The following is a 56,545-nucleotide window of genomic DNA, read 5'->3' on the forward strand; positions in this document are numbered from 1 at the left end:
GTGACCGCGGGCGTATCGGAAGCTGCTTTCTTTGCTTACTTTCTTTGCAGCAGCAAAGAAAGTGAGTGCCGCCCCGCACAGGGGCAACGCTAATAGACCGACGCGAAAACGGGATCCGGCGAAACCCCGACCCGACACAATCACGGGATCCAGCGAAGAAACAAAATCAACCAAGAACCACACTCACAGCGTGAATCAAAATCCCGACGGCGCCTCCCACAAGCGTCCCATTCACGCGAATGAACTGCAAATCCCGCCCAATATTAAGCTCAACATCCCTGACGAGCGTCGCATCGTCCCACTGCTTGACGGTGGCGGCAATATGCTTCGCGATCCCATCGCGCAACTCCGGCGCAAGCGCCTTCAAAGCATCGCGCATATGCTCGTTAATCGACTCGCGTAATGCCGGATCGCTGCCGAGCGCCTCGGCAAAACCGCCCGCCATCGCGACGACCTTCGCATGCAGCGCCGAATCCGGCCGCTTGATATCCGCATCGAGCCACGCGATGAACTCGTCCCACAGCCCGTTCACGTATGTCCGCAACTCGGGCCGCTCCAGCCACTCACGCTTGTGCTCGTCGATGCGCGCCTTGAACGCCGGATCCGTCTTCAACCGCTCGACAAACCGCTCCACGGCCGCATCGAAAGCCTTGCGACGCTCGTGCTCGGGATCGCTGCTTACATCGTGCAGCCATTGATTCGCGCCGCGCACGAGACCGGCCGCAAACTTGTTGCCAAGGTCTTCAGCATTCAGTCCGACGAATCCCAGCATACCGACGAGCTTCGGATACTCCTCGCCCGCCACCGCGACGATGCGCGTCGCGAGCATCTCCTGCACTTCGGGCTTGTCGAGCCACCCGGCCAGTTGCTTCAGGCCCTCATCGAGCAGCAACTGATGACGCCGGTCCGATATCAGCGTCGACAGCACGCTTCCCGTCGCGCTCGCCAGATCGAACGACTCCGCGCGACGGCGCAGCGTCTCGTAGAGCATCGACTTCACGCGCTCGTCATCGACGAAAGACAGCAGTTGCCCGACCGCGCCAACGGCCTTCCTGCCGAGCAACTCGGCATTGGCAGGCTCGGCCAGCCACATCGACAGACGGCTCGCCGGATCGAACGCATTCACGCGCGCGACGAGCGCATCGGTGCCGAGAAAACGGTCGCGAACGAACACGGCCAGGTTGTCCGCGACGCGCGCCTTGTTCGCGGGCAGGATCGCGGTGTGCGGAATCGGCACGCCAAGCGGATGCCGAAACAGCGCGACCACCGCGAACCAGTCGGCGAGCGCGCCGACCATCGCGGCTTCCGCGAACGACGACACCCACGCCCACGCGCCCGCATCGTGCTGGCTTTTCGCGAGCGCGAACAAGGCGCCGGCCGCGACGAGCAGCCCGGCGGCGAACCATTTCATTCTTCTCAGCGCGACGGCTTTGTCCTGCGTTTCCATCTATGTCGGTTTCATGGTTTTGATGAGGCCGAAAGCTTACCAGCAGCGCGTTGCAAATCCCGAAGGACTTCGACGGCGCGTTCGCCCTCTTCGACCGGAACGAAGATGTGATCGTGATACGCCGCCGCAATCACATTGCAACTGATGTTCGCCTCGCCGAGCGCACGCGCGAACGCCGCCGTCAAGCCGACCGCGTTCAGATCCGAATGAACGGTCAGCGTGATCCAGGCCGCGCGAAAGAGCGGCGCGACGCCGGCCGCCTGCGCCGCGCTTTCTTCCATCACGACCGTCAATCCCTCGCGCTCGCGGAACGTCGCGACGATGCCCGCGCCGCTCGCCACCGCATCGTGCAGCAGCGACGTAAACACGTACACGCCCGGCTGCAATTCGGGCTCCATCGACGCGATCAGCGTATCGAGATCACGCAGCATCTTCGGTCTCCCCCGTCCGCGCCAAAACCGGCCGCAGCGCAGCGCCGGTATGACTGCGCGGATGCGTCGCGAGCGTGTCCGGGTCCGCCGCCGCGACGATCGTGCCGCCATTCACGCCGCCTTCCGGGCCGAGATCGAGCACCCAGTCGGCTTCGGCGATCACATCGAGATCGTGTTCGATGACGATCACGCTATGCCCGCCATCCACCAGACGATGCAGCACGCGTATCAGCTTCGCGACGTCCGCCATGTGCAGGCCGACGGTCGGCTCATCGAGCACATAAAGCGTGTGCGGCGGCTTCTGGCCGCGCCGCGTGACGTCGTCGCGCACTTTCGACAGTTCGGTGACGAGCTTGATGCGCTGCGCCTCGCCGCCCGACAGCGTCGGCGACGGCTGGCCGAGCGTCAGATAGCCGAGGCCGACATCGCGCAGCAATTGCAGCGGATGCGCGATGCTCTGCATCGACGCGAAGAACTCGACGGCTTCGTCGATCTCCATCGTCAGCACTTCGCCGATGTTCTTGCCGCGCCATGTCACCGCGAGCGTTTCCGGATTGAAGCGCTGGCCGTGGCACACGTCGCACGGCACTTTGACATCGGGCAGGAAGCTCATCGCGATGGTCCGCACGCCCTGGCCTTCGCATGCCGGGCAACGGCCATCGCCCGTGTTGAACGAGAAACGCGACGGCGTGTAGCCGCGCGCGCGGGCTTCGAGCGTATCGGCGAAGAGCTTGCGGATCGTGTCCCACATGCCGATGTAGGTGGCCGGGCATGAACGCGGCGTCTTGCCGATCGGCGTCTGATCGACTTCGAGCACGCGATCGATAGCCTCGAAACCGGTTACGCCCGCGCAGCCCTGCCACGCATGCGCGACATCGAACGTCGGACGCGGCGCTTCGCGCGCGAGCACGCTGGCGCGCGACCCGGCAGCGGGCTTGTCCGCTTGCGCGGCCTTGCGCGCGCGCCGCACCGCAGGCGACGACAACACCGAACGGCCGACGGCATCGAGCAGGTTCGTCATCAGCACGTCGCGCGCGAGCGTCGATTTGCCCGAACCCGACACGCCCGTAATCGCGACGAGCCGATTCAGCGGCATCGTCGCCGTCACGTTGCGCAAGTTGTGCAGCGTCGCACCTTCGACCGTCAGCCATTGCTCCGGCACGGCGGCGCGCTTCGCGGTCGCCGCGCGCACTTCGCGGCGCGGCTGCAACGGATGCACGATCGGATTCGCGAGGAACTGGCCCGTGAGCGACGCCTTGTGCGCCGCGAGATCCGTCACGTTGCCCTGCGCGACGACCGTACCGCCGCGCTTGCCCGCGCCCGGCCCGATATCGATGATGTGATCCGCGCGGCGAATCGTGTCTTCGTCATGCTCGACGACGACGAGCGTATTGCCCTTGTCGTTCAGCTTCTTGAGCGCGGAGAGCAGGATCAGGTTGTCGCGCGGATGCAAACCGATGGTCGGTTCATCGAGCACGTAACACACGCCTTGCAGATTACTGCCGAGTTGCGCCGCGAGACGGATGCGCTGCGCTTCGCCGCCGGAAAGCGTCGGTGCGGCGCGATCGAGGCTCAAATAGCCGAGCCCGACTTCTTCGAGGAATTGCAAGCGCCCTTCGATTTCACTGACCACGTCACGCGCGATATCCGCATCGCGGCCCTTGAGCTTGAGCGATGCAATCCACTCGCGCGTATCGCTGACGGTCCATCGTCCGACTTCCGTGATCGGATAATTGCCGAACGTGACGGCGCGCGCAACATCGTTCAGACGCGTGCCTTCGCATTCCGGGCAGGGCTGATCCACGATATCGTCCGGTTCCTGATCGACCGAGCCGATGCTCTGCTCGCGTCCGCGATCGTCCTGCGCGAAGAGCGTGTCGTCGAACGCGGCGCGCTGTTCGCGCGTGAGCTTCACGCCCGTCCCGACGCATGTGTTGCACCAGCCGTGTTTGCTGTTGTACGAGAACATGCGCGGATCGAGCTCCGGATAACTCGTGCCGCAAACCGGGCACGCGCGCTTCGTCGAGAACACGCGCGTTTCTTCCTTGCCGCGACGCGCGCCGTCGTGCCACGACCCATGCAATTCATCGAGCGGCGCGCAAAGATGCATGACGCCCTTGCCGATTTCGAGCGTGTCGTCGAGCAAACGCCGCAGTTCCGCTTCGTTGTCCGCCGACACGACGAGATCCGCAACCGGCAATTCGATCGTATGTTCACGGAAGCGATCGAGCTTCGGCCACGGACTCACGGGCAGAAATTCGCCATCCACACGCAGATGCGTATTGCCGCGCGCCTTCGCCCATTTCGCGAGATCGGTATAGACGCCCTTGCGATTGACGACGAGCGGCGCGAGCAGTCCGACATGCTGCCCCTTGAAATCGCGCATGATCTGCGCGGCGATCGATTCGGAACTTTGCGACTGGACCGGCGTGCCATCGTGAATGCAATGCTGAATGCCGAGCTTCACGTACAGCAAGCGCAGGAAGTGCCAGACTTCGGATGTCGTCGCGACCGTCGATTTGCGTCCGCCGCGCGACAGGCGCTGTTCGATCGCGACGGTCGGCGGAATGCCATAGACGGCATCGACTTCCGGACGGCCCGCCGGCTGCACGATGGAGCGCGCATATGCGTTCAGCGATTCGAGGTAACGGCGCTGACCTTCGTGGAAAAGGATATCGAACGCGAGCGTCGACTTGCCCGAACCGGACACGCCCGTCACGACGTTGAACTTGTTATGCGGAATATCGACATCGAGCGACTTCAGATTGTGCTCGCGCGCGTTGACGATCCGCACCACGTTCTCGCCCTGCAACGCACGTCGCGCGCTCGCGACTTCCGCCGCGAGTTGCAGCGGCACGCCCGCGCGCTTTTGAGCCGCGCCGGGCGCCATCGCTTCTTCGTATTCGACCAGCGCGCGGCCCGTATGCGATTGTTCGCATGCCGAAACATCGTCCGGCGTGCCGACGCATACGAGCTGCCCGCCGCCATCGCCGCCTTCCGGACCGAGATCGATGATCCAGTCGGCCGCGCGAATCACATCGAGATTGTGTTCGATGACGATCAGCGAATGACCGCGTTCGAGCAGGCGCCGCAGTGCCTGCATCAGCTTCGCGATGTCGTCGAAATGCAGGCCCGTCGTCGGCTCGTCGAACATGAAGAGACGGCTTTCGCTCTTGCTGGTCTGCGACGTTTCCGCGAGAAAGCCCGCGAGCTTCAGACGCTGCGCCTCGCCGCCCGAAAGCGTCGGCACGGGCTGGCCGAGCTTCACGTATTCGAGACCGACATCGACGATCGGCTGCAGCACGCGCAGCACTTCCTTGTCGCCGGCGAACAGCGCGACGGCTTCGCTCACCGTCAGTTCGAGCACATCGGCGACGCTCAACTGACGATCGCCGCGCTCGATCTTCACTTCGAGGATTTCCGCGCGATAACGGCGTCCGTCGCAATCGGGGCAACGCAAGTAGACATCGCTCAGGAACTGCATCTCGACGTGCTCGAAGCCCGAGCCGCCGCACGTCGGGCAGCGTCCATCGCCCGAGTTGAAGCTGAACATGCTCGCGCTATAGCCGCGCTGCAACGCGAGCGGCGCCTTCGCATAGAGCTTGCGAATTTCGTCGAACGCGCCGACATAGCTCGCCGGATTCGAGCGCGCCGTGCGGCCGATCGGCGACTGATCGACGAACACGACGTCGCTCAAATGCTCCGCGCCCTTCAGGTCGCGATACGCGCCGGGCGCTTCCGTCGCCTTGCCGAAGTGACGCATCAGCGCGGGCGCGAGCACGTCCTGGATCAGCGTCGATTTGCCCGAGCCCGATACGCCCGTCACGCACACGAGACGTTGCAGCGGAATGTCGACCGTGACGTCGCGCAGGTTGTGATCGCTCGCGCCTTCGAGCGTGAGGCGCGGCGTGTTCGCATCGACGACGCGGCGATTCCAGTTCGACGCATGCGCGACATGCTTGCGGCCGCCGAGATACGCGCCGGTGAGTGTGTCGGTGACTTGAATGTCGTCGGGTGCGCCGTCATAGACGATCTGCCCGCCGCGCTCGCCCGGACCCGGTCCCATGTCGATGAGACGATCGGCCGCGAGCATCACCGACGGATCGTGCTCGACGACGACGAGCGTATTGCCCGCGTCGCGCAGACGATGCATCGCTTCGACGATGCGGTTCAGATCGCGCGGATGCAAACCGATGCTCGGTTCATCGAGCACGAACAGCGTGTTCACGAGCGACGTGCCGAGCGCGGTCGTCAGATTGATGCGCTGCACTTCGCCGCCGGACAGCGTGCGCGACTGGCGATCGAGCGTCAGATAACCGAGACCGACATCGCAGAGATATTTCAGGCGCGTGCGGACCTCGGCGTGCAAGAGCTTGAGCGCTTCGTCGAGCAAGGTCGATGGCAGCGTCAGCGAATCGAAGAAGCGGCGGATGCGCTCGATCGGCATCAGCATCAGATCGTGCACTGTGAGGCCCGGCAGCGCTTCGAGTTGCGCGCGCGTCCAGTCGACGCCTTCCGGCATGAAGCGATCTTGCGGCGCAAGCACTGCGTCGGCCTGTTCCTTCGTGCCGAGACGCCACAGCAGCGATTCGGTTTTCAGACGCGCGCCGGCGCACACCGGACACGTCGTATAGCTGCGATATTTCGACAGCAGCACGCGGATGTGCATCTTGTACGCCTTCGACTCCAGATAATCGAAGAAACGCTGCACGCCGTACCACTGGTTCTGCCACTTGCCCGTCCAGTCCGGCGAGCCCTTGATGACCCAGTCGCGCTCCTGCTGCGTGAGATCCTTCCACGGCACGCCGAGGCGAATGCCCGCCTTCGCGCCGTAGCGCACGAGATCGTCCTGGTTCTCTTTCCACGCGGGCGTCTGCAATGTCTTGATCGCGCCTTCGCGCAGCGTCTTCTTTTCATCGGGGATGACGAGACCGTAATCGACGCCGATCACGCGTCCGAAGCCGCGGCACGTCTCGCAAGCGCCATACGCGGAATTGAACGAGAACAGCGCCGGCTGCGGATCGGCGTAGCGCAGATCGCTTTCCGGGCTGTGCAGGCCGGTGGAAAAACGCCAGATCTCCGGCTCGCCTTCGTCTTTCAGCACATAGACGTCGACGCGGCCCGTGCCGCGCAGCAACGCGCTTTCGATCGCCTCCAGCGCACGCGAACGCTCGATGTTCTGCAAGCGAAAACGATCCGCGACGACATCGAGCATCTGCCGTTTGCCGCTTGCGGTTTCGACGTGGCGTTTCGCCTGCACGCGCGTATAGCCGCTCGCGGAGAGCCACTGCTCGACCTCCTCGTCGCTCGCGGTGTCGGGCAATTCGACCGGAAACGTGATCGCGAGACGCGGATCATCGGCCCGCGTGCGTTCGAGCAGTTCGGCGTAGATCGTCTCGGGCGTGTCGTGACGCACGCGATGCGACGTCTTCTTGTCGAAAAGTTCGGCGGCGCGCGCGTAGAAGAGCTTCAGATGATCGTTCAGTTCGGTCATCGTGCCGACGGTCGAACGCGAACTGCGCACCGGATTCGTCTGGTCGATGGCGATCGCGGGCGGCACGCCGTCCACGCGATCGACCTGCGGACGGTCCATCCGGTCGAGAAACTGGCGCGCGTACGCGCTGAAGGTTTCGACGTAGCGCCGCTGGCCTTCCGCGTAGAGCGTGTCGAACACGAGGCTCGACTTGCCGGAACCGGACGGGCCGGTCACGACCGTCATCTGGCCGGTGTGCAGGTCGAGATCGAGATTCTTGAGGTTGTGCTGACGTGCGCCGCGAATGCGGATTGCGTTATTCGATGCCAATTTTTCAACCGGTTCAATGAGTTAGGCGGCATCCTCGAAGTGTTCGACGAGGTCGCACGAGTGTTCGGAAGTGCGTGGCCGCCATAGCGATCAGTACTGTACACGCATACAGTGTTTGCCGCCAAACGTGTCGGAAGTGTCCGGTGACACTGCGCAAGGCGCTCGCCTGCTCGGCGATCACTTCAGATGTTCGATGACCGCATCCGCGACGGCATCCGGCGCCTCGCGCAGCGGAAAATGCCCGGCGCCATCGATAACGACGCGCCGATAGCCCGCCGTGAAGTAGCGCGCTTGGCCTTCCGAGCTCGCCGGTTCGTCGCAGGCGTCCGCGCCGCCTTGAATCATCAAGGCCGGTACGCCGATGCGATCGATCGTCGCAAGCCGCGCGTACAGATCGGCGAGCGCCGGATCGGACGGCTGATCGCTCCGCCAGCGCCGGCGATACGCGTTCAGCGTGATCGGCACCCAGTCGGGATTGTCGAATGCGCGCGCCGTCGCCGCGAATTCGGCTTCGTCGAACCAGCCGGGCGGCGACCATGTGTCCCACTGGATGCGCGCGAAGCCTTTGGGATCGGCGGCGACGGCGTCCGGGCCGCCGTCGAGCGACATGAACCATTGGTACCAGAAGCGCCGCGCCTGCGAGAAGTCGGGCAATTCGAAGACGCCGCGCGGCTGATACGCCAGCGCGAGCGCGGCCATGCGGCGCACGCGCTCGGGAAACAGCGTGGCGATCGTGTAGGCGGCGCGCGCGCCCCAGTCGTGGCCGACGACATCGAACGTGGCGATGCCGAGCGCATCGGCGAGATCGACGGCGTCTCGCGCGAGCGCGACGCCCGAGCCGTCGCGCACGGCGTCGTCGCGCAGGAAACGCGTGCCGCCCGCCCCGCGCAACTCCGGCACGACGGTTCGATAGCCGGCGTCGTTGAGCCGCGCGGCCACGGCATTCCACGCGCGCGCCGCATCCGGCCATCCGTGGATCAGCAGCACGACGGGCGCGTCGGCGGGACCGGAATCGGCGTAAGAAATATCGAGCGTCAGCGTGCGCGCGTGGCGTGCGAAATCCAGCATGGCGAGACTCCTCGAAAGCGAGGAGTCATTCTAGCGAGCAGTGAAAACACGCGCTCGGCGCGCTCACGCCCCGATCAACACCCCGCTCCTGATCGCCTTCTCACCCGTTACGCGCCCCATCGGCGCGCCCGCGTACACGAAGCGGACCGCGCGTCGCATGTAGAACACGCCGTCGTTGGCCGTCGTGACGGTCGTCACCGAGTCGGTGACCGGATCGACGATATCGAACACCGGATCGCCCGCTTGCAGCCGCGCGCCCACTTTCGCGCGATACACGACGATTCCGCTCGCCGGCGCCGTCAGTTGCTGGCTGCCCGCGAGCGGCGTCGCGGCCTGCGCGAGCGGCGGCGCGTCCTTCGCCTCGCCTTCGATCACGCCGCGCGCGATCAGATAATCGACGATGGCCTCCGCATCATGCGACGCCGTGTCGTAATCGACATCGCGCTGGCCGCGATGCTCGATCGTCGCCGCAATGTTCGGCGCGCCGAGCGGCGTTGCATCGCCGAGGCGCTCGCGCAGCTCGTTCCACAAAAGCGCATGAACCTCGTCGAAAGATTGACCGCCCGAATCCGTCGCCAGCAGCACGCCGTTCGCGCCGAGATAGCGCGCGAGCGGCTCGATCGCGGGCCAGCTCGCGGGACTCGTGTAGATGTGCATCGTCGCTTCGAGCGAGCAATGCAGATCGAGCACGACATCCGCTTTCGACGCCAGCCCGAGCAGCGCAAGCCGCAGCGATTCGAACTCGTTCTTCGCGGTCATTTCGCCGAGCATCTCGACGAGCGCGCCGCGCAGCAGACGCGCGTTGTGCGCGGCATCGCCGGACGATAAGCGCGCGCCCACGCGTTCGATCAGCGCGGCAGCGGACGGCATCGGAAAATTGCGGTTGAAGTTGTGGCCGCTGTTCGCCTCGAAGCGCCCGAGGAATTGCCCGAGCACATGCTGCGACAAGCCGATGGGATTCGCCACCGGCACCAGCACGATTTCGCCGCCGATGCGCCCTTCGGCTTCGAGCGCGGCGAGACGCTGCTTCAAGGTCCACGCGGTGAGCATGGCGGGGGTTTCGTCGGCGTGCAGCGACGCTTGCAGATAAACGCTTTCGCCGTTCGCGGCATCGCCGAAATGAAAGCTGACGAGTTCGCGCGACGTGCCGAGCGTCGTCGACACGAGCGGATGACGTTGAGTGTGCATGTTCAGTCGCCGTAGACGTCGAAATCGAAATACTTGCGCGCGATTCTTTGATACGTGCCGTCCGCGCGCATGTCGCCCACGGCCTTGTCGACCTGGGCCTTCAGCGCCGCATCCTCGTGCCGCAGACCCATGCCGACGCCGTGATCGCCCATCGACAGCGGCTCGCCGACGAACGCGAAGCCCGCGCCGCGCGGCGTCTTCAGAAAGCCGTGCTCCGCTTCGACGGAACCGAGCAGCGCGGCATCGATGCGTCCCGCGGTCAGATCGTTGAGCACGCCGTCCATGCTCTGATACGCGACCACTTCGACGCCGCCCGGCTGCCAGTTCTTCATCGCGTAGGTTTCGAACTGGCTGCCGCTCTGCACGCCGATGCGCTTGCCGCGCAAGCCCTGCGCGCTCGCCGTGAGCGGCGCGCCCTGCTTCGCGATCAGCCGCGAGCGGAACTGGAAGAGCTTGGTGGAGAAAGCGATCTGCTTCATGCGCTTGTCGGTGATCGCCATCGACGACATGATCCCGTCGATCTTGCGGGCCTGCAGCGCGGGAATCATCCCCGAGAACTCGAGTTCGACCCACTGGCAGCGCATCGCGATGCGGCGGCAGATTTCATCGCCGAGATCCACGTCGAAGCCCGCGACGTGGCCATCGGGCGTCTTCACGTCCATCGGCGGATAACCGGGATCGATGCCGAGGCGCAAGGTGTCGGCGTCTTTAGCGTGAACCGGCGCGGCGGCGGCGAGCGCGGCGGCGAGAAAAAGCGTGCTGAGTCTGAGCATGAACGCGGTGCCTCCTGATTGTGGCCACCGATGGTACGGGCCCAAAACGCTCGCAAAAAGAGGCGTTTTGCTTATCATGTTCAGTTTTTGAGATCACCGACGGAGACGCCGAACGTGGATCTGACTCTCACGCAGTTGCGCATGTTCGTCGCCGTCGCCGATGCGGGCAGCGTGCGCGCCGCCGCGCGCCGGCTCGACGTTGCGCAAAGCGGCATCACGCAGCAGTTGCAGAAGCTCGAAGCGATCGCGGGCGGGCCGCTCTTCGAACGCGACGTGCGCGGCGCGCGGCTCACGCCGATCGGCGAGCGCTTGCGTGTACGCGCCGACTTGATTCTGGGGGAATGCCGCAAGACGGAAGACGAGATGCGCCAGTTGCGCGGCGAACTGACGGGTCGCGTCGCGCTCGGACTCGCGGCCGAAGCGACGATGCGGCTTTTTCCCGCGCTGCTGGCGAGCTATCGGGAGCGCTGTCCGCGCATCGATGTGCATCTGACGAGCGCGACGTCGCGGATGCTGACTTCGTGGGTCCGCGACGGCAGCCTCGATTTCGCGCTCGCGCTCATCGCACCGGGCGCGGACATCCACGACATGGAAACGACGCCGCTCTTCGATTCCGACGTCGCGGTGATCGCGCGGCGCGGTCATCCGCTCGCACGTTCGCGCGCACTGGCCGACTTGCAGAACGCCGAATGGGTCAGCACACGCCAGCGCGGCGGCGGCGCGCCGGCCAACAAGCTATCGGCGCTCTTCGAGCACGCGAAGCTCGCGCCGCCGCGCATCGCCGCGACGACCGAAGCGGTCTTCGACACGCTGCATTGCCTTGCGTCGAGCGATTATCTCGGGCTCGAACCCGCGAGCCTCGCCGGACATCCGTTCTTTCGCGAGCACGTCGAGATCGTGCCGATCGCCGAACGTGCCGGTAGAACGCCCGTCTGCCTGCTGCGCCGCGCGGGCGTGCCGCTCACGCCCGCCGCGCAGGAACTCGCGACGATGGCCGTGTCGTACGCCCGGATGCTGCCGACTCAACGCGATGCGTGACGCGCATGCGAGCCTTTGGACTTCGCGGCCGCGTTCCTGCGGCGCGTCGCCCAGCCCTTCTTCGCGGCTGCCGAGCGATCCGCCGCCGAGCGCCGGCTCGCGACTGCATGCGTCTGCCGCGACAGCGACTTGTGCGAAGCGGCCTTGGTGCTTTCGCGCTTGAGCACGCGCGTGGACGTTGCCGAGCGCTTCGCCTTCGACTCCGTGCTCGGGCTCTTCTTCGTCCGATGCGCGGCCTTGGTGTCCTGCGCGGCCTTCTTGCGTGTCGCCTCGGACGCCGTGCCCTTCTTCGGCGGCTTCATCTTCACGCCTGAGCGACGCGCCTCGGACAAACCGATGGCGATGGCCTGCTTCGCCGATTTCGCGCCGTGCTTGCCCTCGCGAACGTGATCGATCTGCTCCTTCACGAATGCGCCGGCTTGCGTGCTCGGGGACTTGCCTTCGCGTTTGGCTTTCGCCGCGCGCTCGAGAGTTTTCTTTTCGGGCATGTCGGACCTCCTTGGTGAAGTGGACTTGCCCTGACGAAGCGAGCAACGTGCGTGCCCGCCTCGCCCGAAAACCTTATTGCGTAAGACGCAGCACGCCGAGATTGCCCGCGATCTGCTGGAAGATCTGATTGAGCGTCGTGTTGCTCGGCGCGTGATAGTAGTTGCCGGGGCTCGCGCAGTTCTGCATCGTCGTCTGCGCGCTCACGCTGGCCGTATCCGTTCCGTAAGTGCCGAACGTAATCGAATAGATGATGATGCCGTCCTGCTTCATCGCCGAGCACACCGCGAGCTGGTACGTATTGATGTCGTCGACGGAGCCCATCGAGCCGGGGCCTTTGGGGAACACCGTGCTCGACGTCAGATCCGCGCGGCCCACGCCCGACAATCCGTTGAATGCCTGCGGCGGCATGAAGCCCGTCGATCCGCCCGGATCGTTCTCGCCGTCCGTCAGCACGATGACCACGCGCTGCAAGCCCTGCGTCGTCTCCGGGCGCGGCAAGGACGTGTCGGTCGAAATGAAGCCGTTGCCCGCGCCCGCCACATTGTCCGACCACGACGACTTCAGCATGCGCCAGCCCCACAGGAGACCGGTCGGGATCAGCGTCGAGCCGGCCGCCTTCATGTTGGTGATGGCGGTCGTCAGATCGCTCTGGCTCTTCGTGAGGAAGAGCGCAGCCGCGATGTTGCACGGACCGTTGGTGCCGTAGTTGGTATTGCCGTTCTGATCGTAGGTCGTGGTCGAAGTCGAATTGCTGCTCGAATTGACGTACCACTGGTCGTAAATCGCGGGCGGCGTTGCGCCCGAGTATGTCGTACCGCACGAAGTCGTCACGCTGCCGCTCGTGAGATACGTGAGCGGCGCGCCGACCGTGACGGTCGGGTTGCTGTTGATCGTGCAGGTGGTGATCTTGTTCTTCGTCGATTTGGTGTACGTGTAGACCGAGAAGCTGTTCTTCGGCACGTTCCAGAAGAAGGGCCTGAAGTTCGGCGACGACGCCGGCTCGTAGGCCTCCGCGCGCAGGTTGCCGCCCGCGTCGCGCGGCTCGACCGCGCAGCCGCCCCAGCCCGAACCCTTCCAGTTCTTGCTGGCGGTCATCGACATATGCTGGGCGTTGTAGTTGTCGAACAGCGGCGTGATCCACTTGCCGGTGGGCTGCAACGCATTCTTGACGTTGACCATCGTCGTGAACGGCACGAGGCCGACATACGAATCGGTCGTGGACGACTGGAAGATGCTGGTGACGAGATTCTGCGCGGCCGCGCGCAAGCCCGTGATCTTCGTGCCCGCCGTGTAGTCCTTGGTGTTCGCGTAGTCGGACATCGAGCCGGTATTGTCGAGCACCATCACCAGTTCGAGCGTGCTCTTGGGCAGGCGCAGCGCCGCGTTGCTCGCGCTGACGGTCGCCGTGTCGGGATTGGTCTGGTTGTTGCCGCTGTCGGAACCCGTGTCCGTTTTGGCCTTGCCGAAGAAGACCGGCGCGAGCAGCGGCATCGAGCCGGATGCCGAGAGCTTGATGGTCTGCCCCGTCGCGGGCGCGCCCGTCACCGACGCCGAGAAATTCGCGTTGGGCATGTTCAGCGCCAGATAGCCGGACGGCATGTTGACGTCGTAGAACGCGCGAGCGTCGGTCTTCCAGTTGGCGAGATCGGCGGGCTTGGTGGTGTCGTAGTGCGCGAGATCCGCGCCCGCGGAGAGCGTCGCGACGTCGAGCGCCATCTGCATGCGCGCCTGCGTCATTTCGTAGTGGATCGAGTCGATGGCCATGCACATCGAGCCGATCATCATGCTCGCGCAGATCGCGAACATCATCGTGACGGCGCCCTCGTCGCCGCACACCAGATTGCGCGCGCTGCGCGCGCTCAGAGGGCCGTGCTGCTTTCGCATTGCGATGTCGACAAGGTCGAGGATGGGTTCGAGAGCGCCAGCACCTGCCCGTTGCGCGGACGAACGAAGACGCGCTCGTAGATCGTCGTCTCGCCCGGTGCGCTGCGCCAGAACGGCGCGGTCATCGAGAACGGCGTGTAACGGTAGAAGACTTCGATCGCCACCGCCGAATCGCCGTAGCGGAACGGCCAGTTGCTCGGCACAACCTTCGTCGCCGTGACGCTCGACGTCATGCCTGTCGGCTGCCATTTCGGCTTCGCGCTCCACATGATCGCCGGCGTGCCCTTGGTCTGCGCGAGCGTTCCGCCCATCTGCGTGCAATTGCAGTTCACATTCTGGTCGCAGATCGCCGTGATGATGACGCCGCCCTTGCTGTCGAGCGTGTTCGGCTGCGCGAGCGTGACCGCCGCCGCCCAGATCGACGTGAGGCTGTTCGCGTTGGTCGCGTTGTTCTTGTCCGACGTGTCGTCGATGACGTTGCTCATCTGGCCGATCGAATCCGCGAGCGTGAACGCCGTATGCTCGACGAGACTCACGGCGCGCATGTACAGATACAGCTCGGTGAAGCCGAGCAGGATCAGCAGCATCACGGGCACGACGATCACGAATTCGATCGTCACGGCGCCGCGCTCCGAGCGCATGAGCCGTTTCGACACCGAGCGCGCGCGTCGCGTGACGGCCGCCGCGAACAGGGATCGCATCGTTGCGCTGACGGGCTTCATTTTTCGTTTTGCACGAGATAGTTGCGTTGGAAGGTCATCGAGTTGATGCCGAAGAGCTTCGGAATGCCCGAGAAGGTCGGCATCGTCACCGTGATCTGGTAGAGCACGACATCGCCGAAGCCGCCCATCGTGTCCTCGTAGTTGCCTGCGGAAATATCGTTGTACGAGTCGTACGCGTAGGTCTTGATATCGACGGTGCCGTTGATGTTCTTCCAGCCGCCGAGAATGTTGTTGACGATGCGCGCCGCCTCCTGGCTGCGCGTGCCGCTCGACGGATCGGTCGTCGTGAGCCCCGCGCGCGAGGCCTGCTGCGCCGCGTATTGCACGGAGGCGTCGACGATCATGTCGAGCGCGACTTCGACCGTGCCGAGAATCAGGATGAACAGCACCGGCGCGACGATCGCGAACTCGATCGCCGATACGCCGCGCTCGTCGCGCGCGATGCGCTTCCAGAAGCGGCGGTTTCCGAGCGACCGCGCGCGCAAGATCATTTCACGCTCGCCGTCTGGACCTTGGGCGTCGCGATCGCGGAGACGGCGACGCTCTTCGACGGCTGCGCGCTCGTCTGTCCGTCGCGCTCGCGCTGCAGTTCGTAGTAACGCAGGTTGTCGCGCACCGACGCCTTCGGCAAATCGCGCGACAGGATCGCGGCGGCGGCTTCATCGTTGCCGAGCAGGCCGTACGCGAGCGCGAGATTCTGGCGCGCTTGCGGCGGCGCGGCGGGAAAGCGCGTCACGTCGAGCAGCACGTTCGCGCCCTGACGCGGATCGCCCGACAGCGTGAGCGAAAGACCGAGATTCAGCGACAGCATCGGATCGCCCGGATTCGCGATCAGCGCTTCGCGCAGCAGCGCTTGCGCGCGCGCGTGATCGCCGGAGAGATCGAGCGCCGCGCCGAGGCCCGCGCAGGCGAGCGGATCGTTCGGCGTGATCGCGAGCACGCGATGATACGTCGCGATGGCGTCGGCGAAACGTCGTTGATGAATCGCCACGCGCGCGATGCCGATGAGCGGCGGCGTCGCCTTCGGATCGATCTGGCTCGCGCGCTGATAGTAGACGCCCGCGCGCGTGAAATCGCCGACGCCGTACAGCGTGTTGCCGAGACCCGTCAGGCCGGGCACGGACTTCGGATCGGCCTGCACGATCTTCTCGTACAGCGAAGTCGCGAGCTCGAAGTTGTTCGATTGGAGCGCCGTGTCGGCGATGCGCAGTTCGCTCATCGTGCTCGGCGCGGAGTTGCGCAGCACGGGGCGCGTTTCGGTCACCTGGCGCACGGTGGTCGTGCAGCCGGTGGCGGCCAGCATGAGTGCGAGCATGGAGGCGAGTGCCGCGATACGCGCGGTGCGTTGGATGGATGGCTTCATTTATTTCCCGCGATGAACGCAAGCAACTGAATGACGGCAGGGCCCGCCGCGATCGAGATGATGGCGGGCAGAATGAACAGCATCATCGGCACGACCATCTTCGGCGCGAGCTTCGCGGCCTTCTCTTCGAGCGAGACGATATGCGCGAGACGCTCGGTGCGCGACAGCGTGCGCAGCGCCTGCGTGATGGGCGTGCCGTAGCGCATCGACTGCGTGAGCGTCGAGATGAGCGCGCGAATCGACGGCAGATCGATGCGCTCGGCGAGATTGTTGAGCGCGCGCGTGCTGTCGCCGGATAGCTTGAGCTCGTCGGCGGCGAGCGCGAATTCGTCGGAGAGCGGCGGGCAGATCGTCTTCAGCTCGTTGGCCACGCGCCGGATCGACACGCCCAGGCTGTTGCCCGCGTTCGTGCAAATGACGAGCAGATCGAGCGCATCGGGCAGGCAGCCGGCCATCTTCTTGCGGCGGCGCGACGCCCGGAACGCGACCACGTACTCCGGCAGGATCATGCCGACGATGAACACCATCAGCATCGCGATGCCGCGTGCGGCCGGATACGCGCCGACCATCGGAATGCGCGAGCCGAGCATCACGGTGGCCGCCGCGCAGGCGAGCCCGCAGAAGAATTTCACCGCGAGCAGGATCGACACCGCGAGGTTGCTGCGATAGCCGCTGCGCACCATTTCCTTCTGCAGCTTGAGCCGATATTTCGCATCGAAGAACGGGATCTTGTCGCCGATGCGCGCGAGCCGGCGCATCACGCGCTCGCCGCGCGTCATCGTATCGCCGCCGTCGTCCGTCGCGACGTTGTCGGAGCGGTGCGTGGCCGCGGCCATGCGCGCGCGCTCCGCGATGCGCCCGCGCGTGCCGCCGTGCTTGGTCATCCACCAGATGGCGAGCGCGGCGAACAGGCCGAACAGCATCAGCAGATTGATGAGCGTTTCGAACTGGTTCTGATTCATCGCGAGGTATCGAGTTTCGACATCTTGCCGATCACGATCAGGCCCACGACGATGGAAATCACGCCGAACGTGAGCACGTTGTTACCTGAATCGGTGTTGAACAGCACCATCAGATAGTCGCGGTTGAGCGCGTACATCGATCCCATGATGACAACCGGAATCGCCGCGAGAATCTTCGTCGTGATGCGCGCCTCGCCCGTCAGCGCCTTGGTTTTCTGGCGAATCTCGCGGCGCGTGCGAACGATGCCCGACAGGTTTTCCAATGTCTCGCCGAGCTGGCCGCCGGTTTCGCGCTGCAGCAGCAGACATACGCAGAAGAACGAAAAATCCGCGATCTCGATGCGCCGCATCGCCACCGCGAGCACTTCTTCCAGATCGAGTCCGACCTGCAGCGAATCGGCCATCAATTGGAACTCGCTCTTGAGCGGCTCGCGGCATTCGCTCGCCGCGCTGCCGATCACCTGCGTCACGGGCACGCCCGCACGCACCGCGCGCACGATCATGTCGATGACGTCGGGGAAGCCGTCGAGAAAGCGCTTGCGAAAACGCTCGACGAGAAAGCGGTACGACTGGGTCAGCGCGAGCGCCGGCAGGCCGATCGACACGAGCGGCGGCAGAAAATCCGGCATCGGAGCGAAACGGTTGACGATGACGGCGACGAGCTCGCCCGCGAGCGTCGCGACGATCACGATACGAAGGCCGTTCGCGCCCGCGACCGTGCGCAGGCGCGCGAGGCGCGGCCCGGTCCAGCGCGTGAAAGCGTTCTCGTGGCGATTGACGTGGAAGATGTCGAGATCGTGCTTGCTGGCCTTCGCCACGTTCGCGCCGCGCCCGGCGAACGATGTCTGCATGCGTTGGCGGATGCGCGACGGCGGCTGATTGTTGCGCATGTCCTGCACGATGACGACCATCACGCCGAACAGCATCACGCAGACGAACGAAGCGACGGTGATGAGATTGACGAGGTTCATGGCTTCATCGCTTCCAGAAGCGCATCTTCGAGGCCGTAGTACGCGGCGCGCTGCGCGAAGGCCGGACGCACGGCGGCGGTTTCGAAGACGCCCTTCACTTCTTCGCTGTAGGCGCTCGCGTCGTAGCGGAACGTGAACAGATCCTGCGTGATGATGACGTCGCCCTCCATGCCGACGAGCTCGGTGATGCGCGTCACGCGCCGCATGCCGTCGCGCATGCGCTCGATCTGCACGATGAAATGCACGGCGCTCGCAATTTGCCGGCGGATCGACAAGAGCGGCAGGTTGCCGTTCGCCATCATCACCATCGATTCGAGACGCGTGATGCCGTCGCGCGGCGTGTTCGCGTGGATCGTGGTCATCGAACCGTCGTGGCCGGTATTCATCGCCTGCAGCACGTCGAACGCTTCGGGGCCGCGCGTTTCGCCGAGGATGATGCGGTCCGGGCGCATCCGCAGCGCATTGCGCACGAGATCGCGCTGCGTCACGGCGCCGAGACCTTCGGCATTCTCCGGCCGCGTCTCCAGACTCACGACGTGCGGCTGCACGAGTTGCAGTTCGGCCGCATCCTCGATCGTCACCGTGCGCTCGCCGTGACCGATGAAATGAGACAGCGCGTTGAGCAGCGTCGTCTTGCCCGACCCGGTGCCGCCCGACACGATGATGTTGAGGCGGCATGTGCTCGCGAGCTTGAGCACGGTCGCCATTTGCGCGGACAGGTTGCCCTGCGTCGCCATGCGATGCAGCGTGATGTTGCGCTTCGAGAACTTGCGGATGGAGATCGACGCGCCGTGGATCGCGAGCGGCGGCAGCACGACGTTTACCCGGCTGCCGTCGGCGAGACGCGCATCGACCATCGGACTGCTTTCGTCGACACGACGTCCGACGCCCGCCGCGATGCGCTGCGCGACGTTGACGACGTGCGCGTTGTCGCGGAACTTGCAGTTGGTCAGTTCGAGCCGGCCGTGCCGCTCGACCCAGACCTGATCGGGACCGTTGACGAGCACGTCGGTGATGGTTTCATCGGCGAGCAAGGGTTCGATCGGGCCGAGACCGAACATGTCGTTCAGCAGCTCGCCGACGATCTGCACCTGCTCCGCGATCGTGACGTTCAGGCGCTCGCGCTCCGCGACATCGAGCACCAGCGTTTCGACCGCAGGCTTCATCTGCTCGCGCGTCTTGCCGACGGCCGCCGACGGATTCATCGCCGCGAAGACGCCCGCGCGGATCGTCTTGAAGAGGTCGGAGCGCACGAGCGCTTCGTTGCCGTCCGGCTGCTGCGAGCGCACGGGCGCAGGCGCGGACGCGGCGGCCTGCTTCTCGACGAGCGAAAGCGGCGGCGCCTCACCTTGCGGCTGTCCGTTCGCGCCGTCGCGGGAATCGGACGGCGGCTCCGCGCGCACCTGCTTTTGCCCGAACATCACGCCCTCCGGAGCTTGAACTTGCTCAGGAACGAGCGCTCGACCGTCGCGTGCTGGCCGGTGAGGTCATTGGCGATGCGCGCGATAGTCTGCGTGAAGCCGTTCTGCGCGCGCTCGACCGGCGCTTCGCCAAGGTTCTCGGCGGTCGCGAGCGCTTTCGGCTCGAACTGCACTTCGTGCAGCACGGTGCGGCCGATCGCCGTCATGAAATCCGTTTGCTGCACCTTCCCTGCGGCCGCCGCGTTCGGATTGTTGAGCACCACGGAAGTCGGCGGATTGTTGTCGCGATCCTCGATGTAGCGCAGCATGCGGATCGTCTCGCGCGTCGCATGCACCGAGCGGTCCGCGACGAGATACACGCGCGACGCGTGATCGAAGGCTTCGGCGGCGAGCGGGCCGTTCGGATCGCCGATATCGAGAATCACGTAATGGAAGCTGTCGCACAAGAGCTCGACGACGCGGCGCAGCGCGCCCGGCTCGAACTGCTTCGTCGTGCCGTAGTCGATATCCGCCGACAGGATGAACAGGCGGCTGCCGTTCGAGACCAGCGTGCGTTCGACATATTGCGGATCGAGACGATGCACGTTCTGCAGCACGTCGACGAGGCCGTTGTTGCTCTGCGTGCCGAGCATGCTGTTGGCGGCGCCGCCGCACATCTTCAGGTCCACGTACGCCACGCGGCGATGCGTGTCCTCGGCGAGATAACGCGCGAGATTGAGCGCGAGCGTCGTCACGCCGACGCCGCCGCGCGCGCCCGCGAACGCGATGGTCTTGCCGGCGCGCGCGAGCGTCACCGGGCTCACCTTGCCCTCGGAGACGTTGACGGTGCGCTTGAGCAGCTCGACCGTCAGCGGCTTGACGAGATAGTCGCGCACGCCGATCTTGAGCAGGCTGCGGAACAGGCCGACGTCGTTGCGCTCCCCGATCGCGACCACCTGCACCGAGGGCTCGCACACTTCCGCGAGACGGCCGAGGTCGGAGAGCGGCATCACCGATCCTTCCAGATCGACGAGCAGAAAGAGCGGCGATCGCTCGATCTTCGACAGATGCGCGATGGCGTCGTCCACGTTGCCGACGGCGATGTGAACGTGCGGCATCGCCTGTTCGAGCACGAAGCTCTTCAGGACCTGCTCGGTCTTGCGGTCCGCCACGAACGCGATGAAGTCGGCGATCCGGACGCCCTGCTTGCCTTTGAAGAAGCTGATCTCGGTGGTGCTCATGTTCTCGGTCCGTGAAGGCGCTAGTTCGAATCGCGCGTCGACGACTTGTCGAGCTGGAGGACGTGGCCGGTTTCGTAGCGGCGCATCGCGCTGGCGGCGGTCGCGCCGTCGGCAGGGCCGAGCGGCTGCGGCGCGACGATATCGGCCGGATGCGCGAGCTGCGCCGCGAGATTCGTGTAGGTCGCGCAGCCCCATTGCATCGACGGGCGCTGCCTGCCGGCATCGGAGAGAACGGGCGGGCGCGAGAGCGCCGCGCAATCGGGCGGCACGGCGCCGGTGCCGTCATAGCCGATCACCGATTCGTTGGGCATGTTGCGCGGCGGGTGGAAACACCCGGACAGGCCGCACGCGAGCGCGAGCAGCACGGCGAGGGTCGAGACGCGGGTCGGGCGAAGTGCGAGTTTCATGGCTGGGCGCTCAGTAGACGTAGCCCGCCGCGCCGACGAGACGCGGTTCGGATGCGGACGGCTGCGCGCCCGCCTTGCGCTGGAAGCTGTATTCGACGTCGCTCGAAGGCGAGATCAGCGAATCGAGCGGCGAACGCAGCTTCGCGGGATCGGTCGGCTCGACGAGATACGGCGTCACCATGATGACCAGCTCGGTCTTGTTGTTCTGGTAATTCGACGACGAGAACAGCTTGCCGAGCACCGGAATCGAGCCGATGCCGGGAATCTGCGAAACGATGTCGGTGGTATTGCTCTGCAACAGCCCGCCGATCGCGAAGCTCTGGCCGCTCGCCAGCTCGACAGTCGTATCGGCGCGGCGCACCGAGAGGCCCGGCACGGTCACGCCGCCGGTCGTCACGCTCGCGGTCGAATCGATCTGGCTCACTTCCGGGCGCACCTTCAGGCTGATGCGGCGTTCGTTGAGCACGGTCGGCGTGAAGTCGAGCTTGACGCCGAACTGCTTGAATTCGACCGAGATCGCGCCGTTGGTCTGCGAGACGGGAATCGGAAACTCGCCGCCCGCGAGGAAGCTCGCGGTCTGGCCGGACATCGCGACGAGATTCGGCTCGGCGAGCACGGTGAGCAGGCCTTCCTGATTCAGTGCGTCGATGAGCGCGCGAATGTCCGTATTGCCCGCCTTGAAGCCCGCGAGAACCGAGAACGCGTTGTTGGACGGCAGGTTGATCGGATACACGACGCCGCCGTTCGAACCGACGATCGGCTGGCTCAGATTCTGGATCGCGCGGCCCGCGAAGAGCCCGCCGAGCCAGTTGCCCGAATTGCCGAGCGCCTGCCAGTTGATGCCGAGCTGCTGCGTCACGTTGCGGTCCACTTCCGTGATGCGCACGCGCAACTGCACCTGCAGCGGACGGTCCACCGTCAGGCGGTTGATGAGCACTTCCTTGTCGGCGAGAAACGGCGTCAGCGCCTGCACGATCGCATCGGCATCGCTGGAAGTCGGCACCTGGCCGGAGACGAGCAGCGAGCCCTGGCCCGAGCTCGTCTGCAGGTTCAGGTTCGGAAAGCGCGCGGCGAGCATGTTGCGCACCGAGAGCATGTCGCGCGCGACGACCACGGTGCGCTGAAGCAGCGTCTTGTTGCCCGGCCCGAGCACATACAAGGTCGTCGTGCCGTTCTTCTTGCCGAGCACGAACACGGTCTTGGGCGAAGGCACATGCACGTCCGCGATCGACGGGTCGGCCACGAACACCGAAGTCGCATCCTCGGGCAGGCGCAGCATCGTGCCCTTGCCCGCGTCGAGCGTAAGCGGGCCGAGCGTGACGGCGGCGTCCGCCGGCGCGGCGAGCGCGGTCCGCGCAGGCGCCCCGGCGCGCACGCGAGTCTGCTGCGCGAGCTGCATGGCGGGCGCCGCGTCATCGCCCGGCTTCGTGGACATGACCGGCTGCGCCGCCGCTACGGACCCCGCCAGCAGCGCGCCGGCGCACGCGAGCGCGATTCGTGCGTTCCGCACGGTTCGCGCGCTCCGTCTTTCGATGCTGCTGAAGTCCAACTGCGTTCTCATGAGATTCGATCCTGGCACTGTGCTGCCGTGACTTGATGCTGCTGCTCCATATCGGCGCCGCGTTCGGCCGCGGCGGACGATGCTCATCGGGCCGGCACGCTCGGAATCGGCGGCGCGGCGTCCGACGATCCGCCGACCTGCGCGACCGTCGCACCGGCTTCGCCCTTCTCCGATCCGCGATAGATCGTGACCGGACGCGCGGGCGCCGCCACGCGAACCGGCGCGCTGACCTGCGTCTGGCGCGAGCGCGGCAGATCGCGGACGGCGCGCGAGATGTCGCCGGCCCAGATCGGCGCGTGCTGCGCGGACGATGCAGGCGCCGCCGCAGTCGCCGATGCGTTCGGATCGCGCTTGTCGGTCGCGAAGCTGCGCAGCGCGAGCGAAAGGGAACCGAGGCGCGCCGCCACGGCGACGACCTCGCCCATGCGCGGCGTCACTTCGAGCGTCACGGTGCGGGCGCGCGCGATGGGCTCGCTGCTGTCGCCGTTGTTCTTGGGCCGCTTGATCTCCGAGCCGACGGCCAGCACGCGTACGTGCTCGACCACGGTTTCGCTCGATACGGCCATGTCCGGCGAATCGGTGCGGCGCTCCATTTGCTGCGTCAGCAACAGATCGACGTAATCGCCCGGCTGAATCAGACCTGCGTTGCCGGAGACGTCATCGACCGCGACGGACACGGCGCGCATGTCGGGCTTGAGCGTCGCGGCGAGAAAGCCGGGTGCGTTCGGCAAAAAGACATCGGCCGCGGTCAGCACCGCGCCGCTCGCGGCCGGATGGCGCAGCAGCGCGCCCTTCAGGTCGGGCGCGTTCTGCGCGCCCGAAATGATCGCGTTGGGCGGAATCTGGTTGGCGGGCATCGCCTTCCACGCGAGGTCTTCGTCGCGCAGAAGCAGGCCTTGGGGCAGATCAGCGGCGCTCACCTGCACCTTCTCGGTCGTCACGGGCTGATTGGCCGGGCGCGAAGCGCTCGCGACCACGACGCGCACGATGAGCGCGATGAGCAGCGCGCCGATCAGAAGCATGGCGAACTTGATGATGTTGGACATGAGCGCGCCGTCCTATCGGATCGCAAAGAAAGGCATGAGCGCCGGCAGCACGATCACGAGACCGCCGCCGAGCGCGAGGGCCACGCCGTACGGAACGCCGCGCGCGCCGGAGAACATCGCGAGCGCTTTCATGGGCATGAACCGTTGCACGGGGTCCATGTGGCGCGTCGCGAGGCTGATGAGGGACACGACGGTCCCGATCACGGAAATCAGGGTTAAGGCGGGCAAGGACAAAGCGAGTCCGGCCCAGAGAAAAATCACGGAGGCGAGTTTCGCATCGCCTCCGCCCAGCATTTTCGCCGCGAACAGCACGGCGCAGACCAGGAATACGCCAATCGCGAGCAGCAGATGCACGATGACATCGTCGACCGGCATGCGGCGCGCCAGCGCGTCGGCAAAGAAGAGCGCCCCGACGACCAGCACGATTTTGGTCGGCAGGCGTCGGGAGCGCACGTCGATGACCGCGAGCCAGAGCAGCACGCAGAGCACGATCAGGCGGATGGCAAGAGACAAGAGCTGCACGTTGGTCTCGTTGTTGTGTGGGCCGGCGCTTGTTAGTTCGCGCTGCTTTGTGCCGTCGTGACCTTGTCGAACAGGGTCGAGAACATCGTTCCGACACTGGTGCTGAACGTGCTCGCCATCGCGCCGAGCGCCAGCACGACGATGCCGGCCAGGACTGCATACTCCATCGCGCTGACGCCGCGCTCGTCGCGCACGAATGCCTTCATCAGTTTGCGCATTTTTCTTTCCTTCAAGGGTTTAGGTAGGTGTGGACCCGGCAAAAGGAATACCGGGCAGGACCCATCCTAGCCATTTTGGGAAGGAATAACTTCGCGAATTAAAGCCTGAAATGGCCTCTTTCCGAGGTTTAGAAAAACGATGCGCGCGCCCTTTGTCGGCAACAATCCGAAATACTTTAGAGAGTGAATTTTTTCTTTTTTTATTTTTAACCAATCGACAAGACGGGCGCCCTATCGTTTTAAGCAGATCCCGCAAACTTTAGAGAAACCGTTTACTGATGTCTGGCGAAATGCGCTCGTAAGAAACGGCTCGACAAAACCTGAGCGATCCGGAGCCAGGCGCGCGGCGCAGCGCGAACCGCGCCGCCGCGAAAACGCAAGATTACCTTTTATTACCTGCTTTTGTCACGCAGTTTGCGCAACTCGCAAGATTATTATCCAGGGCCGCTCTTTCATGCCTTTCCATGCAAGCTTTATCCATCGCGCTTCTCGTCTTGTGGAAAAGAAGGCATGTCGATATCGCTGCTTGCCGAGCGGAAATTATCGCGCGCTTCTTGCGCGAGCTTTTCATAACGCTTGCGAAAAACCGTGAGTTCCTTTTCATCGAGCTCTTCGAGATCGAGCAGCGCGTTATGCGCCTTGTCGATTGCGCGAATCAGTTCGTCGAGCTTGATCTGCATCGCTGCGGTGTCGCGGTTCTGCGTGTTCTGGATCAAGAACACCATCAGGAAAGTGACGATCGTCGTCGACGTATTGATGACGAGCTGCCATGTATCGCTGAAGTGAAAGAGCGGTCCCGAGACGGCCCAGACGATCACGAGCACCACGGCGATGACGAAGGTCGATGCGCGGCCCGCTAATTGCGCGAGCGCATTCGAGAACCTGAGAAACCACGAAGTCTTCATTCGGCGTCTCTGAGCTTGAGGATCTGCTACGGGGCGCGGCTAGAATACCGCTTGTGAACACGAAGCCCAAACCCATCGATTTCTACGCGCCGTCCGAGATCGTCGCGCAACGCCTGATCGGCGCGATCGTGACCGTCGACGGTATCGGCGGCCGCATCGTCGAAACGGAAGCGTACGACCGCGAAGATCCGGCCTCGCATAGCTTCTCCGGTCCGACGCCGCGCAATGCAGCCATGTTCGGGCCGCCCGCGCATGTCTATGTCTATCGCTCTTATGGCATTCACTGGTGCATGAATTTCGTGTGCCGCGAAGCCGGTCATGGCGCGGGCGTGCTGATTCGCGCGATCGAACCGCTCGTCGGCATCGATGAAATGCGCGAGCGGCGCGGCCTTGCGCCGATCAAACTGCTGTGCTCGGGACCGGGCCGCGTCGCGCAGGCGCTCGGCATCACGCACAAGAACAATGGCATGTCGCTGCTCGAAGCGCCGTTTCATATCGAGCCGCCCGAGGAAGAATGCGCGATCGTTCAAGGACCGCGCATCGGCATCAGCAAGGCGATGGACGTGCCGTGGCGTTTCGGGCTTGCCGGTTCGAAATTCGTCAGCAAGCCCTTTCCGAAGGATTGACGCTTCAGTCAGCCGGACGCAGCTTCTTCACTTCATCGTCCGATGGCTGCACGCTCGCGCCATCGACATAACGGAAGGACGTCATCACGCCCTTGCCGTCTTTCAGCCCGGTTACGCCGACATACGCGCCCATCGTCGATTGATTGTCCTCCTTGCGATACGTGATCGGACCGAACGGCGTATCGACAGGCAAGCCCTTGAATGCGGCCGCGAGCTTGTCGGCGTCGGGCGAGCCCGCTTTCTTCAGGCCGTTCGCAATCGACATCATCGCCGTATAGCCGACGACCGAACCGAGGCGCGGATAGTCGTGATACTTCGCCTCGTAAGCGGCGACGAACTTCTTGTTCGCCGGCGTATCGATCGAATACCACGGATAACCCGTCACGATCCAGCCGACCGGCGCTTCCTTGCCGAGCGGATCGAGATAATCCGGCTCGCCCGTCAAAAGCGATACGACTGCGCGATTCTTGAACAGGCCGCGCGTATTGCCTTCACGCACGAACTTGCCGAGGTCCGCGCTGAAGAGCACGTTGAAGATGCCGTCGGGCTTTGCATCGGCGAGCGCTTGCGTGACCGCGCCGGCATCGATGTTGCCGAGCGGCGTCGCCTGCTCCGCGACGAACTCGACATCCGGCTGCGCGGCCTTCAGCAAGCGCTTGAACGTGGCCACCGCCGATTGCCCGTACTCGTAGTTCGGATAGACGAGCGCCCAGCGCTTCTTGCCGAGTTTCGCGGCTTCGGGCACGAGCATCGCGACCTGCATGTAAGTCGAAGGACGCAGCCGATATGTGTACTTGTTGCCGTCCTGCCAGACGATCTTGTCGGTGAGCGGCTCGGCTGCGAGGAAGAAGATGCGCCGTTGCTTGGCGAAGTCCGCGAGCGCGAGACCCGTATTCGACAGATAACCGCCGAACAGCAATTTCACCTGCTCGCGCGCGACGAGCTCTTGCGCGACGCGCACTGTATCGCCGGGATTGCCGTTGTCGTCGCGCGAGACGACTTCGAGCTTGTTGCCGTTGATGCCGCCCGCCGCGTTGATCTCGTCGAGCGCGAGATTCCAGCCGTTCTTGTACGGCATGAGAAACGCGGGCTGCGCCTTATAGCTATTGATCTCGCCGATCTTGATGGTGTCGGCGTGCGCGGCGAACGCCATGCCCGCTGCGATGGCCGCGATAGTGAAGCGCATTGGCGCCATTGAATCTTCTCCTCTCCGTTTGAATGATCGTTTAAACGCCGAGCAACTCGCGGCGCGCGGCATCGTCGCTCGCGAATGCGTGCATCGGGCCTTCATGGCGAATCTGCCCTTTTTCCAGCACATAAACGCGATCGCTGACGAGTTCCGCGAAATGCAGATTCTGTTCCGACAGCAGTATGGCGAGCCCTTCGCGCTTCAGTTCGAGAATCATATCGGCCATTTGTTCGACGATGACAGGCGCGACACCTTCCGATGGCTCATCGAGCAACACGAGGCGCGGATTGCCCATCAGTGTGCGCGATACGGTCAACATCTGCTGCTCGCCGCCGCTCATGCGGCTCGCGCGGCGATTGCGCATTTCGCCGAGATTCGGGAACACGCGAAAGAGCTTTTCGGGCGTCCACGATGGCGCATCTTCGCGCGGCGGCTGCCGACCCGTGTCGAGGTTCTCCATCACCGTGAGATCGCCGAACACGCGGCGATCTTCGGGCACGTAACCCAGCCCCTTGCGCGCGATGCGATGCGGCGCCATGCCCGCGATGTCTTCGCCCATGAACGACACCGCGCCCGATATGCGCGGCAGAAGACCCATGACGGCTTTCATCGTCGTGGACTTGCCCGCGCCGTTGCGGCCCATCAGCGCGACCACTTCGCCTCGTCCGACTTCGAAGCCGACATCGAACAGTATTTGCGCGCGGCCATGGAACGCATTCAACGCATCGACTTTGAGCAGCGTCATGACGATGCTCCCGCATTCAACGCCGCACGCGGCGCATACGATGCGCCCGTGCCGAGATAGACCTCGCGCACGCGGGCATCGTCGCGGATCGCTTCGGCATCGCCTTGTGCGATGAGACGTCCGCGCGCGAGCACGATCAGCTTGTCCGCATGTGAAAAGACCACGTCCATGCTGTGCTCCGTGAACAGCACGCCGATGTTGCGCTCTTTCGCTAGACGCGCGGTGAGCGTCATCAATTCATTGCGTTCCTGTGGCGCCATGCCAGCGGTCGGTTCGTCCATCAACAAGAGCTTCGGATGATTTGCAAGCGCGATAGCAAGCTCGACGCGCTTCACGTCGCCGTATGCGAGCACCGCGCAACTGCGGCGCGCATGCATCGCCATGCCGACGAGATCGAGCAACGCCATCGCTTCGTCTTCCCTCCACGATTCGACGCGCCCGAACAGCCTGTAGATGCGCCGCTCGCGCGAAAGCAATGCCATCTGCACGTTTTCGAGTACGGTCATCGAATTGAAGGTCGCGGCGATCTGAAACGTGCGCGCGACGCCACGCCGCCAGATATCGCGTGGACGCATGCCCGCGATATCGTGACCGTCGAAGCGGATCGCGCCGGAAGTCGGCTTGAGCTGACCGTTGATCATGTTGAAGCACGTCGATTTGCCCGCACCGTTCGGACCGATGAGCGCGAGCAATTGACCGGCTTCGAGATCGAATGAAACGTCGTCGACGGCGTGCACACCGTCGAACGACTTCGAGAGATGCGCGACGGATAGCAGGCTCATTGCGCCTCCCTGAAAAAGCGCTCGCGCACGAAACCCGCGATGCCTTGCGGAAACGCGATGACGAGCACGAGGATCGCCGCGCCGAGCAGCGCTTGCCAGTAGTCGGTCTGACGCGCGACGGCATCCTGCAGCCAGGTGAACACGCTCGCGCCGACGATCGGACCGGCAAGCGTCTGGATGCCGCCGAGCAGGACCATCACGAGGCCGTCGACGGAGCGGCCCACGCTGATCGCTTCCGGCGAGATGTTGCCCTTCGAGAACGCATAGAGCGAACCCGCGAGCCCGCACACGAGCGCCGCGACGATGAACGCGGCCCACTGCACGCGCGCGACGTTCACGCCGATCGCTTCGGCGCGCAACGGCGAATCGCGACCGGCGCGCATCGCGAGACCGAGCGGCGAGAAAAGCATGCGCCGCAAAAGCCATACGCCGATGACGGCGAAGAAGAGCGTGAGGTAGTAGAACGCGACGGGAGACGATAGCCACGGCGACGGCCAGATGCCCAATATGCCGTTGCTGCCGCCCGTCACGGCATCCCATTGAAAGACGACGGACCAGACGATCTGCGCGAACGCGAGCGTGAGCATCGCGAGATACACGCCCGATAAGCGCACGCAAAACCAGCCGAACACGATCGCGCCGATGCCCGCAATCAGCGGCCCGAGCACGAGCGCGGCTTCCATTGGTAACGCGAATACCTTGAGAAACAGCGCCGCGCCGTATGCGCCGAGGCCGAAGTACGCCGCATGACCGAACGAGTGCATGCCGCCCGGTCCCATGATGAAGTGCAGGCTCGCGGCGAACAGCACCGCGATCATGATCTCGACGAACAGCACGGGCATGTACGGAAACGCAACGGCGGCGAGCGGCGCGAGCGCAAGCGCGATCACGGCGATGAACGCCGCGATCCTCATGTTTCGCGTGGCGGGTAGCAAAGGCCGGTCGGCGGGCGCGGCGGAACGTGCGATCGTCTGCGGACGGCCGAAGAGTCCCCACGGACGCAGCACGAGCACGACCGCCATTACGACGAACTCGGCGACGAGCGTGAACTTCGACAGCGAGAAGCCGACGCCCATGATCGTTATGTTCCCGATGCCGATGCACATCGCCTTGATTTCGGCGATCAATAGCGCGGCGACGAACGCGCCCGGAATCGAGCCCATGCCGCCGACCACGACGACGACGAACGCATTGCCGATGGTCTCGATATCGAGCGAAAGATTCGCCGACATGCGCGGCACCTGCAGCGCGCCGCCGAGTCCCGCAAGCATCGCGCCGACGAAGAACACGCCGGTAAAGAGCCACGCCTGATTGACGCCGAGCGCGCCGAGCATCTCGCGATCCGCGCTCGCCGCGCGCACGAGCGTGCCCCAGCGCGTGCGCGTGAGCGCATACCAGAGCATGAACAGCACAAGCGGGCCGATGACGATCAGCGCGAGGTCATAGGTGGGCAACGCATGACCGAGCAGTTGCACCGCGCCTTCGAGATGCGGTGCGCGCGGGCCGAACAGATCTTCCGGTCCCCAAAGCCACAGCGCCGCATCGCGAATGATGAGCACGAGCGCGAACGTGGCAAGCAGATGAAACAACTCCGGCGCGCGATAGATGCGCCTCAGCACGCTCACTTCTATTACTGCGCCGATCGCGCCGACCAATAGCGCGGCGCCCGCGATCGACGTCCAGAACCCCGCGACGCTTTCGCCGAAGCGGCTCGCCAGGCTGTACGCGACATACACGCCGAGCATATAGAGCGAGCCGTGCGCGAAGTTGACGATGCGCGTGACGCCGAAGATCAGCGACAGTCCCGAAGCGACGAGAAAGAGCGCAGAAGCATCGGCGAGGCCGTTGACGAGTTGAACGAGCAGGTTGGAGAGCATCGGCTCTGTGAGCATTTCGGCGGAAAGAGCCGACATTATCGATGAATTGCGCAACCTTCTCGTGGCGCGACAGAAACATCCCGCGTGAAAACCACTGGAAAAAACGTATTGACGGCGTTTATGTCTCGTATATGCTCGCTGAAGGGCAATTGTCGGCATGGGCAATCGCTCTGCAAATCCACTCGACCAACGAGTCTTATCGTGAAAGTCCAAAGCCCTCTGGCACGCAGGAGCCATCACTCCCGCGCCGATCGCTGCGGCAAGCTTCCCGATCGCCGCTTCCTGTCGGTTCTGACCGTCCTCTCCCGCCGCTGCGTGCGGCGTCGCAACGCGATTTCCGCGCGCGCGTTCATCGCCGTGCATTGCGTCGGCGCGGCTTCGCTGCTGCCGTAGCGCCTCCTCTCGTTTTCTTCTCCATCAGTTGTTGGTCCGCGCGCGTGCGCCCGCACGCGTGAACGCGCGCGTCCTGCTTCTTCGCGCATTCGCGATGCATCGCGAAGGCCGTGGACGCGTGCGCCCTATCGAAACGTGAGAACGAACATGGAACGCATCGACGAATTCCTGCGAAAACATCGCATCACCGAAGTTGAAGCGATCATTCCCGACATGGCCGGCACCGCGCGCGGCAAGATCATTCCGCGCAGCAAGTTCGAATCGGGCGAAGCGATGCGCCTGCCGCAAGCCGTGATGATCCAGACCGTGACGGGCGACTATCCCGTCGATGGCAGCTTCACCGGCGTCACCGATCCCGACATGGTCTGCGTGCCCGATCCCGCGACGATCCGCCTGATTCCGTGGGCCACCGATCCGACCGCGCAAGTCATCCACGATTGCGTGCATTTCGACGGCACGCCTGTCGCCATTTCGCCGCGTCGCGTGCTGCGCGAAGTGCTTCATAAATTCGCCGCCAAGGGCTGGCGGCCTGTCGTCGCGCCCGAACTCGAGTTCTTTCTCGTCGATATGAATCGCGATCCCGATCTGCCATTGCAACCGCCGGTGGGCAGAACCGGGCGCGCGGAAACGGGGCGTCAGGCGTACTCGATCGATGCCGTCAACGAGTTCGATCCGCTTTTCGAAGACATCTATGAATACTGCGAGATGCAGGAGCTCGAAGTGGATACGCTGATTCACGAAGTGGGCGCGGCGCAGATGGAAATCAACTTTCTGCATGGCGATCCGCTCAATCTCGCGGACCGCGTGTTTCTTTTCAAGCGCACGGTGCGCGAGGCCGCGCTGCGCCACAAGATGTACGCGACCTTCATGGCGAAGCCGATGGAAAACGAACCCGGTTCGGCGATGCATGTGCATCAGAGCCTCGTCGATGAAGAGACCGGCCGCAATCTCTTCACCAATCGCGAAGGCGAACCGACGGGGCTCTTCTATAGCTACATCGCGGGCTTGCAGAAATACACGCCCGCGCTCATGCCGATCTTCGCGCCGTATATCAACTCTTATCGCAGGCTATCGCGCTTCATGGCCGCGCCGATCAATGTGCAATGGGGCTATGACAACCGCACCGTCGGCTTTCGCGTGCCGCACTCGTCGCCGCAGGCACGACGCATCGAGAATCGCATTCCGGGCGTCGATTGCAATCCGTATCTCGCGATTGCCGCCACGCTCGCCGCGGGTTATCTCGGCATGACGCAACATCTCGAACCGACCGAACCGCTCGCGAGCGATGGTTATCGCCAGCCTTATCAATTGCCGCGCAATCTCGACGAAGGCCTCACGCTGATGGGCGCTTGCGAGCCGCTTGCCGAAATGTTCGGCGAGAAGTTCGTGCGCGCCTATCTCGCGCTGAAGGAAACCGAATACGAAGCGTTCTTCCGCGTGATCAGTTCGTGGGAACGCAAGCATCTGCTATTGCACGTTTGAAGGAGCCGACAACATGAACGATCGAATCGATTCGACGGCGCATTACCGCGCGCTCGACGCCGCGCATCATCTGCATCCGTTCTCCGATATGGGCGCGCTCAATCGCGCGGGCAGCCGCGTGATCGTGAAGGCCGAAGGCGTGTATCTGTGGGATTCGGAGGGAACGCGCATCATCGACGGCATGGCGGGCTTGTGGTGCGTGAACGTCGGCTATGGACGCCGCGAACTCGCCGATGCCGCACTGAAACAGATGCAGGAACTGCCTTACTACAACACCTTCTTCAAGACGACGCATCCGCCGATCATCGAGTTATCGGCGATGCTTGCCGATGTCGCGCCCGCGAAGTTCAATCGCTTTCTCTATTGCAACAGCGGATCGGAGGCCAACGATACGGCGCTGCGCGCCGTGCATCGCTATTGGGCCGTGCAAGGACAAACGAAAAAACGCTATGTCATCGCGCGAGCGAATGCGTATCACGGCTCGACGATCGCGGGCGCAACGCTCGGCGGCATGAGCTATATGCACGAGCAGATGCCATCGAAGATGGAGCATGTCGCGCATATCGATCAGCCTTACTGGTTCGGTGAAGGCGGCGCGATGAACGAAGAGGAATTCGGCATTGCGCGTGCGCGTCAGCTCGAAGATATGATCGTCGAACTCGGCGCGGAGAACGTCGCCGCTTTTATCGGCGAGCCTTTTCAGGGCGCGGGCGGCGTGATCTTTCCGCCATCGAGTTATTGGCCGGAGATCGCGCGCATCTGCCGCAAGCATGACGTGCTCTTGATCGCCGATGAAGTGATCGGCGGCTTCGGCCGCACAGGCGAGTGGTTCGCGCACGAGCACTTCGGCTTCGAGCCGGATGTCATCACGATCGCAAAAGGTCTTACGAGCGGCTATGTGCCGATGGGCGCCGTCGCGCTATCGGATCGCATCGCGAATGCAATCGTGAATGGCGGCGAATTCAATCACGGCTTCACGTATTCGGGGCATCCGGTCGCGGCTGCGGTGGCCGTGGCTAACCTCAAGTTGCTGCGAGACGAAGGCATCGTCGCGCGCGTAAAGCACGATGCGGGGCCGTACTTTCAAAAGCGATTGCGCGAAGCGTTAAGCGATCATGCGATCGTCGGTGAAATTGCGGGCACGGGGCTCGTCGCCGGCATTCAGCTTGCCGAAGATCGCGCGACGAAAAAGCGCTTTGCCAATGGCGACGATATCGGCACGATATGCCGCGACTTCTGTTTCGCGGGCAATCTCGTGATGCGCGCGAGTCACGATCGCATGCTGCTTTCGCCGCCGCTCGTCGTCACGCATGACGAGATCGACGAAATCGTCGATAAAGCTCGCGCCGCCATCGATGCGACCGCGCCCGCGATTACGCACGCCGCGTAGCAAAGTATTCCGCCGCCATGTGCCTAAACGCCGTGACGGCGGGATTGTCTTGATCGGCACGCCACGCCATGCTCATTTCGGCCTGAACGGCGTTGCCCGCAATTTCCCTGAACTCGACACTGTCGTAATGAAACCGTTGCGACGATGCGGGCAGAATCGATACGCCCAGCCCTGCACGCACGAGCGAAAGAATGGTCGGCGTCTGATCGATGTATTGCGTGAAGTGCGGCTTCACTTCATCGGCGACGAGCATGCTCATGATGCGGTCGTAGAAGTATTTGCCGTGCGTGGGCGAATGCATGATGAAGGGCTGCTCGTGCAACTGCGTGAGTTCGAGCCGGTCGAAACGGCACAGCGCGTGTCCCGCAGGCAATGCGACGATCATCGGCTCGCGGTCGACGAGAAGAAACTCCACTTTCTGCCGCGAAGGCAGCGGCCGCATGAAGCCGAGATCGATCGCGTTTGCCTCGAAGGCTTCGATCTGCGCGACGGAAATCATCTCGAGCAGCACGACGTCGATATCGGGCAAATCGCGCTTCGCAGCGACGAGCAGTTCGGGTATCAGCTCATAGCCCGCCGCGCCCGTGAAGCCAATGCGTACGCGCCCGGTCTTGCCCTTGCTCGCGCGCCTCACGGTGCTTTCGGCTTGCTCGGAAAGATTGAGCAGGCGCGTTGCATCGGCGAGAAACACGCGCCCTTCGGTCGTCAGCTTGACCGTGCGCCCGACGCGCTCGAACAGCTTCACGCCGAGGTTTTCTTCGAGCAGATGAATCTGTCTGGAAAGCGGCGGCTGCGTCATGTTGAGCAGCGCGGCCGCGCGCCTGAAGTTCAGTTCCGTCGCGGCCGCAACGAAGCAACGTACTTGTCCGAGATCGAGCATTCGTAATCGACGTTGAGGTGATGGCCGATCATTATATGTTCGCCCCGGACGCGTTCATGCGCGTGCGTCAGGTCGTGAGGCTGCCTTCGGGGCGCTGTCCCGCAAGAGCCTGAGCGAGACTCGCGAGCACCATCTCGCCCATCGCCGTGCGCGATTCGACCGTTGCGCTCGCGCGATGCGCCTGCAGCACGACGCGATCCATGCCGAACAATTCGGCCGGCACATTCGGCTCATCGACGAAAACATCCAGTCCCGCGCCCGCGATCACGCCACGCGACAGCGCTTCGACGAGATCGCTTTCCTTGACGAGCTTGCCGCGCGCGATGTTGATGAGATAACCGTCCTTGCCCAACGCATCGAGCACGGCCGCATTAACGATGCCCTTCGCTTTATCGGCTGCAGCGGCGAGCACGAGAATGTCGCTTTCGCGCGCAAGCGACAGCAGATCGGGCACGAAGCGATAGTCGATATCGTCCATCGCGCGTACATCGGTATAAGCGATCGGACAACCGAACGCGGCGGCGCGTTGCGCAATCGCGCGGCCCACCTTGCCGAGGCCCACGATGCCCACGCGCTTGCCGCTGAATCGGCGCGACAACGGAATCGCGCTCGGGCTCGGGTTGTTCACCCACTTGCCGGTCTTCACGAAATCGTTGCCGGGGCAGATCTCGCGCAGCGTGGTCAGGATGAGACCGATGGCGAGATCGGCAACATCTTCGGTCAACGCGCCGAACGTACCCGTCACCGGCAAACCGCGCGAGCGCGCGAATTCGAGGTCGACGGCATCGGTGCCGACGCCGTTCACCGCGATCACCTGCAATGCAGGCAAGCGTTCGATGAGATCGTTGGCGATGCCCGTATGTCCGCCGGTAATCACGCCGCGAATGGAAGCGCCGTGTTCGCGGATATACGCGTCCTTGTCTTCCTGCTCGAACAGCCGATGCATCGTATAAAGCGCATTCAGCTTTTCATTGATGGCCGGTACGAGGATGGGATTGAGTTGCAGAATGCTCGGCTTCAATTCGCGTGCTCCATGGTGTTCGTTGCGATGTGGAGCGGATCATGTCTGCTTTCGGCGATAACGTCCAATCCCAAAACGCTATCAATTGATCCACGAATCGACGCATTGCATGCCGCGCTTCGATCGATTCAATCCGGGAATCAGGTAATAGCAATAAAAGATTGGACGCTCTTGTCCACGCTCCCCACAATTCGAAGCATCGGAAGGCACATCGACAATAAAGCCTTGCACATAACATCGGAGACAACAGCGCAATGAACAACGCTGACGGCATCGTCGCTTCCTCGAAAGCGGAACCTGTTGCGGAGAAACACACGAAACACCGCTGGGTCGTGATGGGACTGATCTTCTGCATCTGGGCGATCGCGTGCGCGGATCGCGCCAACTTCGGCATCGCGCTGCCGTATCTGAAGAGGGAATATCACATCACCAATACCGAGGCCGGTCTCATCGTGAGCCTGTTCTCCTTCGCTTATGGCTTCGTGCAGATTCCCGTCGGCCTCCTCTACAAGCGACTCAGCGAAAAGACCACCGGCCTGCTGTTTTCCGTCTTCATGATTCTCACGTCGGTATTCACGGGATTGATGGGCACGACATCGTCGGTGTTTCTGCTGATGGCGTATCGCGTGGGTCTCGGCTTGTCGGAAGGACCGCTCGGCATCGGCTGCACCAACGTCATCAACCGATGGTTTCCCGCAAAGGAAAAAGGCACGGCCACCGGCCTGTGGATCGCCGCATCGAAGCTCGGGCCGCTGATCGTGCCGTCGGTGTGCATCGTCGTGATCCAGTTGTGGGGATGGCGCGAGATCTTCTATGTGTTCGCGGTGCCGGGCATTCTGCTCGCCGTCGTATGGATGTTCTTCGTGACGAACTCGCCCAGCGAGAATCGCTTCTGCTCGCCCGCCGAGCGCCGCTACATCGCCGATGAAACGACCGTCGGCAGCAACGGCGGCAAGTCGCTGTCGCGCGCGCGCATGACGCCGATGCCCCGGCTCGACGCTATCAATCGCACGAAGCGCGTGCCGCAGCTCGAAACGATTCGCCAGGTCTTCGGCTCGTGGAATATCTTCGGCATCGCGCTGGGCTATGGCTGCATGATCGGCATCAGCAACATCTTCATCTCGTGGATTCCCACTTATCTCGTGACAGTGAAGGGCTTCGCTTCGGTGAAGATGGGCTTCCTTGCATCGGCGCCTTTCATCGGCGCGGTGACGGGCAACATGCTCGGCGGCATCATCTCCGATCGTCTGCTTGGCGGACGCCGCAAACCGATGATGATGCTCGGCGCGCTCGGCACGATGCTGATGACCTTCCTGCTGATCGATGCGCCCGACAGCGTCGCCTATCTCGGCGCGGCGCTGATGCTCGCGGGCCTGATGCTCGGCATCGGCTTCGCAGGCTACTCCGCGTATCCGATGGGTCTCGCAACCAAGGCCACCTATCCGACGGCGTTCGGCATCGTGAACTCGGTCGGACAAATCGGCGGCGCCTGCGCTCCGCTCGCGGTCGGCCTGCTGCTCGACAGCTATAACTGGACCGCGGTCTTCCTGTACATGGTCGGGACCGCGACGCTGTGCCTGCTCTTGTTGCTCAGCGTGGTCGAACCGATAACCGACTCATCGGAACCGGCGAAATGAAATTCAGTTGATTCGATGACGCTTCGCGCCGCTCCGTGCGGCGCGATTTCTTTCAGAGACCGCCCTCGACCATATCGAGAAGCCGCTCGGCAAGCGGTTCGATCTGCGTGCGCTTCAGCCCCTGCAAAGGGCCTTCGATCAGCAAGAGCGCGAAGCCGTGCACCGCGCTCCATGCTAGATATTCCGCTTCGGGCCGGCGTTTCGCTTCGAGCGCGCCCGCCTCGACCATGTCGTCCAGCGCGCGGCTCAGCAACTCGAACGGATCGAGACCGCCCGGCCCCGCGCCATAGGTTTCCTCGTGTTCCGTCCATTCCGTTTGCGGCGCCGCGAACGCCGTGCGAAACAATCCCGCTTCCTTTTGCGCAAAACGAAGATATCCCGTGCCGATGGCGCGCAAACCCGCGCGCGCCGCATCGGCACGGCGGCGCTTCTTCGGGCGCGACGCGAGTTCCTCTTCCATTGCTTGCGCGACGAATGACAGCGCCGCCGAGCGTACCGCCGATAGCAATTCCTGACGGCTCCCGAAGTGACGATAGGCCGCGTTCGGCACGACGCCCGCCCGGCGCGTGGCTTCCCGCAAGACGATCGCGTCGGGGCCGCCTTCGCGCGCGAGTTCGATTCCCGCATCGATCAGCGCGCGTCGCAAATCGCCATGTCGATAGGTGCTGCGCGGCTTGCCATTTGTCATTTTGATTCGTGTGACTTCGATTATGTGGACACTGTCCATTATCTCTGCTACTTTTTGTGGACGGTGTACACAAGACAAAAAATAGTTCTGCATCGGTGTTTGCCGTTGCATTGTCACGACGCGGCGGCATCGTATGCGAAAGGAGGTTCGCATGGCGAATACAAATGATCGTACGGATCCGCATGACGATATCGCGCGCATCCGCGAAATGATCGAGGCGTGGCGGCAGGCAGTGCTGGCGAAAGACGTCGATACGCTCGTCAGCCACTACGCGCCGGATGTCGTCGTGTTCGACGTCGTGCCGCCCGCGTCGATCAGGGGCATCGAGCACTATCGCGAGAACTGGCGGCGCTGGTTCCACAGCATGAAAGCCCCGCTCTCATTCGAAATGCGGGAAGTGGAAGTCGCCGCGAGCGGCGATCTGGCTTACGCGCACTCCGTCAACCGCGTCGCCGTGGGCGAACAGGAGGACATCGTGCGCGCGACCGTGTGCTTCAGAAAGATCGATGGCGACTGGCGTGTCGTGCACGAGCACGCATCGGTGCCGCTCATGATGGATATGGACCCTGACGAAACGTCATAACTCAAGGAGCAGTCATGCAAGTGCAACCCTATTTGTTTTTCGAAGGCCGCTGCGAGGAAGCGATCACGTTCTATCGCGAGAACCTGGGCGCGCAAGTCGTCATGATGATGCGCTTCAGCGAAAACCCCGACGCCGGCAAGGCCGAAGCCGCGAGCGGTTGCGGCGTGCCGTCGGGATCGGAAAACAAGATCATGCATGCGGCGTTCACCATCGGCGATTCAATGGTGATGGGCTCCGACGGCATGTGCAGCGGCAACACCGAATTCAAGGGCGTATCGCTTTCGCTCACGGCCGATGACGAACAGCAGGCGGAAAAATACTTCAACGCGCTATCGAACGGCGGCCAGGTGCAGATGCCGATGACGCAAACCTTCTTCGCCAAGCGCTTCGGCATGGTGACGGACAAATTCGGCGTCAACTGGATGGTGCTCGGCGGCGTCGAAGGTCAGCCGCAATAAGCATGCGACGACCGTCCGGCTGGAACGCGGCTTGCGCGCCTTTCATCGCATCGATTCGAAAGGAGGCGCACCATGAGCAACTACGCCGGACGTTCCCAGGAAGACCGTATCGCGCAACGCAAGGGCAATAAGCAGACAGCGCAGGAACAGCCGGGCGGGAACATGGCCGAACCCGGCACGGAGCCCAACAAGGACCATAGCAGCGGCGTGCTGACGGAAGAAGGCAAGCAGGTGTGGCGCACGGGTTCGGGCATCGACGGTGGGGGAAAGACCTGACATCCGTATCGGCCTTCTGAAACGTGAAACAATGGCGGGGTGCCAAAAATAACGCATGTACTATTTGCACCTTGACTCATAGGAGCTTTCGATGAGCGCCCCGCGCAAAAACAATCTTTCAGGTTCGGACATGCCTGCTGATGGAGCCGATCGTCCGACCCGCGAGGAAGCCGAAGCAGCTGTCCGTGTTCTGTTGCGCTGGGCGGGCGACGATCCGCGCCGCGAAGGCCTGCTCGATACACCGGGCCGCGTCGTGCGCGCATATGAAGAGTTTTTTGCGGGCTATACGCAGAATCCGCATGACATCCTCGCTCGCACGTTCTCGGAAGTGCAAGGCTATGACGAAATGATCGTCCTGAAGGACATTCGTTTCGAGAGCTATTGCGAGCATCACATGGTCCCGATCATCGGCCGCGCGCATGTCGCTTATCTGCCGAACAAACGCGTCGTCGGCATTTCGAAGCTCGCGCGTCTCGTCGACGCCTTCGCGAAGCGTCTGCAGATTCAGGAGAAGATGACCGCGCAGATCGCCGATACGCTGAACGAAGTGCTGCAGCCGCTGGGCGTCGGTGTCATTCTGGAAGCCGCGCATCAATGCATGTCGACGCGAGGCGTGCACAAGGCGGGCGTGTCGATGGTCACCTCGCGCATGCTCGGCTCATTCCGCGACGATCCATCGACGCGTCGCGAGTTTCTTGCCATCGTCGGCAATCAGAACGCGTTCAGCGTGTCGAATACGTAAGGCCGCCGCAAGCAAAGCGCACGCGCGAACGCAAACGCAAGCAAACAAAAAAGGGCCTCGCGGCCCTTTTTTCATGCGCCGAATCCGTTGCCCGGCGTGCCCGGTCCCGAACCTTCGCGAATCTTGCCCTGCGATACGTTGCTGCCCGGCGGCACGCTATGCGTGAGCCACACATTGCCGCCGATGACCGAGCCTTTGCCGATGGTCACGCGGCCGAGAATCGTCGCGCCCGCGTAGATGACGACATCGTCCTCCACGATCGGATGCCGTGCGTTGCCTTTGACGAGCGCGCCATCGCTCGTCGAAGGAAAGCTCTTCGCGCCGAGCGTCACGGCTTGATAGACGCGCACATGCTGGCCGATCACCGCCGTCTCGCCGATCACGACGCCCGTGCCGTGATCGATGAAAAAGCTCGGCCCGATGGTCGCGCCCGGGTGAATGTCGATGCCCGTCAGCGAATGCGCGATCTCGTTGATGAAGCGCGCGAGCAAGGGCACGCCGAGCTTGTGCAACGCATGCGCGAGACGATGATGCGTCATCGCCCAGACGCCCGGATAACACAGCAGGATCTCGGTGATGTGCTGCGCCGCCGGATCGCCGGTGAAAGCAGCTTGTATGTCGCTTACGAGCAGCGCGCGGATATGCGGCAACTGCGCGCCGAACTCGCGCGCGATCGCGAAGGCTTGCGCCGAGAGATCGGCTTCGCTCGTATCGCGATGTTCGGGCAGGAAGCGCAGCGCGCGGCGAATCTGTTCGCGCAACAGACGCAAGTTGGTTTCGAGCGTTTGCCCGACATAGTAGTCGACGCTTTCGTCGGTCAGATCGGGCGCGCCGTAATGCGTGGGAAAGAGCGCCGAGCGCAGGCCGTTGACGATCCCGACGATGGCCTCGCGTGAAGGCAGTTCACGTATGCCGAGCGGATGCCGCGTGCGATGAAGCTCTTCGCGCGACTGGCGCAAGTCCGCGACGATGCGGGCGAGGCCCCATTCCTGAGGCGTGTCGAGCGCGGTGTCGCGGGATGTTTCGAGCGGCGGTACTGCGCCGAACGTGGGCATGTTCTGCATGTCGGGCAAGAAGCGAGGGACGGATTAAACGACAAGCGTAACCGGTTTTGCGAAAGCCTGCCGTCCGGCCGATCGCGCACCCGCGTCCCCGATGCTCGCGCGGAACATCGCTCAGGCTGTGACGTTGCTTGCGTCGATCCAGCGCACGGCCCAGTCGCGCGCGTGCGCGATGGCTTCGCCTTCGTTGCGGAATCGCAGCTCCGAAGGAAAGAATCGGTTCGCGACGAGCTCGCCATCGCTCGATCGCGAGATCACCACGTACGGCTGGTAGCTGCCATCTCCGGCCCGGGCGGGCGCGCAGTTTAGAAGGTAGCCTCGATGTGAAAAGGCTGCATCGTGTTGCATGAGTCACCTGTGTGAAAGTGCCCTGCTCGTTCGAATCGCATTGCTCTTTTTCGACGGCAAGGTAACGCGCCCTCCTGATTGCTCGAGTTTCGCGTATTGCGCTTTGCCGCCGACAGGTTCCAAATAATACTTGCAGGAAATCGGCTTGGGGTCGAAAAAAGGCCTGAAATTTTAAGTATCTCCGAAGGCGCTCTCCGGCAAGGCTCGCGGTTCCGTCGCCAAATATCCGGAACGAGTCTTGCGTGAGGGCTTGGTCAATTCAGGTCCAACTGCAACGGAGCAATGCGATGAACAACGCTGAATCAAACGATCCGCAGAACAAGCAGAAGGAGCAGGTCGCCGACAGTCCGATCAAGACGCCCGGCGCGGAAACCGCTCACGTGAAGATGAGCGATGCGAACAAGGCCGCAGCGGGCGGCGAAGCGCACGCGGGCGCGGGCGCCGGTGCGAAGACGGAGACGACGAAGGCAGGCATGCATGTCGGCCCGCAAGGTCTCTATGAGAAGCCGCCGCGCGGCCTCGATGTCGCCAACGACGACGGACTCGACGACACCGTCGATGCCGACGCGAAGAGCATTCATGCGCGACGCGAAGCGGAAATGCTCGCGCGCGAGCCGGATTCCGTCATCACTTCGAATGCGACGACCGTGAACTTCGTACCCGAACCGGGCGATGGTCTCGGCGGCTTCGACAGCCGTCCCGGCCGCAATGGCGTGTTGCTTGCGCTGGAGCGGGGCTATCGCCTGATCGATCGCGGCATGGTCGCGCCGACGGTGCCCGAGGTCGAAGACAAGGTGCGTTTCGAAGGACGCGACCCGCACGGCCACACCTTGCGCGGACGCAAGCACTACGCGCTGAATCATCTGCGTCCGTCGCGGCTCTTCGAGCTCGAACGGAAATGAGCACGACCGCCGTCGCGCATAAGCAAAGAGCCGCATGGACTATGCGGCTCTTTTTACTTGCGTGGGCTTCGCGCGTTACTTTTTTTCTTCCTTCTCGTCATCGGTTTCGATGCGCGTCACGCCGCCCGTTGCAGGCGGATCGCTCGCGGGGAACGTGTCTTCGACTGCCTTGTCGAGATCTTCGTCGTCACGTTCCGAATGCGGATTCTGTTCCTTCAGATTGCCCATCGTCTGCTCCTTTGCTCGTTGCTGATCGACGTAATGCGAAGCAACGCGCGTTCCCCGAACGTGGCACGGCGTATGCTCAGGGACACGGCGAACGAAGCGCCGCAGCGCAACATACATCGCCGGCGCACGAGAGTCGATAAAGGGGAAACCACATGACGACCCACGCATACGACGGTTACACGCAAGAGACCGAAGAGACCACGCAACTTGAACCGGCTACGCGCCACGCCGTTACGCCCGAGCAGCGCTTTACATCGGCGATCGCGTGTCTCGGCGCGGCCTGGGCGCTGTCATGGGCCGAGTTCGCATTGACGCTCGCCATCGGGCTTCCAGGCGATGCGTCGAGCCATCCGCTCGCCGCGATGGTCGCGTCGCGGGTGCTCGTCGGCCTGCTCTATGTGTGCGTTGCATCACGCCTGCAATGGGCGCGCTGGCTGACCGTCGTGCTCGGATTCGTGTCGGTCGCCCTCGTCGCGCCGACCCTTGCGCTGCAATGGCATATCTTTCCGGCGGCCGCGTTCGTCTGCGGCGTCGGACTCGTCTGCAAGTTCGCGGCGTCGCTCTATCTTCTTTCGCCGATGCCAGGACGCCTCGCGACGCACTAGCCATTCGAAACTCGCGGTTTGCAATCCTTGAAGCGGACGCGGCTTTTTCGCGCGTCCGTCCGCTCGCACAATGCATGACCACCTTCAACGTCATCCATGCGAGCCCGATCATGAAAATCGCTGTCATTGGTGCAACCGGCACGGTCGGCCAGGCGGTCGTCGCCGAATTGAAAGCCCGTCACGAAGTCATCGAAATCGGTGCGACGCGCGGGGCGCATCGCGTCGATCTGCTCGATCTCGACAGCATCAGAAAGCTCTTCGAAACCATCGGCAAAGTGGATGCGATCGTCGCGACCGCCGGTCACGTGCACTTCGGCCCGCTCGTGAAGATGACGCCGGAGCAATTCCGTCTCGGTCTCAACGACAAGCTGATGGGCCAGGTCAATCTCGTGCTCACCGCGCGCGATTACCTGAACGACGGCGGCTCGTTCACGTTGACGAGTGGCATCGTCGGCGCGGAGCCGATTCGCGAGGGCGCGAGCGCGGCGGCGGTCAACGGCGCGATCGAAGGCTTCGTGCGCGGCGCGGCGATCGAACTGCCCCGCGGCCTGCGCATCAACGTCGTGAGTCCGACGATGCTCGAAGAGGCGCGCGAAAGCTTCGGCCCGTATTTTCGCGGTTTCGAGGCCGCGAGCGGCGCGCGCGTGGCGCTGGCGTACAGCCGCAGTGTCGAGGGCGCGGAGACGGGGCGCATCTATACCGTCCACTGACACTTGCGCGCGCGAAGTGTGCATGGAGCGCGACGCATCGATCGCTTATGCTCGGCGCTTCGAAAAACTCATGGAGCGCGCGATGCAATGGACCCGGGACGGCTATCGGCTGAGCACGGACATCGACGAATTCGACTTCGATGTCGTGCATCGCTATTTGAGCGAAGTGGCGTACTGGTCGCCGGGCATCGCGCGAGAAAAGGTCGAGCGCGCCGCGCGTCATTCGCTCGCGTTCGGGCTCTTTCACGGCAACGCGCAGATCGGCTATGCGCGCATGATTACCGACACGACGACATTCGCCTATCTCGCGGATGTGTTCGTGCTGCCCGAGCATCAAGGCGCGGGCCTCGGCACATGGATGATGCAATGCGTGATGGCGCATCCCGATCTTCAGGGGCTGCGCCGCATGATGCTCGTCACGTCCGACGCGCACGGGCTCTACGCGCGCTTCGGCTTCGCGGCGAGCCAGCATCCCGAGCGCATCATGGAGAAGATCGGCAAGGCTTAACCGCCTTTCACGCCTTGCGTATTGACGTAAAGCGCATAGAGCCCGTGACTCGCCGCCATGAACAACCGGTTGCGATGCCGTCCGCCGAAGCACACGTTCGCGCAACGCTCGGGCAAGTCGATGTGGCCGATCGCTTCGCCTTGCGGCGTGAAGACGCGCACGCCGTCGAGTTCGGCGTCGCCCATGCCCCAGCCGCACCACAGGTTGCCGTGAATATCGACGCGAAAGCCATCGGGGGTGCCGGGACCCGCATCGATGAGCGGGCGCGCCTCGCCTAGCCTGCGACCGCCGTCGAGCACGTCGAACGCGTAAATCTTGCGCGGCGTCGCGCGCGATTCCACCACATACAGCACCGATTCGTCCGGCGAGAACGCGAGACCGTTCGGGCCCACGAAGGCGTCGATCATCATCGTGATTTCGCCGCTCTGGCCATCGACGCGATAGACGCAGGGCTTCAGTTGCGCCTCGTTCTTTTCGCCTTCGTAGAAACTGTCAATGCCGAAGGTCGGATCGGTGAACCAGATCGAGCCGTCCGACTTCACGACGACATCGTTCGGCGAATTGAGCGGCTTGCCGGCGTAGCGATCGGCGATGACGGTGATCGATCCGTCGTATTCGGTGCGCGTCACGCGCCGCGTCAGATGCTCGCAGCTTACGAGCCGGCCTTCGCGATCGCGCGTGTTGCCGTTCGCGTTGTTCGACGGCTTGCGAAACACGCCGACTTCGCCGCTCTCTTCGTCCCAGCGCAGGATGCGATTGTTCGGGATGTCGCTCCAGAGCAGATAGCGGCCGTCGCCGAACCAGACCGGCCCTTCGGACCAGCGCGCGCCCTGATACAGACATTCCACCGACGCCGATGCGATGCGCAGTGCATTGAAACGCGGGTCCAGCACGCGCACGGCGGGGTCGGGATAGCGGCGGTCGGGGTGGGTCATCTTTCTTGTCTCCGGTTGGGGGTTGTCTTCACGGTTCGCCGGCGGCCACGCCGGTCAACTCGGCGATCGATCTGTTCAGGCCATCGAAGATACGCTCGGCGACCCGAGGCGGAAAATCGCCGGGCAATTGCGCTGTCACTTCGTCGATGACCGTCGGCGCGCGTTCGACGATGTGCCGGATGATCGGCTCCGCGCTGTCGCCGAAACCGCATCTCTGCGCCATCGCGTCGAAGTGCCGGCGCTTGATCTCGCGAAACGCGTAGCGCCTGCTCGCACCGGGGATGGCCATCGCCAGCTTCGCCTTGTCCCACGACCATTGGTTGGCGCCGTCGCCTTCCACTGGCCGGATCGACATGACGTCATAGAGCGGCGTGAGGCGGTATTGTCCGCCCCTCGCCAGATGAATGCTGAAGTTCTTCGCGTGACCGTCGGGCGCGGCCAGCAGCCAGAACAGGATCTGCGCGCTCACGAGCGTTTGCACGTCACGGCGCGCTTCGGTCGACTGTTGCAGCACGCGCGCGAGATCGAGCACGCCCGGACCGCCATCGTGCTCGTACTTCTTGTGCGGAGGCAGCCCGGTCGCCTGGCAGAAATCTTTGGCAGACGAAGAATCCACTTTCCGCCTGGGTGCATCCGCCGGTCGAAACGCTCGACGACAAGCACGCGCCGTTCGCCGAAATTCGCGATCTCGACGTTCGCCGCGGGCAAGCCGAACGCCTGCAGGAGACGCATGCAGAGCCATTCGTTCTCGACCGATGTCGTGAGATCGGCGCGTCGATTGCCGACGAGCCCCAACGGCAGCTTGAGGATATGCGTCGTCGGCGTCGCGCCATGGGGCTTGAGCCATCGCCCGCCGTGCCGCAGCAGCGCGGTCTTTTCCTGCGCGCCCGCGAGCGAAATGCGGAAGTCGTGGTCATGGTCGGTGCCCAAGATCATGCCGCCGGCCACCTGATTCAGCAGGCTTTCGACGTCATCGTCGCTGAACGGCGTTCCCTCGATGCTTTCGATGTCTTTCGGCGCTTCGTCGTCGGCAAGCAGTTGCACGGCACCGACACAATCGCGACCGATGGCCCGCAGCAAGTCGAACGCATCGGCGCTGTCGGTCTGGAAGCGCTGCGCGATGCGGCGGCGAATCGGCTCGCTGTCGGGCAGAAGATTGTCGAAGTAGTTGAGCACGGCGTCGCCTTTCAGCGGCGCGCCGTCGGGACCGATCGGCAGCGACAGCGAGAGCGGACGTGCCTCGTCCGAGCGAATCCACTCGGTGTCGTATATGAGTTCTGCCGGTCCGCGCGTAGGCAGATTCCACGTTGCCACGCGCTTTCCGTTGGCCCATACGGACAACGCGCGGGAACGAAGCCGACGCCCGGCCATTACCAGTCGGCCTCGTTTGCTTCGAGCAGCGACGTGTCGGGCCGGGCCTGCACCAGCGACTGGAGGCCGTAGACGCCGAACATCGCGAGGAGTTGATCGAGCGTCAGCGAGCTTGAATCGCGCTCCAGGGTAGAATGCCGGCTTTGGCTGATGCCGAGGCGCGCCGCCGCCTGCGTCTGCGTCAGTCCGGCCTGCTTGCGGCCGGCCGCGAGCACATGGCCCATCTGCGCGACTGTCACGATAACTTGTTGCATGGCGCAAATTATCTGTGTGACGAAATAAAAGCAGTTTATTCGCCACACAGATAATCGGTCACCTACAAATCAGAGCGAGTATCTGCGAGAAGAATAAATACCGTTTATTCGTCCCGCAGATATTCGATGCCGGCGCTCAGTTCGGCCCCAGCTCTCCATCCCTCAGACGCCACAAGTTCAATGGATTGTCGTCCGCCAGCGCAGCCGGCAACAGCGCCGCCGGCAGATCCTGATAGCACACCGGGCGCAGGAAGCGCTCGATCGCCATCGCGCCGACCGACGTGGAACGGCTGTCCGATGTGGCCGGGAACGGCCCGCCGTGCACCATCGCGTAGGACACTTCGACGCCCGTCGGAAAACCGTTCGCGAGAATCCGGCCCGCCTTGCGCTCGAGCACCGGCAACAAGCGCCGCGCAAGCTCGACGTCGCCCTTTTCCATCAGCAGCGTCGCGGTGAGTTGGCCTTCGAGATGGCGCGCGACGGCGATCATCTCGTCCTCGTCGCGGCAAATGACGATCACCGACGTCGGTCCGAAAATCTCGCCCGACAGTTGCGGCTTGGCCAGAAATTCCTCCGCATTCACGCGATACAGCACCGGCAGCGCGCCGCTCGATGCGTCGCCCTTCACGCCGGTCGCGATATTGCGCGCGCCGGAGGCGTCGCGTTCCTGGATCCCGCTCGCGTAGGCCGCGGCGATCTGCGCGGTGAGCATTGTCTGCGTTTCCTTCTTCATGATCGCGGTGGCGGCCAGATCGATGAAGTCGTCGAGATCCGGCCCCTCCAGCGCGATCACGAGGCCCGGATTGGTGCAGAACTGGCCGACGCCGAGCGTCACCGAATCGATGTAAGCCGCCGCCAGCGTGTCGCCGCGCGCTTCCAGCGCGCCCGGCAACGCGAAAACCGGGTTCACGCTGCTCATTTCGGCGAAGACGGGAATCGGCACCGGGCGTTTCGCCGCGATATCGACGAGCGCGAGCCCGCCGCGCCGCGAGCCGGTAAAGCCGACGGCCTGAATCGCCGGATGCGCGACGAGCGCCTCGCCGATCGCATTGCCCGCGCCGACGACGAGCGAAAACGTGCCCTCGGGCAAGCCGTTGTCGGCGACCGCCTTCTGCACCGCGCGGCCGACGAGTTCGGACGTGCCGAGATGCGCCGGATGCGATTTCACGACCACCGGACAGCCCGCCGCGAACGCCGAGGCGGTATCGCCGCCCGCCACCGAAAACGCCAGCGGAAAATTGCTCGCGCCGAACACGGCGACCGGGCCGAGCGGAATCTTTTGCAAACGCAGGTCGGATCGCGGCAGCGGCTTTCTGTCCGGCTGCGCGGAATCGAGCGTCGCCGAGAGCCAGCGGCCCTCGCGCACGAGCGATGCGAAGAGCCGCAACTGCCCGACCGTGCGGGCGCGCTCGCCTTCGAGACGCGCCTTCGGCAGCGCGGATTCGGCCATCGCGCGCTCGATCAGCGTATCGCCGAGCGCGATGATGTTGTCCGCGATCGCTTCGAGAAACTGCGCGCGCGTTTCGAACGGCGCGTGGCGATAGTCGTCGAACGCCGCTTCGGCCAGCTCGCACGCGCGCGCCACTTCCGCCGCGCCGCCGCCGCCGAACTCGGGTTCGAGATCGGCGTTGCGCGCGGGGTCGAACGCGCGGAGCGTGGCATCGGTGCCCCGCACGGCCGATGCCCCGATCAGCATCTCTCCGGTGATCTTCATTTCAGCTCCTCATCTCTTGTTGGCGATGGGCGGCGAGCGCTAGGCGCGGCCGCCCGCTAAAGCGAGTGACCCGCGCCCCGCGCAAGCGTTCCGCGCGAGGCGTGCGAGTGGTCATCGAGAGCGGTGAAGCAAATGCGGTGCGCGGTCGAAGCCGAAGCGAAAACCGGTCTTGCGTTGACGCCAGAAACTATAGGCGCGACGCACCACTTGCGAAAGGAAGCGCCTCAGGTTTTGGCGACGGGCGTCGCGGACTTCCTGAACGTGATGTGCGCGATGCGCCGCACCAGCAGCGCCGCCACGAGCGCGGCGACGGCCGTCAGCAGCACGCCGATGTGGATCGACTGCACGAGCGCGTCGCGGGCGGCATCGAAGAGCGCGGGCCCGTCGAGACCGGCCGCGCCCAGTTCGGCGAGGATGCGCTCGCGCAACGCTTCATCGACGAGAATGCGCGGATCCGACAGCCGCGGCAGCCACTGCGCCGACACCGACGCCCCGAGCACGCTCACCGTGCGCGCCACGACGCTCGCATAGTGATGCGCGACGATCGTCCCGACGATGCTCGTGCCCATCATCCCGCCGACCATGCGCGTCGATTGCAGGAGCGCCGTCGTGATGCCGAAGCGCTCGCGGCCCGCGATCTCCTGCCCGAAGATATTCATGTTGTTGAGGATGAAGCCGAGGCCGATGCCGGTCGCGGCCATCGGCAATTCGATCCACACGTGCGGCGTCGATTCGCGCGCGAACGCGAGTCCGACCGACGCGATCAAGAGCAGCGTGAAGCCGATCGACAGGATATTCACCGGCTTCTTCATGTGAATCACGATGCGCGTGTTGATGAAGCTGCCGAGCGCGATGCACGCGGCGATGGGCGTCGCGAGCAGACCCGCGGCCTGCGGCGACAGGCCGAAGCCGCCTTGCAGCAGGAGCGGCGCGAAGAAGATCAGCGAGAACATCACGAAGCCCGCGAGAAACGAGAGCGTGAAGAGCGTGTTCATCTGCGCGTCGCGGAAAATGTCGAGCGGGATGATCGGATGCGTCGCGCGCCGCTCGCAGATCAGGAGCGCCACCGCGCACACCGCCACGCCGATGCCGAGCGCGACATTGGCGGCCGTCAGCCCGTCCTGCGGCAGCGCCTCGATCAGCGCCTGAAAGCCGCCGAGCACCAGCGCGACGAGCGCCGCGCCCGTCCAGTCGATCTTCACGCCGCCCTCGCGCGGCCGATGCAGGTTCGGCAGATGCGCCCAGATGAAATACAGCGCCGCCGCGCCGACCGGCAGATTGACGAGAAACGTCGAGCGCCAGCCCCAGTGCTGGCTCATCCAGCCGCCGAGCGACGGCCCGGCCGCCGTGCCGATGCCGTAAGCCGCCGCGAGCACGACCTGCCAACGCACGCGGGCGCGCGGATCGGGGAACAGATCGGGAATCGACGCGAACGCGGTGCCGACCATCATCCCGCCGCCGACGCCCTGCAGCCCGCGCGCGAGCACGAGGAACAACATGCTGGGCGCGAGGCCGCACAGCACCGACGCGACCGTGAACGTAATCACCGCGGCGATCACGAAGCGCTTGCGGCCGAAGTAGTCGCCGAGCCGCCCGAACACCGGCACCGTCACGACCGACGCCAGCAGATACGCGCTCGCGATCCACGCGTAGAACTCGAAGCCGTGCAGCTCCGCGACGATCGACGGCAGCGCGGTGCTGACCACCGTCTGATCGAGCGCGACGAGCATGTTGACGAGGCCGATGCCGAGCATCGCGTAGAGAGCGGTTCTGAACGGTAAAGCAGGCGGCGATTGAGTCACGGTCGGGCGGGCGGGATGGAGAAGTGCTAAAAAGAGATCGCGCCGCCGTTTGTTAAGCGGACGCTGATGTAGAAGAACCACGAATTGTACGGCCTGCCTTGCGCCAGATCGACCTATCGCAAAAAAGCATCGGCGCTGATTCCGTCGACCATTGGCGATCTCGGTAAAAAAGCAACCCAGTAAGGTAAAAAAGTTTGACCGATGCCGTGCCCGCGTCAATTTTTCACGCGGGCCAATGGTTGCCCTATGGGAGAATCGTTTTGTCATTCATCAACAAAACGAAGCCCAAAATGTCCGTCGTGTCCGAACTTTCCCGTGCGCGCCGCAATTCGGCGCACTGCTCCACGTGCGCGATGCGTCATCTGTGCATGCCCGAAGGCCTGTGCGCGAACGACATCGCCAAGCTGGAGAACATCATTTCGGTGACGCGCAAGGTCAAGCGCGGCGACGCGCTCTTTCGCGCGGGCGACCGCTTCGATGCCCTGTTCGCCGTGCGCTCCGGGTCGATCAAGACGGTCATCACGCACGACGGCGGCCGCGAGCAGGTGACGGGGCTGCTGCTCGCGGGCGATGCGCTCGGTTTCGAAGGCATCGAGGAAGGCGAGCATACGTGCGATGCGATCGCGCTCGAAGACAGCTCCGTCTGCGTCGTGCCGTATTCGCTTTTCGAGCGCATGTGCCGCGAAACCGACGCGCTGCAAAAGCGCCTGCATCGCATGATGAGTCACGCGGTGAACCGCGAGGCGAATCACGTCGTGCGGCTCGGCATGCTGCGGGCCGACGAGCGCGTCGCGCGGCTGCTGCTCGATCTTTCGTCGCGGCTGTCGAAGCGCGGTTACGCGTCGTCGGAATTCACGCTGCGTATGACGCGCGACGACATGGGCAGCTATCTCGGCATGACGCTCGAAACCGTGAGCCGCACCCTGTCGCGTTTCGACAAGGCGGGCCTTATCGAGACGCAGGGCAAGTTCATCCGCATTCGCGACTTCGACGCGCTGCGCGCCGTCTGACGGGACATCGTCTGCGATTATTGCGTCGGCCCGAATAATCGCCGCCTATTTTTCTGTTGGCATGCGCTTCGCTACGGTTTAGTCTTTTCGATTCGACCGACGCGCGCTACGGCGCGCGTTTTGGTCGATTGCGAAGCCACTGGCCAGCCACGGAGATTGGGCGACATGAACCGCGAACCTTCCCTGCGTCATCCGCTGCTCGAGCGCCTCGCCGAAGCGCGCCGCGTCACCGACGAGCTTTTCGATGTCGTCAAGCCCGAGCACCTTTACGACAGGCCGATCGCCGAGCGGCATCGCATCGTTTTCTATATCGGGCATCTCGAAGCCTTCGACCGCAATCTGCTCGATCAGCGGCTCTTCGATCTGCCGAGCCCGAATCCCGCCTACGACCAGCTTTTCGCTTTCGGCATCGATCCGGTGGACGGCGGCCTGCCGACCGATCAACCGTCCGACTGGCCTTCGCTCGACGAAGTGCGCGCGTATCGCGACACGGTTCGCGCCGAGATCGACGCGCATTTCGATCCGATCAGGATCGCCGCGGCGCCGCTTTCGGCAGACGAGCCGCCCGCGAAGCTGCTCGAAGTGGCGATCGAGCATCGGCTGATGCATGCGGAAACGCTCGCGTACATGCTGCATCAATTGCCGGTCGATAGAAAAATCGCGCCATCGAATGCGTTTTCGGAACGTTCGTCGGATCGCGATCTGTCACACGAAAGCGTGCGCGTGCCGGCGGGCAGCACGACGCTCGGGCTGACGCGGGAAAGCGGCCTGTTCGGCTGGGACAACGAGTTCGGCGAGGAACGCATCGAGGTGCCCGCGTTCGAGATAGACCGCCATATGGTCACGAACGGCGACTATCTGCGTTTCATCGATGCAGGCGGTTACTGGAATCGCGATTACTGGGACGACGCCGACTGGGCGTGGAAGGAAGAGCAGCGCATCGCGCACCCGGCGTTCTGGATTCCCGGCGACGACGCGAACGCATGGCAGCTACGCACGATGTTCGACGAAATCGCGCTGCCGCCCGACTGGCCCGTCTACGTGAGCTACGCCGAAGCGAAGGCGTACGCGCGCTGGGCGGGCAAGTCGTTGCCGACCGAGGCGCAATGGCAGCGCGCCGCATCGGGCGCGCCGCATGTCGCGGAAGGCAACTTCGATTTCCGCCGATGGGACCCGGCGCCGGTGCAGGCGCATCCGGAGAATCGCAGCGAGTTCGGCGTCGAAGGGCAATTCGGCAACGGCTGGGAATGGACGTCGACGGAATTCGGCCCGCTGAACGGCTTCGAGCCGTTTCCGTTTTATCTCGGCTATTCGGCGAATTTCTTCGACGGCAAGCATTTCGTGATAAAGGGCGGCTCGGCCCGCACGGCGGCGTGCATGTTGCGGCCGAGCTTCCGCAACTGGTTCCAGGGGCATTACCAGTACGTCTATGCGGGATTTCGCTGCGTGAAGAACATCGATTGAGCGATCACCGCGCGCAATCTATCGTGCGGTCACATCCTTGGCCGGGACGTCGATGGTCGCCGTTGCATTGGCGGCCGGCGTCGCGCTTTCGCCCACGCCATCCTTGAAAGCCTTGACCGCGCCGCCGAGATCGGAACCGACGCTACGCAGCTTTTTGGTGCCGAAAACGAGCGCGACGATAGCCAAGACGATGAGCCAATGCCCGATGCTGAGACTTCCCATATCACCTAACCTCACAGAGATAAACGTTGAAACCGGGCGGAATGCGCAAGATTTACTCGACGCCCCGCTCGCACTTTGCGTATTCTGTCATAAAAATCAACAACTTATGTGACCCCGTTTTGAACTGCGCTCGGTAAACGGCCGGCTCCCGAGTATTTATTGCCTCGGCCCCCAAAATGGAAACGCCGCGCGTCCTCACGAACGCGCGGCGTTTTTCGCTTGCTATCGACGCGATCAGAAATCCGTCGTCACCGACAGCAGCACCGTGCACGGCGCGCCTTGCGTCAGATAACCGCCGATCGTCGAAGCCCAATACGACTTGTTCGCGACGTTGAGCACGCTCGCGCGGAACGTCGTCGGCTTGCCATAGATCACGGTCGCGTAACGCGCGCCGAGGTCGAAGCGGTTCCAGTGCGGAATCGACAGCGTGTTGGTCGTGTTCAGATACTGCGACCCGGTATAGATCCAGCGCGCCGTCAGCGTGAGGCCGTTGAGCATCGGCACGTCGTACTCCGCGTTCACGTTGAACATGAACGTCGGCACGCCGATCGGCTTATTGCCGTCCAGGGAGGCGTCGCCGAGACCGTATTGCGTCGCGTGGATATACGTCGCGCCCGCGATCAGGCGCACGCCGCGCACCGGCTCGCCGAACACCGACGCCTCGATACCGCGATGGCGCTGCGTGCCGTCCGAGACAAAAACGTTCGACGTGTTCGTGTAGGTCAACGGCTTTTCGATCTGGAACGCCGCGATCGACGCGCCGTACTGGCCGTTGTCATACTTTGCGCCGACTTCCCATTGCTTCGACTTCTCCGGCGGCAGCAGTTGCCCGGTGTTGACCGCGGTTGACGGCGCCGCCTCGCCTATCGTCAGCGCTTCGCTATGGTTCGCGAAGAACGACACGTTCTGCCACGGCTTCACGACGAGACCGAACAGCGGCGTCGTCACCGAGTCGTTGTAGGCCTCGGTCTGAACGCCCGTGTAGTCGAAGTTGTTCGCGTGGATGTCCTGATGACGCACGCCGACCGTGAACAGCACGCGGTCGTTGAGGAAGCCGAGCGTGTCGGAGATCGAGACGCTGCGCAGCAGGCTGAGCGACGTGGTCTGCGGATCGGCGAGATTGCCAGCCTGCCCGATCGTCGCCGGATACGGAACCTGCGGCGTGTCGTAGATGCTCGACGCCCAAGAGCCGCTGTACGTGTACGCCGACCTCGAATCGACGCGCACGATCGACGCGCCCGCCGTCACGAAGTGCGACACCGGGCCGGTGTTGAAGTGACCGCGCACGCCGGCTTCGGCGGAAGTGCCGTCTTCCTTGTGCGGCACGCCGAGACGCGATTGCGTGACGCCCGTCGTATTGATGCTCGGCGACGAATACTCGCCGTGCTCGTCCGTATGACGCGCGCCGCCCGTCACGTAAGCCGTCCAGCCGGGCAGGAAATCGTATTCGGCGCGCAGGATGCCGACCGTGTCTTCGATTGAACTGTAGGTCCACGACTGCCCGTAGTTGTACGACGCCGACGGCGGTTCGGGAATGTAGTTGGCGTAGTCGTAGACCGTCGAGCGGCCGCCGTTCACGCGCTGGCGCTGATACAGGAAATCGGCGTACAGACGCTGTTTGTCGCCGCGCCAGTCGAGCGCCACGGCGGTCGTGTTATCCCGCCGATGTTCGTTGTCGATCGACGTCTCGCCGTCGTGATTCGCCTGATTCACGCGGATGCCGAACTGCCCTTCGCTGCCGAATCTGCGGCCGACATCGACATGCGCGCCGATCGTGCCGGACGTCTCGCCATCGATCGTCACGCGCGTGAGCGGCTTGTCGTCGGCGCGCTTGAGTTGCAGATTCAGCCCGCCGCCCACCGCCGAGCCGTTCGGCGATGCGCCGTTCAGAAACGCGTTCGCGCCCTTGAACACATCGACGCGTTCGAGCGCATCCGTCGAGACGAGCTGACGCGGCGTGATGCCGTAGAGACCGTTGAGCGAGACGTCATCGCCTTGCAGCTCGAACCCGCGAATGATGTACACCTCGGAGAAGTTGCCGAAGCCGAACGCCGTACGCACCGCCGGATCGTTCGCGAGCACGTCCGAAAGCGTGCGCGCCTGCTGATCCTCGATCAGCTTCGACGTGTACGTCGTCATGCTGAACGGCACGTCGATCATCTTTTGCTGGCCGAGCACCCCGAAATCCGCGCCGCGCGCGACCTGGCCGCCAGCATAGGTCGGCGCGAGATCGCCGGGCAACTGTTCCTTCGACGCCTGCACCTTGACGGCGGGCAGCGTGCTCTCGGCGGGCGAATTCGCGCCTTCAGCGTTGCTTGCGCCGGACGATTGCGCGTGAGCGGACAAGGAGAACACCGCCGCGACAGCCGCGACGATGGCTACGCTCGACGCGCGACGGACGAGCGCCTTCGCAGGCGTGGCCTGCAAGGTGGAAACACGGGAAACGGGCATGAATCAGAGAGGAACGTCGAAGTTGGTCGGTCTTCCGTCCCGGGGCGCGAATGGAATCCGGGCGGCATTGTTCTGAGCGTCGAAGCAAGCCGCGCAAGCGCGCGGTAGCCCGAGGCCGTTGTGCGCCGCATTATATTGCAAATAAGAGTCGTTATCATTCCGATAACGAGACATTTGTCGGAACGCAACGTCTGACGCGCGTCAGGCTTTTGAATCGCGCTTTATGCGAGGATCCTCGGATTTACGAAGTCATTGAACGTGCCGACCGCGCGTCGGCGACGGCGGCCGAATGACGGCGCGCCGCGCGCTTCCTGAACCAGATGATGAGCCCCGTCGCGCTGAGCACCGCGACCGCGATGCCCACGGCGCTCACGAGAATCCGTCCGCCGAGGCCGACGATGCGCCCCGAGTGCAGCGGAAACTGCGCCTGCATGAAGATGTCGCCGGCCGAGCCGCGGCCCGGAATCGTCGATCCCGCGAGCGCGCCCGTCTGGGCGTTGTAGTACAGCCAGGCGTTGCCGAGACCGACGTCGCCGTGATCGTGCCCCGGCGCGAAGAAACCGACGCCGTAAGCCTTGAACATCGGCGCGTAGTAGAGCGCGCCCGGCGGTTCGGTCAGGTTCTCGCGTTTCGCGTCGCGGGCGGCCATCTCCAGAATCTGCTCGCGCGTCGCTGGCGCCTTGCCCGGCGGGCCGGCGCGCACGAGTTCGGGGTTGTCGAGGAAAGAAGGCGAAAGCTTCGAGAACATCGAT

The 56,545-nt window shown here is 63.8% G+C and carries 54 protein-coding genes and 1 pseudogene (1 of these 55 only partly in view); 16 read left to right on the top strand and 39 right to left on the bottom strand.

The annotated features are described in order from the left end of the window. Positions 1–166 precede the first annotated feature (166 nt). From QCE58_RS27755 to QCE58_RS27780, 6 genes are all read right to left on the bottom strand, one after another. On the bottom strand, positions 167–1,447 hold the full coding sequence (locus QCE58_RS27755; RefSeq protein ID WP_250521765.1) for a DUF445 domain-containing protein: 1,281 nt from the start codon (positions 1,445–1,447) through the stop codon (positions 167–169). 11 nt (positions 1,448–1,458) lie between these two features. After that, positions 1,459–1,878, bottom strand: a complete 420-nt coding sequence (locus QCE58_RS27760; RefSeq protein ID WP_250521766.1) for an ACT domain-containing protein — start codon at positions 1,876–1,878, stop codon at positions 1,459–1,461. Beyond that, positions 1,868–7,681 (bottom strand): excinuclease ABC subunit UvrA, encoded by a 5,814-nt coding sequence (gene uvrA, locus QCE58_RS27765; RefSeq protein ID WP_250521767.1) that lies wholly within the window; start codon positions 7,679–7,681, stop codon positions 1,868–1,870. The genes QCE58_RS27760 and uvrA overlap by 11 nt, the downstream gene beginning before the upstream one ends. A 177-nt stretch (positions 7,682–7,858) precedes the next feature. After that, positions 7,859–8,749 (bottom strand): alpha/beta fold hydrolase, encoded by an 891-nt coding sequence (locus QCE58_RS27770; protein ID WP_008352942.1) that lies wholly within the window; start codon positions 8,747–8,749, stop codon positions 7,859–7,861. Positions 8,750–8,812: 63 nt separating this feature from the next. After that, entirely contained in the window at positions 8,813–9,937 is a 1,125-nt protein-coding gene (locus tag QCE58_RS27775) for a succinylglutamate desuccinylase/aspartoacylase family protein (protein WP_250521768.1), read from the bottom strand. Positions 9,938–9,939: 2 nt separating this feature from the next. Continuing rightward, the gene (locus QCE58_RS27780) at positions 9,940–10,710 is read right to left on the bottom strand and encodes a transporter substrate-binding domain-containing protein (RefSeq protein ID WP_250521769.1); all 771 of its coding nucleotides are present in this window, start codon (positions 10,708–10,710) and stop codon (positions 9,940–9,942) included. 114 nt (positions 10,711–10,824) lie between these two features. Here QCE58_RS27780 and QCE58_RS27785 point away from each other — a divergent pair, with 114 nt between their 5' ends. Beyond that, positions 10,825–11,748 (top strand): LysR family transcriptional regulator, encoded by a 924-nt coding sequence (locus tag QCE58_RS27785; protein ID WP_250458005.1) that lies wholly within the window; start codon positions 10,825–10,827, stop codon positions 11,746–11,748. Here the strand turns inward: QCE58_RS27785 and QCE58_RS27790 are convergent. The 15 genes from QCE58_RS27790 to QCE58_RS27860 form a co-directional block, all read right to left on the bottom strand. Beyond that, complete coding sequence (locus QCE58_RS27790) at positions 11,733–12,236, bottom strand: DUF6496 domain-containing protein (protein WP_250521770.1); 504 nt, start codon at positions 12,234–12,236, stop codon at positions 11,733–11,735. The genes QCE58_RS27785 and QCE58_RS27790 overlap by 16 nt on opposite strands. A 73-nt stretch (positions 12,237–12,309) precedes the next feature. Continuing rightward, positions 12,310–14,121 carry a VWA domain-containing protein gene (locus tag QCE58_RS27795; protein ID WP_309780500.1) on the bottom strand — a complete coding sequence of 604 codons (1,812 nt, stop codon included), beginning with the start codon at positions 14,119–14,121 and terminating at the stop codon, positions 12,310–12,312. Continuing rightward, positions 14,097–14,843, bottom strand: a complete 747-nt coding sequence (locus QCE58_RS27800; protein WP_239294390.1) for a TadE/TadG family type IV pilus assembly protein — start codon at positions 14,841–14,843, stop codon at positions 14,097–14,099. The genes QCE58_RS27795 and QCE58_RS27800 overlap by 25 nt, the downstream gene beginning before the upstream one ends. After that, positions 14,840–15,334, bottom strand: coding sequence for a TadE/TadG family type IV pilus assembly protein (locus QCE58_RS27805; RefSeq protein WP_008352927.1), 495 nt, complete (start codon positions 15,332–15,334; stop codon positions 14,840–14,842). The genes QCE58_RS27800 and QCE58_RS27805 overlap by 4 nt, the downstream gene beginning before the upstream one ends. Further along, on the bottom strand, positions 15,331–16,206 hold the full coding sequence (locus tag QCE58_RS27810; protein ID WP_250521771.1) for a lipopolysaccharide assembly protein LapB: 876 nt from the start codon (positions 16,204–16,206) through the stop codon (positions 15,331–15,333). Before QCE58_RS27810 ends, QCE58_RS27805 begins: the two co-directional genes overlap by 4 nt. Next, positions 16,203–17,168: a type II secretion system F family protein gene (locus QCE58_RS27815; RefSeq protein WP_250521772.1), complete on the bottom strand. Its 966-nt coding sequence runs from the start codon at positions 17,166–17,168 to the stop codon at positions 16,203–16,205. The genes QCE58_RS27810 and QCE58_RS27815 overlap by 4 nt, the downstream gene beginning before the upstream one ends. After that, complete coding sequence (locus tag QCE58_RS27820; protein ID WP_175979508.1) at positions 17,165–18,139, bottom strand: type II secretion system F family protein; 975 nt, start codon at positions 18,137–18,139, stop codon at positions 17,165–17,167. Before QCE58_RS27820 ends, QCE58_RS27815 begins: the two co-directional genes overlap by 4 nt. Next, positions 18,136–19,560, bottom strand: a complete 1,425-nt coding sequence (locus QCE58_RS27825; RefSeq protein ID WP_250521773.1) for a CpaF family protein — start codon at positions 19,558–19,560, stop codon at positions 18,136–18,138. The genes QCE58_RS27820 and QCE58_RS27825 overlap by 4 nt, the downstream gene beginning before the upstream one ends. Beyond that, positions 19,560–20,780: an AAA family ATPase gene (locus QCE58_RS27830; protein ID WP_008352922.1), complete on the bottom strand. Its 1,221-nt coding sequence runs from the start codon at positions 20,778–20,780 to the stop codon at positions 19,560–19,562. Before QCE58_RS27830 ends, QCE58_RS27825 begins: the two co-directional genes overlap by 1 nt. 20 nt (positions 20,781–20,800) lie before the next feature. Further along, positions 20,801–21,187: a CpaD family pilus assembly lipoprotein gene (locus tag QCE58_RS27835; protein ID WP_175979509.1), complete on the bottom strand. Its 387-nt coding sequence runs from the start codon at positions 21,185–21,187 to the stop codon at positions 20,801–20,803. A gap of 10 nt (positions 21,188–21,197) precedes the next feature. Continuing rightward, positions 21,198–22,586, bottom strand: coding sequence for a type II and III secretion system protein family protein (locus QCE58_RS27840; RefSeq protein ID WP_409014183.1), 1,389 nt, complete (start codon positions 22,584–22,586; stop codon positions 21,198–21,200). Between the two features lie 245 nt (positions 22,587–22,831). Continuing rightward, a complete protein-coding gene (gene cpaB / locus QCE58_RS27845) occupies positions 22,832–23,794 on the bottom strand; it encodes a Flp pilus assembly protein CpaB (RefSeq protein ID WP_008352917.1) in 963 nt (320 codons plus the stop codon). Between the two features lie 12 nt (positions 23,795–23,806). Beyond that, positions 23,807–24,316 (bottom strand): prepilin peptidase, encoded by a 510-nt coding sequence (locus tag QCE58_RS27850; RefSeq protein WP_008352914.1) that lies wholly within the window; start codon positions 24,314–24,316, stop codon positions 23,807–23,809. 32 nt (positions 24,317–24,348) lie between these two features. After that, the gene (locus tag QCE58_RS27855) at positions 24,349–24,534 is read right to left on the bottom strand and encodes a Flp family type IVb pilin (protein WP_175979510.1); all 186 of its coding nucleotides are present in this window, start codon (positions 24,532–24,534) and stop codon (positions 24,349–24,351) included. A 473-nt stretch (positions 24,535–25,007) separates the two neighbouring features. After that, positions 25,008–25,439, bottom strand: coding sequence for a low affinity iron permease family protein (locus tag QCE58_RS27860; protein ID WP_008352912.1), 432 nt, complete (start codon positions 25,437–25,439; stop codon positions 25,008–25,010). Positions 25,440–25,492: 53 nt separating this feature from the next. Between QCE58_RS27860 and QCE58_RS27865 the strand changes: the two genes are divergently transcribed. Continuing rightward, a complete protein-coding gene (locus QCE58_RS27865) occupies positions 25,493–26,065 on the top strand; it encodes a DNA-3-methyladenine glycosylase (protein WP_008352911.1) in 573 nt (190 codons plus the stop codon). A 4-nt stretch (positions 26,066–26,069) separates the two neighbouring features. On the opposite strand, the gene QCE58_RS27870 is transcribed toward QCE58_RS27865, so the two are convergent. From QCE58_RS27870 to QCE58_RS27885, 4 genes are read right to left on the bottom strand one after another with little or no spacing between them, the layout of a single operon-like run. Further along, a complete protein-coding gene (locus tag QCE58_RS27870; RefSeq protein ID WP_008352910.1) occupies positions 26,070–27,260 on the bottom strand; it encodes an ABC transporter substrate-binding protein in 1,191 nt (396 codons plus the stop codon). Positions 27,261–27,291: 31 nt separating this feature from the next. Next, entirely contained in the window at positions 27,292–27,999 is a 708-nt protein-coding gene (locus QCE58_RS27875; protein ID WP_249798690.1) for an ABC transporter ATP-binding protein, read from the bottom strand. Beyond that, a complete protein-coding gene (locus tag QCE58_RS27880) occupies positions 27,996–28,781 on the bottom strand; it encodes an ABC transporter ATP-binding protein (protein WP_250503091.1) in 786 nt (261 codons plus the stop codon). The genes QCE58_RS27875 and QCE58_RS27880 overlap by 4 nt, the downstream gene beginning before the upstream one ends. Further along, positions 28,778–30,658, bottom strand: coding sequence for an ABC transporter permease (locus QCE58_RS27885; protein WP_250521775.1), 1,881 nt, complete (start codon positions 30,656–30,658; stop codon positions 28,778–28,780). Before QCE58_RS27885 ends, QCE58_RS27880 begins: the two co-directional genes overlap by 4 nt. A gap of 201 nt (positions 30,659–30,859) precedes the next feature. On the opposite strand from QCE58_RS27885, the gene QCE58_RS27890 reads away from it, so the two are divergent. The 3 genes from QCE58_RS27890 (at position 30,860) to QCE58_RS27900 (ending at position 33,923) form a co-directional block, all read left to right on the top strand. Next, positions 30,860–31,051 carry a hypothetical protein gene (locus QCE58_RS27890; protein WP_008352906.1) on the top strand — a complete coding sequence of 64 codons (192 nt, stop codon included), beginning with the start codon at positions 30,860–30,862 and terminating at the stop codon, positions 31,049–31,051. Between the two features lie 147 nt (positions 31,052–31,198). Continuing rightward, positions 31,199–32,533 carry a glutamine synthetase family protein gene (locus QCE58_RS27895; RefSeq protein ID WP_250458012.1) on the top strand — a complete coding sequence of 445 codons (1,335 nt, stop codon included), beginning with the start codon at positions 31,199–31,201 and terminating at the stop codon, positions 32,531–32,533. A gap of 13 nt (positions 32,534–32,546) precedes the next feature. Next, positions 32,547–33,923 (top strand): aspartate aminotransferase family protein, encoded by a 1,377-nt coding sequence (locus QCE58_RS27900; protein ID WP_250521776.1) that lies wholly within the window; start codon positions 32,547–32,549, stop codon positions 33,921–33,923. Here QCE58_RS27900 and QCE58_RS27905 read toward each other — a convergent pair. Together QCE58_RS27905 and QCE58_RS27910 are read right to left on the bottom strand one after the other, a co-directional pair. Continuing rightward, positions 33,907–34,803, bottom strand: a complete 897-nt coding sequence (locus QCE58_RS27905) for a LysR substrate-binding domain-containing protein (protein ID WP_008352900.1) — start codon at positions 34,801–34,803, stop codon at positions 33,907–33,909. The two genes, QCE58_RS27900 and QCE58_RS27905, sit on opposite strands and share 17 nt — an antisense overlap. Positions 34,804–34,870: 67 nt before the next feature. After that, positions 34,871–35,824 carry a 2-hydroxyacid dehydrogenase gene (locus tag QCE58_RS27910; RefSeq protein ID WP_250521777.1) on the bottom strand — a complete coding sequence of 318 codons (954 nt, stop codon included), beginning with the start codon at positions 35,822–35,824 and terminating at the stop codon, positions 34,871–34,873. Between the two features lie 254 nt (positions 35,825–36,078). Between QCE58_RS27910 and QCE58_RS27915 the strand changes: the two genes are divergently transcribed. Continuing rightward, positions 36,079–37,461: an MFS transporter gene (locus QCE58_RS27915; RefSeq protein WP_250521778.1), complete on the top strand. Its 1,383-nt coding sequence runs from the start codon at positions 36,079–36,081 to the stop codon at positions 37,459–37,461. 52 nt (positions 37,462–37,513) lie between these two features. On the opposite strand, the gene QCE58_RS27920 is transcribed toward QCE58_RS27915, so the two are convergent. Next, positions 37,514–38,149, bottom strand: coding sequence for a TetR/AcrR family transcriptional regulator (locus QCE58_RS27920; protein ID WP_008352896.1), 636 nt, complete (start codon positions 38,147–38,149; stop codon positions 37,514–37,516). Between the two features lie 151 nt (positions 38,150–38,300). Between QCE58_RS27920 and QCE58_RS27925 the strand changes: the two genes are divergently transcribed. The 4 genes from QCE58_RS27925 to folE all read left to right on the top strand — a co-directional run bounded on the left by QCE58_RS27925 (position 38,301) and on the right by folE (position 40,208). Next, positions 38,301–38,732, top strand: a complete 432-nt coding sequence (locus QCE58_RS27925; protein WP_250521779.1) for a nuclear transport factor 2 family protein — start codon at positions 38,301–38,303, stop codon at positions 38,730–38,732. Positions 38,733–38,746: 14 nt separating this feature from the next. Continuing rightward, a complete protein-coding gene (locus QCE58_RS27930) occupies positions 38,747–39,190 on the top strand; it encodes a VOC family protein (protein WP_008352892.1) in 444 nt (147 codons plus the stop codon). A 72-nt stretch (positions 39,191–39,262) separates the two neighbouring features. Continuing rightward, positions 39,263–39,466, top strand: a complete 204-nt coding sequence (locus QCE58_RS27935; protein WP_008352891.1) for a hypothetical protein — start codon at positions 39,263–39,265, stop codon at positions 39,464–39,466. Positions 39,467–39,557: 91 nt separating this feature from the next. Next, entirely contained in the window at positions 39,558–40,208 is a 651-nt protein-coding gene (gene folE / locus QCE58_RS27940) for a GTP cyclohydrolase I FolE (RefSeq protein WP_008352890.1), read from the top strand. 71 nt (positions 40,209–40,279) lie between these two features. Here the strand turns inward: folE and epsC are convergent, their stop codons facing one another. Beyond that, entirely contained in the window at positions 40,280–41,272 is a 993-nt protein-coding gene (gene epsC, locus QCE58_RS27945; RefSeq protein ID WP_239294389.1) for a serine O-acetyltransferase EpsC, read from the bottom strand. Positions 41,273–41,383: 111 nt separating this feature from the next. Next, complete coding sequence (locus QCE58_RS27950; RefSeq protein WP_008352888.1) at positions 41,384–41,617, bottom strand: hypothetical protein; 234 nt, start codon at positions 41,615–41,617, stop codon at positions 41,384–41,386. A 287-nt stretch (positions 41,618–41,904) separates the two neighbouring features. Here QCE58_RS27950 and QCE58_RS27955 point away from each other — a divergent pair, with 287 nt between their 5' ends. Beyond that, positions 41,905–42,519 (top strand): DUF3005 domain-containing protein, encoded by a 615-nt coding sequence (locus QCE58_RS27955; protein WP_250521780.1) that lies wholly within the window; start codon positions 41,905–41,907, stop codon positions 42,517–42,519. Positions 42,520–42,594: 75 nt separating this feature from the next. Here QCE58_RS27955 and QCE58_RS27960 read toward each other — a convergent pair whose 3' ends face one another. Then, positions 42,595–42,747 carry a hypothetical protein gene (locus tag QCE58_RS27960; RefSeq protein ID WP_008352886.1) on the bottom strand — a complete coding sequence of 51 codons (153 nt, stop codon included), beginning with the start codon at positions 42,745–42,747 and terminating at the stop codon, positions 42,595–42,597. A 152-nt stretch (positions 42,748–42,899) separates the two neighbouring features. Between QCE58_RS27960 and QCE58_RS27965 the strand changes: the two genes are divergently transcribed. The 3 genes from QCE58_RS27965 to QCE58_RS27975 all read left to right on the top strand — a co-directional run bounded on the left by QCE58_RS27965 (position 42,900) and on the right by QCE58_RS27975 (position 44,570). After that, entirely contained in the window at positions 42,900–43,352 is a 453-nt protein-coding gene (locus tag QCE58_RS27965) for a hypothetical protein (RefSeq protein ID WP_175979520.1), read from the top strand. 107 nt (positions 43,353–43,459) lie between these two features. Next, positions 43,460–44,062, top strand: coding sequence for a short chain dehydrogenase (locus QCE58_RS27970; RefSeq protein ID WP_175979582.1), 603 nt, complete (start codon positions 43,460–43,462; stop codon positions 44,060–44,062). An 82-nt stretch (positions 44,063–44,144) separates the two neighbouring features. Further along, positions 44,145–44,570 carry a GNAT family N-acetyltransferase gene (locus QCE58_RS27975; protein WP_250458016.1) on the top strand — a complete coding sequence of 142 codons (426 nt, stop codon included), beginning with the start codon at positions 44,145–44,147 and terminating at the stop codon, positions 44,568–44,570. Here QCE58_RS27975 and QCE58_RS27980 read toward each other — a convergent pair. The 5 genes and pseudogenes from QCE58_RS27980 to QCE58_RS28000 all read right to left on the bottom strand — a co-directional run bounded on the left by QCE58_RS27980 (position 44,567) and on the right by QCE58_RS28000 (position 50,598). Further along, positions 44,567–45,505, bottom strand: coding sequence for an SMP-30/gluconolactonase/LRE family protein (locus QCE58_RS27980; protein ID WP_250521781.1), 939 nt, complete (start codon positions 45,503–45,505; stop codon positions 44,567–44,569). The two genes, QCE58_RS27975 and QCE58_RS27980, sit on opposite strands and share 4 nt — an antisense overlap. A gap of 28 nt (positions 45,506–45,533) precedes the next feature. After that, positions 45,534–46,876, bottom strand: a pseudogene (locus QCE58_RS27985) (type II toxin-antitoxin system HipA family toxin). Beyond that, on the bottom strand, positions 46,876–47,130 hold the full coding sequence (locus QCE58_RS27990; RefSeq protein WP_250521782.1) for a helix-turn-helix domain-containing protein: 255 nt from the start codon (positions 47,128–47,130) through the stop codon (positions 46,876–46,878). The pseudogene QCE58_RS27985 and the gene QCE58_RS27990 overlap by 1 nt, the downstream one beginning before the upstream one ends. A 136-nt stretch (positions 47,131–47,266) precedes the next feature. Continuing rightward, the gene (locus QCE58_RS27995; RefSeq protein WP_008352875.1) at positions 47,267–48,844 is read right to left on the bottom strand and encodes an aldehyde dehydrogenase (NADP(+)); all 1,578 of its coding nucleotides are present in this window, start codon (positions 48,842–48,844) and stop codon (positions 47,267–47,269) included. Between the two features lie 224 nt (positions 48,845–49,068). Next, on the bottom strand, positions 49,069–50,598 hold the full coding sequence (locus QCE58_RS28000; protein ID WP_250521803.1) for an MFS transporter: 1,530 nt from the start codon (positions 50,596–50,598) through the stop codon (positions 49,069–49,071). 338 nt (positions 50,599–50,936) lie between these two features. On the opposite strand from QCE58_RS28000, the gene QCE58_RS28005 reads away from it, so the two are divergent. Together QCE58_RS28005 and QCE58_RS28010 are read left to right on the top strand one after the other, a co-directional pair. Continuing rightward, entirely contained in the window at positions 50,937–51,656 is a 720-nt protein-coding gene (locus QCE58_RS28005; protein ID WP_008352872.1) for a helix-turn-helix domain-containing protein, read from the top strand. Between the two features lie 165 nt (positions 51,657–51,821). Then, positions 51,822–53,120: an SUMF1/EgtB/PvdO family nonheme iron enzyme gene (locus tag QCE58_RS28010; protein ID WP_175979523.1), complete on the top strand. Its 1,299-nt coding sequence runs from the start codon at positions 51,822–51,824 to the stop codon at positions 53,118–53,120. Between the two features lie 18 nt (positions 53,121–53,138). On the opposite strand, the gene tatA is transcribed toward QCE58_RS28010, so the two are convergent. The 3 genes from tatA to QCE58_RS28025 all read right to left on the bottom strand — a co-directional run. Continuing rightward, positions 53,139–53,342 carry a Sec-independent protein translocase subunit TatA gene (gene tatA, locus QCE58_RS28015; protein WP_008352869.1) on the bottom strand — a complete coding sequence of 68 codons (204 nt, stop codon included), beginning with the start codon at positions 53,340–53,342 and terminating at the stop codon, positions 53,139–53,141. A 234-nt stretch (positions 53,343–53,576) separates the two neighbouring features. Beyond that, positions 53,577–55,793, bottom strand: coding sequence for a TonB-dependent siderophore receptor (locus QCE58_RS28020; protein ID WP_250521783.1), 2,217 nt, complete (start codon positions 55,791–55,793; stop codon positions 53,577–53,579). Between the two features lie 241 nt (positions 55,794–56,034). After that, positions 56,035–56,545, bottom strand: the final stretch of a protein-coding gene (locus QCE58_RS28025) for a PepSY domain-containing protein (RefSeq protein ID WP_175979524.1). It continues 707 nt past the right edge of the window; 511 of the gene's 1,218 nt are visible here — the last part of the coding sequence; its start codon lies off the right edge, out of view; it ends in the stop codon at positions 56,035–56,037.

The sequence above is a fragment of the Caballeronia sp. LZ028 genome (genome assembly GCF_031451415.1).
Lineage (GTDB): Bacteria > Pseudomonadota > Gammaproteobacteria > Burkholderiales > Burkholderiaceae > Caballeronia > Caballeronia zhejiangensis.

What these genes read in the sequence shown, in the direction of transcription:
- QCE58_RS27860 (WP_008352912.1), bottom strand. Translation starts at nt 25,439, where the DNA reads ATGAAGACTTCGTGGTTTCTCAGGTTCTCGAATGCGCTCGCGCAATTA.
- QCE58_RS28020 (WP_250521783.1), bottom strand. Translation starts at nt 55,793, where the DNA reads ATGCCCGTTTCCCGTGTTTCCACCTTGCAGGCCACGCCTGCGAAGGCG.
- QCE58_RS28005 (WP_008352872.1), top strand. Translation starts at nt 50,937, where the DNA reads ATGTCCGTCGTGTCCGAACTTTCCCGTGCGCGCCGCAATTCGGCGCAC.
- QCE58_RS27840 (WP_409014183.1), bottom strand. Translation starts at nt 22,586, where the DNA reads ATGCAGCTCGCGCAGCAGACTCGCGTGCGCGCCGGGGCGCCTGCGCGG.
- QCE58_RS27965 (WP_175979520.1), top strand. Translation starts at nt 42,900, where the DNA reads ATGACGACCCACGCATACGACGGTTACACGCAAGAGACCGAAGAGACC.
- QCE58_RS27835 (WP_175979509.1), bottom strand. Translation starts at nt 21,187, where the DNA reads ATGAAACTCGCACTTCGCCCGACCCGCGTCTCGACCCTCGCCGTGCTG.
- QCE58_RS27875 (WP_249798690.1), bottom strand. Translation starts at nt 27,999, where the DNA reads ATGACGCTGCTCAAAGTCGATGCGTTGAATGCGTTCCATGGCCGCGCG.
- QCE58_RS27815 (WP_250521772.1), bottom strand. Translation starts at nt 17,168, where the DNA reads ATGAATCAGAACCAGTTCGAAACGCTCATCAATCTGCTGATGCTGTTC.
- QCE58_RS27800 (WP_239294390.1), bottom strand. Translation starts at nt 14,843, where the DNA reads ATGAAGCCCGTCAGCGCAACGATGCGATCCCTGTTCGCGGCGGCCGTC.
- QCE58_RS27955 (WP_250521780.1), top strand. Translation starts at nt 41,905, where the DNA reads ATGAACAACGCTGAATCAAACGATCCGCAGAACAAGCAGAAGGAGCAG.
- QCE58_RS27870 (WP_008352910.1), bottom strand. Translation starts at nt 27,260, where the DNA reads ATGGCGCCAATGCGCTTCACTATCGCGGCCATCGCAGCGGGCATGGCG.
- tatA (WP_008352869.1), bottom strand. Translation starts at nt 53,342, where the DNA reads ATGGGAAGTCTCAGCATCGGGCATTGGCTCATCGTCTTGGCTATCGTC.
- QCE58_RS27805 (WP_008352927.1), bottom strand. Translation starts at nt 15,334, where the DNA reads ATGATCTTGCGCGCGCGGTCGCTCGGAAACCGCCGCTTCTGGAAGCGC.
- QCE58_RS27880 (WP_250503091.1), bottom strand. Translation starts at nt 28,781, where the DNA reads ATGAGCCTGCTATCCGTCGCGCATCTCTCGAAGTCGTTCGACGGTGTG.
- QCE58_RS27935 (WP_008352891.1), top strand. Translation starts at nt 39,263, where the DNA reads ATGAGCAACTACGCCGGACGTTCCCAGGAAGACCGTATCGCGCAACGC.
- QCE58_RS27810 (WP_250521771.1), bottom strand. Translation starts at nt 16,206, where the DNA reads ATGAAGCCATCCATCCAACGCACCGCGCGTATCGCGGCACTCGCCTCC.
- QCE58_RS27930 (WP_008352892.1), top strand. Translation starts at nt 38,747, where the DNA reads ATGCAAGTGCAACCCTATTTGTTTTTCGAAGGCCGCTGCGAGGAAGCG.
- QCE58_RS27885 (WP_250521775.1), bottom strand. Translation starts at nt 30,658, where the DNA reads ATGCTCTCCAACCTGCTCGTTCAACTCGTCAACGGCCTCGCCGATGCT.
- QCE58_RS27905 (WP_008352900.1), bottom strand. Translation starts at nt 34,803, where the DNA reads ATGCTCGATCTCGGACAAGTACGTTGCTTCGTTGCGGCCGCGACGGAA.
- QCE58_RS27995 (WP_008352875.1), bottom strand. Translation starts at nt 48,844, where the DNA reads ATGAAGATCACCGGAGAGATGCTGATCGGGGCATCGGCCGTGCGGGGC.
- QCE58_RS28000 (WP_250521803.1), bottom strand. Translation starts at nt 50,598, where the DNA reads ATGCTCGGCATCGGCCTCGTCAACATGCTCGTCGCGCTCGATCAGACG.
- QCE58_RS27960 (WP_008352886.1), bottom strand. Translation starts at nt 42,747, where the DNA reads ATGGGCAATCTGAAGGAACAGAATCCGCATTCGGAACGTGACGACGAA.
- QCE58_RS27820 (WP_175979508.1), bottom strand. Translation starts at nt 18,139, where the DNA reads ATGAACCTCGTCAATCTCATCACCGTCGCTTCGTTCGTCTGCGTGATG.
- QCE58_RS27770 (WP_008352942.1), bottom strand. Translation starts at nt 8,749, where the DNA reads ATGCTGGATTTCGCACGCCACGCGCGCACGCTGACGCTCGATATTTCT.
- QCE58_RS27780 (WP_250521769.1), bottom strand. Translation starts at nt 10,710, where the DNA reads ATGCTCAGACTCAGCACGCTTTTTCTCGCCGCCGCGCTCGCCGCCGCC.
- QCE58_RS27795 (WP_309780500.1), bottom strand. Translation starts at nt 14,121, where the DNA reads ATGCGAAAGCAGCACGGCCCTCTGAGCGCGCGCAGCGCGCGCAATCTG.
- epsC (WP_239294389.1), bottom strand. Translation starts at nt 41,272, where the DNA reads ATGCAGAACATGCCCACGTTCGGCGCAGTACCGCCGCTCGAAACATCC.
- QCE58_RS27925 (WP_250521779.1), top strand. Translation starts at nt 38,301, where the DNA reads ATGGCGAATACAAATGATCGTACGGATCCGCATGACGATATCGCGCGC.
- QCE58_RS27915 (WP_250521778.1), top strand. Translation starts at nt 36,079, where the DNA reads ATGAACAACGCTGACGGCATCGTCGCTTCCTCGAAAGCGGAACCTGTT.
- QCE58_RS27775 (WP_250521768.1), bottom strand. Translation starts at nt 9,937, where the DNA reads ATGCACACTCAACGTCATCCGCTCGTGTCGACGACGCTCGGCACGTCG.
- QCE58_RS27990 (WP_250521782.1), bottom strand. Translation starts at nt 47,130, where the DNA reads ATGCAACAAGTTATCGTGACAGTCGCGCAGATGGGCCATGTGCTCGCG.
- QCE58_RS27825 (WP_250521773.1), bottom strand. Translation starts at nt 19,560, where the DNA reads ATGTTCGGGCAAAAGCAGGTGCGCGCGGAGCCGCCGTCCGATTCCCGC.
- folE (WP_008352890.1), top strand. Translation starts at nt 39,558, where the DNA reads ATGAGCGCCCCGCGCAAAAACAATCTTTCAGGTTCGGACATGCCTGCT.
- QCE58_RS28010 (WP_175979523.1), top strand. Translation starts at nt 51,822, where the DNA reads ATGAACCGCGAACCTTCCCTGCGTCATCCGCTGCTCGAGCGCCTCGCC.
- QCE58_RS27790 (WP_250521770.1), bottom strand. Translation starts at nt 12,236, where the DNA reads ATGCCCGAAAAGAAAACTCTCGAGCGCGCGGCGAAAGCCAAACGCGAA.
- QCE58_RS27830 (WP_008352922.1), bottom strand. Translation starts at nt 20,780, where the DNA reads ATGAGCACCACCGAGATCAGCTTCTTCAAAGGCAAGCAGGGCGTCCGG.
- QCE58_RS27950 (WP_008352888.1), bottom strand. Translation starts at nt 41,617, where the DNA reads ATGCAACACGATGCAGCCTTTTCACATCGAGGCTACCTTCTAAACTGC.
- cpaB (WP_008352917.1), bottom strand. Translation starts at nt 23,794, where the DNA reads ATGTCCAACATCATCAAGTTCGCCATGCTTCTGATCGGCGCGCTGCTC.
- QCE58_RS27980 (WP_250521781.1), bottom strand. Translation starts at nt 45,505, where the DNA reads ATGACCCACCCCGACCGCCGCTATCCCGACCCCGCCGTGCGCGTGCTG.
- QCE58_RS27855 (WP_175979510.1), bottom strand. Translation starts at nt 24,534, where the DNA reads ATGCGCAAACTGATGAAGGCATTCGTGCGCGACGAGCGCGGCGTCAGC.
- QCE58_RS27900 (WP_250521776.1), top strand. Translation starts at nt 32,547, where the DNA reads ATGAACGATCGAATCGATTCGACGGCGCATTACCGCGCGCTCGACGCC.
- QCE58_RS27920 (WP_008352896.1), bottom strand. Translation starts at nt 38,149, where the DNA reads ATGACAAATGGCAAGCCGCGCAGCACCTATCGACATGGCGATTTGCGA.
- QCE58_RS27895 (WP_250458012.1), top strand. Translation starts at nt 31,199, where the DNA reads ATGGAACGCATCGACGAATTCCTGCGAAAACATCGCATCACCGAAGTT.
- QCE58_RS27975 (WP_250458016.1), top strand. Translation starts at nt 44,145, where the DNA reads ATGCAATGGACCCGGGACGGCTATCGGCTGAGCACGGACATCGACGAA.
- QCE58_RS27755 (WP_250521765.1), bottom strand. Translation starts at nt 1,447, where the DNA reads ATGGAAACGCAGGACAAAGCCGTCGCGCTGAGAAGAATGAAATGGTTC.
- QCE58_RS27760 (WP_250521766.1), bottom strand. Translation starts at nt 1,878, where the DNA reads ATGCTGCGTGATCTCGATACGCTGATCGCGTCGATGGAGCCCGAATTG.